Raw genomic sequence first — 56,232 nt, forward strand, 5'->3', positions numbered from 1 at the left:
CGCCCGCGCGGCCCTGCTCCACCCACAGCAAACCCGGAATGCCCCAGTGCTCGGACCGGCTGGCACCCTTTTTCGCGTACTGGTAACCCAGCCACTGCGCCAGCTGCTCTTCGGCCTGGGCACCGCTCCAGTGCTCGCGGCCCCACTGCAGCTCGCAGTGCGCCCCCGAGGCCAGGAAGGATTTGTGCAGCTGCGCGGTTTCGCCGTGCAACGCAAAGACCAGGTCTACGCTGGGCATGGCGGCGCTGTCGCCCAGCGGGCGCAGGTCCTCCACCGACTTGGAGCGGTGGCGCTCGAAAAAGGCCGCCCGCAAGGCACGCGCCAGCGTGCTTTTGCCCGACTCGTTGGGGCCGGCGATCACGTTCAGCCCCGGCTGCAAGCCCGTCACCTGCAACGGCGCGCGGAACTGGCGCAGCTGGCTCACGGCCAGCGACTGCAGGTATAGACCAACAGCCGATGATGATGCCTGCTCGTCAGCCGCAATCTCCCCGAATTGGTCCACCCCGGCCGCAGGCGCAGCCTCGGCCGGCGCCGGTGCGCTGAAGTCGAACTCGCCCTGCGCAGTGGCCGCAGCCGGCACCGCGCCGTCGCCAGGCTGGGAGGGGCGCGTCATGCCAGCCCCCGTTGCTGCATCAGGCTGCGCGCGAACACGCGCATGGCCTCGTCGGCCGTGGCATCGCCCTGGGCCTGGCGCGCGCGCAGCTCGGCCAGCACGTCCAGCAGGTAGCCGTCCACGGCCAGCTCGTCGAGTTCGGCTTCGCTGGCGGCGACCTGCAAGCCCTGCTCATCCACGCTGAGGCTGGCGACGCGCGCCCGCGCCTCGTCCAGCGCCCGCTGCAGCCGGGCGTGGCTGGCCAGGTCGATGTGGCCGCTGAGCACCAGCCGCAGCACCAGCCGCGCGGGCCAGCGCGTGCTGGCGTCGATCAAGGCGGCCACGTCACTGGGCACCTGCAGGTCCACGGCCTGCTGTTGCCAGGTGTGCGCCGCGGTGGCCAGCGGCCGCAGACGCGGCAGCGCGCCCGGGGCATCGACCTCGACCAGCAGCGCCTGGCCGGCGCCGTTGTCGCGAAACCGCTCGGGTTCAGGCGTGCCGCTGTAAGCGGTGCGGGCGTCGATCTGGCGCAGCCCGTGCCAGTCGCCCAGGGCCAGGTAGTCCAGCCGTGCGCGCTGCGCGCGGTCGGCCGCAATGGGGTTGTCGGCGTCCATGCCCTCGGCCAGGATGCCCTGCACGCTGCCGTGGGCCAGCCCGATGCGGCACAGGCCTGGCGGCGTCTCGGCGGTGTCGAACCAGGCCGTCGCATCGCCGCGCGTGTGCCGCTGCACCAGCGGCGCCGGCAGCACCGCCATCGAGGGCAGCACGATGGCCTCGGGCCGAAGAGCCAGGTGCACCTGGGGCGGCACGAGGTCCAGGCGCTGCGCACGCGTCCACACGCTTTCGGCCAGGGCCGCGTCGTGGTTGCCCGGCAGCAGCACGACGGCGCGCTCGGTGCCGAGCGCGGCGAACAGTCGCCGCAGCGTCTTGTCGCTCACGGTCTGGGCGTCGAACACGTCGCCGGCCACCAGCACGGCGTCCACGTCGAGCCGGACCGCCAGCGCCATCAGGCGCACCACGGCCGCCAGGCGCGCATCGGCCAGCCGCACGGCGTCGTCGGCCTCGAGAAACGGGTAGTGCCGACCAATCTGCCAGTCGGCGGTGTGGATGAAACGGGGCATGCCATCGAGCCAAAAACCGGGCCCCGCGAACCTGCGTTCGCACGGGCCTCAAACACCATTGTCCTCAGCGGGGGCCATGCCGCATGCGGCACCGGGCGCAGCCCACGCTACGCGGCCTGGACGGCGGCCGCGCGACACGGCCAGCCACCGCCTGCGGCTTCGCCCTGCCCGCAGGGCATCGCGCTGGGCCGCGGCCCGTCAGCGCGCCACCGCGCCTGCGCGGCTCGCGGGCGATCACGCCACTGGCGCCCGGGCCAGCAGGTGCGCGTGCACCTGGCCGGCCTTCAGGTGGCGCAGGCGCTGCAGGCCCCACTCGGCCAGGCGCTCGGCCGGCCACTCCTGGCCGGCCTCCAGATAAATCAACCCTGTATCGGCCAGCGCCGTCTCAGCCGCCTTCAAGGTGGCCTCATACAGTGCCGCGTCGCTGGCGAAGGGCGGGTCGAGGAACACCAGGTGCAGGCTGCCCGCGGTGTGCTGGCGCAGCGCGCTCAGGCCGTCGCCCTGCACCACGCGCACGGTGCTGGCCTGCAGCGTGTGCACCGCAGCCTGCAGGTGGCGCACGGCGTCTTTCTGCGATTCGACCAGCGTGACGGCCGCCGCCCCGCGCGAAGCGGCCTCCAGGCCCAGCGCGCCGGTGCCGGCAAAGGCATCGAGGCAGCGCCAGCCGGTCAGGTCGCCGCCTGCCTGGTGGGCCAGCCAGTTGAACAGGGTTTCGCGCACGCGGTCGGCCGTGGGGCGCAGGCCCGGCAGGTTGCTGACCTTGAGGCGGCGGCGCTTCCACTGCCCGCCGATGATGCGCACCTCGTGGGTCGCGCCCTTGTGCACCGCCGCGGCCTGGGCGGGGTCCTGGCGGCCCCGCGCGGCCGGGGGCTCGCCGGCCGGTGCCCGGGACCCGGACTTCATTTGCGCTTGCAGAGACTGCGCCGACAGGCGGGAACGCGCCATGGCTTGAACACCTTCACAACGAGGCAGGCCCCACGATCACGCAGCCCGCCAAGAAAAAAGCGCCTGAGGGCCCAGGCGCTTGAAACATCGGATTTCTGGCAACCGGGGTTGCCGAGAGCCTCGCATTTTAAAACCATGCCCAGGCCGCGTGCTTGGGGACATCCATAGGATGACAGCCTGAGCCGGGCCCCGACGATGCGGCCCGCACGGAGAACGCCATGAACACCATGACCCAGGGCCTGCAGGCCATGCTGGCCGCCGGCAAGGACAACGCGCTGCTGCGCGTGACGCTGGGCAAGGCGGCGCTGGACGCCGACCAGCCCGCCGACGCCATCCCCCACCTGCAACGCGCCGTCGAACAAGACCCCCACTACTCCGTGGCCTGGAAGCTGCTGGGCAAGGCCCAGCTCGCGCAGGGACAGACCGACGCCGCGCGCGCGGCCTGGACCGAAGGCCTGCGCTGTGCCGAAGCCAAGGGCGATGCCCAGGTCGTGAAGGAGCTGGGCGTGTTCCTGCGGCGGCTGGACAAAGCCGGCACGCCCTGAGCCATGGGCCTGGGACGCGCGGATCGGCGAGCCGCGCCCCCCAGCGGTTGGCCATCAACACCCGATCCCGTCCGCTCCGCAGGCCCACCCACTCACCACCCCCCTGCGATCACCCAACCCAGCCGCAGACCTCGCCGCTTGAAGCGGGCGCCAGGGCCCGCATCTGTGAGAAGGTGTCCCGCGTCGGTCGGCAAGCCATGTGGCCAGCCATCCGGCCAGCCATTCGACGAACCCTGACTGCGAGTCCTCGGCGAGCCCATCGCCCAGCCTGTTGCCCAGCCTGAAGGCAACTCGCCTGCCCCACCCTCTGTTTCCCCTCCACCCACCGAAAGCCCTTCCATGAAACCGCTGACCATCGACCTGGTGTCCGACGTCAATTGCCCCTGGTGCGCCATCGGCCTGAATGCACTGCTGCAAGCGCTGGACGAGCTGCGTCCCGAGCTGCAGGTCACGCTGCGCTTTCAGCCTTTCGAGCTCAACCCCGACATGCCGCCCGAGGGCGAGGACCGCCTGGACCACCTGATGCGCAAGTACGGCCGCTCGGCCGACGAGCTGGCGGCCAACTGGCGCGCCATCCAGGAGCGCGGGGCCCAGCTGGGCTTCGAATTCGGGCCGCAGCAGGGCCGGCGCATCCACAACAGCTTCGACGCGCATCGCCTGATCCATTGGGCCGGCCTGCAGAGCGAGGCCGCGCAGCTGGCCATGAAGCAGGCCCTGCTGGCGGCCAACTTCACCCAGGGCGAGAACATCGACGACCCCGCGGCCTTGCTGCGCGCGGTGCAGGCGGCGGGCCTGGACGTGGAGGCGGCCCGCGCGGTGCTGGACAGCCAGCAGTTCGCCGACGAGGTGCGCCGGCAGGAAGGCTTTTTCCAGCGGGCCGGCATCCAGTCGGTGCCAGCCTTCGTCATCAACCACCGCCACCTCATCAGCGGTGGCCAGCCGCCCGAGGTGTTCGTGCAAGCCCTGCGCCAGCTGGCCCAGGCGCCCGACGCGGCCTGAGCCCACGAGTCGGCGGCGTGGCGGCAGCACGGCGCCCCCGGAGCCCCTCGCCAGGCTCGCGGGACGGGGCTGTTCACTGGGGCACCTAACGGCTCCTGACGGACGATCATCGACCCTCACGGGTAAGCCCGCGAGCTGTTGGATCGCCCGCCCAAAACCAAGGCCCGGGTTCAACCGGGCCTTGTGCCGTCTGCGGAGCGAACCATGCGATTCGCAAGACGTTTTATCGGGGTATATCCCCATTTCCATTCAAATATGAACGGAAATGGGGGCATACTGCCCAATCAATGAGCACCCACGCGCGCCATCAGGCCTTGCGGTGCACCTGCACCCAGGCCAGGAACTGGCTCATGTAGCCCTGCAGGAACTTGCGGCTGGCCTCGCCGATCTCGCCCTGCGCGTCAATCAGGCCGTCGCTCCAGCGGATGAACCCCTCGGGCTGGGCCATGACGGGCATGTCGAGGAACACCAGGATGTTGCGCAGGTGCTGCTGGGCCATGGCCGTGGCCGCAGCGCCCGGCGAGGTGCCGATGACCGCCGCAGGAATGCCGTTCCAGGCACCCTGGCCATAAGGGCGGCTACCGGCGTCGAGCGCGTTCTTGAGCAGCGCCGGCACGGAGCGGTTTTGCTCGGGCGTGACGAAGACGATGCCGTCCTGCGCCTTCACCTGGTCCTTGAGCGCCTGGAACACCGCCGGATAAGCCGCGTCGTCGTCGCGGTTGTACAGCGGCAGGTGAGCGATCTCGATGAGGCTGGCGTTGGCCTCGGGCGCGATCAGCTTCATCAGACCCTGAGCCAATTGGCGGTTGATCGAGGATGCGCTGGCACTGCCGACGACGAAACCGATGTTGGGCTTGCCCATGAAAACTCCTTGCGTGAATGGAAACGGGGTTCGCCGCGCCGGGCCGGTCCGGCGCACGAACGCCGCAGTGTCGCAGAGCCCCGGGTTCACCGCCATCGGCCGCCGCCAGATGCCAGGGGACCGCTGACTTCAGCACTTCGGAGATCGTGCGAAAGCGCTCAGGGTTGGAAGCCAGACGACCAATGAGCGAGTCCGACTTGCTAGGCTCATCGCGGGGCTGGAATCGGCCGACCAGGGCAGCGACACCACGGACGTGCATGCGCGGCGCAACGTGGGGGAGGCCGACATTCACACCCCTGCGCGCGGGCCGGCATCCCGGGCGTTGCCGGTGCGCCGGAAGCCGACGCGTGGTGAGGCTGGCACGGCCCTGGGCCACGCCCGGGTGTCCGGCTTCGGGGCGGCTGCTCGCGGGCCACAGCCAGCCGACGCGGCAGCCGCGAGCGTCGCGGCGATCAGCCCACGACTTCGATGCTGCCGTCGAGCGACATCAGCAGTGTTTCGACCGCCAGGTGGCGGTGGCGCTCGCCGATGGCCTCGCGCAGCCGGCGCAGTTGCACGCCATGCGCGGCGGTCTCGCTGGCGCGGCTGCTGGCGTGCGCCTCGCCCACGATCATCCGGTAGGCCCCGCAGTCGCGGTGGTCGATCACGATGACGCGTTCGATCTGGTGCAGCTGAATCGCCAGGCCCAGGTGGTCCCAGAAGGTCTTGTTCCAGGCCGGAAACCGGTCCGTCACGGCCCCCAGCGAGGCCCCGGCCAGCACGATGTGGTCGTACTTCTCGCGCAGCCCGCGGGCGTGCATGTAGCGCTCGATGTCGTCCATCAGGCGGAAGTCCATGCAGCTGAGCAGCAGGGCCTCCGTCGTGGCGGCGTGCGCGCGGGGCATCAGCCCCAGGCTCACGGCGGGCGCCAGCGTGGTCCAGCGCAGGAGCGCGCGGCGGGAGAGCAGGTGCTGGCAACAGGCGTGCATGAAGGTCTCCGATCAAGGCGTGGCGTGGGACGAGGTTCTGGCGTGTGATTCATTTACATGAATTCACAATAAATACTTAGGTATTACATTTTCAATTGGGCCGCAGGCCGACTGAAAAAGCAATCGGCGACACCGGTTGGGCAGGGAAAGCCCGGGGTGATGCGGTCGGGGCCAGCTGGCAGGTGTTCAACGGCCTGTCTGGCCTGGGGTGCAGCGGCCCTGGGACCCTGGCCGGTGTGAGATCGCCGAAGCCGTGGACCGGCAGGCCACCACGGTGGATCGCCCGCGCTCCAGCTCGCCCATCCTGGTCGTTCGAGCCGGCCCACACGCTGAAAGCCGCGACGCCGGGTCGGATCAGCCTGCTGCGTCAGCCCGGGCTCCGAACCGGCCGACACCGCCGCCAGCGCGCCCACGCCAGACGGTGTACATTGACTGTATGCATTCACAGCTCTCATGGCGCGCTGGGGCCGATTCATGAGCTTGCCGCCGCCCCGCCCCGCCCCGACGACGCCGTTCACCCGGCCTCCGTCTCAGGCGCTCTATTACCTGCACCACTTCAGGCAGGCGCTGGCCTGGCTGGCCGACCGGTATGCGGACGTGCTGCAGCCCGACGAACACGGCTTCATCCAGCAGTTCCACACGCTGCCGGAGTCCGCGCAGGCCCTGCTGGTGCGCCTGGTGATGCGGCGCGGCCCCTGGTTCCGGGCCAGCCGGCTGGTCTATGCCGAAATCCCCGACCTGGGCGCCGCCGCCGCGCCGCTGCTGCGGCAGGGCTGGCTGTCGGCCGACGCCCCCATGCGGCTGGACGAGCTGTTCGCCCTGCACACCAAGGCCGAACTGCTGCCGCTGCTGGGCACCGTGAGCGGCGCGGCACGGCTGCGAAAAGCCGAGCTGCTGCAGGCCTGGCAAGCGCAGGCCGGCGTGGCCGCCGACCACACGCAGACCTACGCCGACTGGCACCCGCAGGCCACCGAGCCGGTCTGGCGCCTGATGACGGACGCGCTGTGCGAGCGCCTGCGCCTGATGTTCTTCGGCAACCTGCACCAGGACTGGTCGGCCTTTGTGCTGGCCGACCTGGGCATTTTTCGCCACGAAACCGTGGCCTTCGACGCCGCCTCGCGCGCCTTCCAGTCGCCCGCCGACGTGGACCGCTACCTGACCATGGCCGCGTGTCGGCAAGACCTGGCCGATGGCGCCGACCCCGATGCCGTGCTGCAGCGCCTGGCCACCTGTGGCAGCGACAACGTGTGGCTGGAACGCCGGCGCGCCAAGGCCTTGTGGCAAGTCGGCCAGGCCTGCGAACGGCGCCAGGACTGGCCGCTCGCGCTCCGCGCCTACGCGCAAAGCAGCCACCCGGGCGCCCGCCACCGCCGCATGCGCGTGCACGAACGCCTGGGCGAGTTCAACGCGGCGCTGGCCCTGGCCTCGGCCGCGCAGGCCGCGCCCGAAGACGAAGCCGAACGCCAGCGCGTGGCCCGCATGCTGCCGCGCCTGCAGCGCCAGCTGGGGCTGCCGGTAAGCCGCGCGGCGGACCGGGCCCGCTTGCCTGCGCCGACGCGTCAGCGCGGCAGCGCCACGTCCGGCCCACCGCCCGCGTCAGCGGCGCCCGAGCAGCCAGCCGACGGGTGCACAGGTGGGCCCGACCTGCCGCCCCGCATCGCGCTGTGCCTGCCCCGCCCGGCCACGCCTCAGGCTGTGGAGGTGGTGGTCTGCCGGCACTGGCACCGCGACGAGGCGCCGGTGCACTACGTCGAGAACACGCTGTTCAATGCGCTGTTTGGCCTGCTGTGCTGGCCGGCGATTTTTGCGCCGGTGCCGGGTGCGTTCTTCCACCCGTTCCAAGCCGGCCCGGCCGACCTGAGCGCCGCCGACTTCGCGACCCGCCGCGCGTCCGAATTCGCGCGCTGCCTGGCGGCCCTGGACGACGGTTCACACGCCGCGCTGATCCGCGCACGCCATGCCGCCAAGCAGGGCCTGCAGTCGCCGTTCGTGCACTGGGGCGCGGTGACCGACGACCTGCTGGCGCTGGCGCTGCACTGCATCCCCGCGGCGCACCTGAAGGTGGTGTTCACGCGCTTGCTGCAAGACGTCACGGTCAACCGCTCCGGCTTTCCGGACCTGGTGCGCTTCTGGCCCGCCGAGCGCCGCTACGCCCTGGTCGAGGTCAAGGGCCCGGGCGACAAGCTGCAGGACAACCAACTGCGCTGGCTGCGCCATTTCGAGGCCCATGGCCTGCCCGTGCAGGTCTGCCACGTGTGTTGGGAAGACGACGCCGACCGCGACCCCGCCGAAGCCGCCCCTCAGGTGACCCAGGCTGCGCCGCGCGGCCGGGATGAGGCCGGGAACGAGCACCTCAATGCCGCCTGGGCCGACGCGCCCTGGCCCTTGTCGTCAAGGGCACCAGCGCTGCCGCCATCGCCGCTGCCGCCCACGCCAGGCGTTGCGGCTTCGGCGCCCCCCAGCCCTGCAACACGCCGGGCCCGCATCGCCACGGCCGTCACCACACCCGCAGCCCGGCGCGAGGCCCTGCCATGAACCCGGCGACCGTGGCCGTGCGCGCGCTGTGCGAGTTCGCCGCGCGATCGGGCGACCTCGACCTGCGCTTCACGCCCGCGCCCTCGGCGCTGGAGGGCATGGCCGGCCACGCGCGGGTGCGCTCGCGCCGCGCGCCCGGCTACGAAACCGAGGTCACCCTGTCCGGTCTGTACCAGGACGCGCTGCAGGTGCGGGGCCGCGCCGACGGCTTCGACCCCGAGGCGGGGCAGCTGGAAGAGATCAAGACCTACCGCGGCCAGCTGGACGGCGTACGTGACCACCACCGCGCCCTGCATCAGGCCCAGGCCCGCACCTATGGCCACCTGCTCTGCCAGGCGCGAGGGCTGACGCGGCTGCGTGTGGCGCTGGTCTACGTCAACGTCGACACCGATGCAAAAACGGTGCTCACCGAAGACTGCACCGCCGCCGAGCTGCAGGCGCACTTCGACCAGCTGTGCCAGCGCTACCTGAGCTGGGCCCGCGCCGAGGCCGCGCACCGGCTGGGCCGCGACGCCGCCATGGCCGGTCTGGCCTTTCCGCACGGCGACTTCCGCAGCGGGCAACGCGAGCTGTCCGTGGCGGTGTATCGCGCTGCGCGCCAGGGTGCACAAACGGGCAACGGGGCATGCCTCATGGCCCAGGCGCCCACCGGCATCGGCAAGACGCTGGGCACGGTGTTCCCCATGCTCAAGGCCATGGCGCATCAAGGGCTGGACAAGCTGTTCTTCCTGACCGCCAAAGGCACGGGCCAGGGCGTGGCGCTGCGCGCGCTGGCCCAGCTGCAACCACCGCCCTGGACGAACGAGCCCGCGCCGTCGCCCGCCTGTGCCACCGTGTCGTCCGATGCGGCATCCGCCACACCATCCGATGCCGCGCCCGATGCCGCGCCGGACGCAGCGGCCTGCCCCGCTGACGACCCACCCCTCGCGCCCGCTGCGCCCCGCCTGCGCGTGCTCGCCCTGCTGGCGCGTGACAAGGCCTGCGAGCACCCCGACAAGGCCTGCCATGGCGAGTCGTGCCCGCTGGCGCGGGGCTTTTTCGACCGGCTGCCGGCCGCACGCGCCGCCGCGCCGGCCCTGGCCGACTGGCACCCGGCCAGCGTGCGCACCCTGGCCCTGGCGCACGGCATCTGCCCCTATTACTTGGCCCAGGAGCTGGTGCGCTGGAGCGACGTCGTCGTCGGCGACTACAACCACTACTACGACAGCAGCGCCCTGCTGCACGCGCTCACGCGCGAGCAAGGCTGGCGGGTCGGCGTGCTGGTGGACGAGGCGCACAACCTGGTCGACCGCGCGCGCCGCATGTACAGCGCCGAGCTGTCGCCCTTCACGCTGGCCGCCGCCCGCCAGCAGGCCACCGGCCCGGTGCGGACGGCGCTGGACCGCCTGCGGCGCTGCTGCACGGCCCTGGCCAGCACGCAGACCGCCGACTACGCCGTGCTGGACGCCGTGCCGCCCACGCTGCTGACGGCGCTGCAGCGCGTCACCCAGGCCGTTGGCCAGGCCCAGGATGCAGGCCTTCAGGCGCTGGGCGAGGACCTGCTGGCCCTGCATTTCGAGGCCCTGCAGCTGCTGCAGCTTGCCGAGCAGTTCGGCCCCCACGCGCTGTTCGACATCGCCCGCCTGCCCGCGCGCGCTACCGATCGGCCGCACGCCCGCGCCAGCGCCGTGCTCGGCATCCGCAACGTCATCCCCGCGCCGCACCTGGCGCCCCGGCACGCCAGCGCGCAAGCCACGGTGCTGTTCTCGGGCACGCTGAACCCGCCGGCCTTCTACCGCGACCTGCTGGGCCTGCCGCCGACCACGGCGCAGGTCGACATCGACACGCCCTTCGCGGCCGACCAGCTGCAGGTGCACGTGGTGCGCGAGGTCTCGACGCGCTGGGCCGATCGCGCGCAATCGCTCACCCCCATCGCCGACCTCGTGGCGCAGCAGCACGCCCGTGCACCGGGCAACTACCTGTGCTTTTTCAGCAGCTTCGACTACCTGCAGCGCGTGGCCGAACGCCTGCGCGAGCGCCACCCCGCGCTGCCGCTGTGCCTGCAGACCCCGGCCATGGACGCAGCCGGCCGCGAGGCCTTCCTGGCCGGCTTCACCGAGACCAGCCGCGTCGTCGGCCTGGTGGTGCTGGGCGGCGTGTTTGCCGAAGGGGTGGACCTGCCCGGCCGCCGGCTCATCGGGGCCTTCGTGGCCACGCTGGGCTTGCCGCAGCTGGGGCCCGTCAACGACGCGATGCGGCGCGTGCTGGCCCAGCGCTTCGGCGCACGCCAGGGCGACGACTACACCTACCTCTACCCCGGCCTGCGCAAGGTGGTGCAGGCGGCGGGCCGCGTGATCCGCAGCGAGGACGACCGCGGCACCATCCACCTCATCGACGACCGCTACGGCCGGCCCCACGTGCAAGCCCTGCTGCCGCGCTGGTGGCGGCTGCAGGCGGCTTCTGCGGCTACCGCGCCGGTGTCCGGGTCGGCGCCGGCCCCCTCGCCCTCAGCGAGCCACGCTGAGGCGGCGCGCCACGCGTGAACGCCCGGTGCGGCGGGGCGCCGGCCCGCACGCCGGCGAACGGCGAACGGCGAACGGCGACGCATCCTTCATGGTCTTCATGGCGACTTGAAGGCAGTACAGTCCTGCTACCGATATTTAACAAAAGGCCATGGGTGCATACCTATCCTGGTTGTCACCGGGCACGCCATTTTCGCGTCGCGTGCGCGGCCTCGTCCCGCGCCGCGTGGGCTACACTCCGCCGCGCTGATTTCAGCCCATGCACAGGTGCTCGCTTCGCGAGTGAAACGGGAACAAGGTCGGGTCAACCCCGCAAGCCTTGGCTGCCCCCGCAACGGTAGACAGACAGCACGCCCCGCGCTTCGCCCTCTGGCGAAGCGCAACCACTGAGTTCAGTCTGGCCACGGTCTCCACGTGGCCCAGACGCTTGGGAAGGTGGGTGTGCACCTCGACCTCAGGGTCGATGCTGTGAGCCCGGAGACCGGCCTGTTCGTGGTTCGCCATGCGCTCCTTCGGGGGCGCATGACCTCATGACTGTCTGCGGGGTGTGGACGGCGTCTGAGCCTGTGGCCACTCAGCGCCGCACGCTCTGGCTTGCCGTGTCACATCAGGTGGAATGAGACCTTTGACATGACCCAAGCCACTCCGGCCGCTCGCGCCGTTCGTCCCGTGTTGCGCCCAGCCCATGCGCTGCGCCCAAGCCCTCTGCTCGCATCCTGGATGCTGTGCTGCCCCCTGCTCGCCACCGCGCAGGACACGCTGCCCAGTGTGCAGGTGACGGCCGACGCCGTGCCCTCGGCGCTGCAGACGCCTGCCACCTCGGGCACCCACTTGCCCGTGACAACGCAAGACCTGCCCGCCAGCCTCAGCGCCATCACCGCCCGGCAGGCCGAAGAACGCGCCGACTTCGGCGTGGCCGATGCCGTCACGCGCACCGTGGGCCTGACCAGCACCGCCTCGCCCGGCAACGGCGGCATGGCGTTTTCCAGCCGCGGCTTCAGCGGCGTCAACTCGGTGGGCGTGGCCGAGGACGGGCTGAGCCTGCCCGTGGCCGCCGGCACCATCACCTACCCCAATGCCGCCTGGGGCTACGAGCGTTTCGAGGTCTTGCGCGGCCCCGGCTCGCTGATGTTTGGCAGCGGCACGATGGGCGCCACGGTCAACGCCATCCGCAAGACCCCCAGCGCAGACCGGCAGACCGAGATGCTGCTGGGCGGCGGCCAGCATGGCACCGCCCGCGCCGGCCTGGGCACCACCGGTGCGCTGGCACCTGGCCTGAGCTACCGCATCGACGCCTATGGCGAGCGCACCGATGGCGAGCGCCCACTGGGCCGCAGCACCAACGCCAAGCTCATGAACGCCCTGCGCTGGCAGGCCAGCGACACGCTGCGCTTTGACCTCACGGCCGACTTCAGCGACACCCAGCCCGAGCGCTACTTCGGCACGCCCACCGTGGATGGGCGCGTGGCCCGCGCGCTGCGCCACCAGAACTACAACGTGCGCGACAGCGACATCCGCTACCTGGACCGCCGCGTCAAGTTCAAGGGCGAGTGGCAGGTCCGTCCCGGCCTCACGCTCCGGAACGAGAGCTACCACTTCAGCTCGGACCGCCACTGGAAAAACATCGAGGCCTACGGCTACAACCCGGCCCAGCAGACGGTGGCGCGCTCCGACTACCTGGAGATCGGCCACGACCTGACGCAGAGCGGCAACCGGCTGGCCTTGTTGGCCGAAGCGGGCCAACACAAGCTCGCCGCGGGCTGGGACCTGTCGCGCTCGCGTTTCAAGGCCTTGAACAGCTCGCCCTACACGGGCTCATCGGTGGTCGATGCCCTGAACCCGCAGCATGGCGTGTGGGACAGCCCCGATCCCTACGCGCTCAAGCTCTCCAACGCCATCCGCCAGAACGCCCTCTACCTGGAAGACGCCTGGCAGCTCCACGACCAGTGGCTGCTCATGGCCGGCCTGCGCCGCGACTGGTACGACTTCGACCGCCGCGACGTGGTGTCGCAGGCCACGCTGGCCAAGAAGCTGGCCGGCACCTCGTGGCGCCTGGGCCTGACGCACACGCTGAACGACCGCACCAACGTGTACGCCCAGGTCAGCACCGGCCACGACCCCGTGACCAGCCTGTTGTCGCTGGCCGCGTCGCAAAGCGGCTTCACGCTGAGCCGTGGCCGCCAGGTCGAGCTGGGCATCAAGCAGCAGCTGCCCGACCCGCGTGGTGAGTGGGCGCTGGCCGTGTACGACATCCGCAAGGACGACATCATCACGCGCGATCCGCTGCAACCCACGGTGTCCATCCAGGGCGGCAGCCAGTCCTCGCGCGGCATCGAACTGTCGGGCGCGCTGCAGGCCAGTCGGGCCTGGCGCTTCGAGGGCAACCTGGGCTGGGTCGACGCCCAGTTCGACGAGCTGCGGGAAGGCGCCACCGGCATCGACCGCTCGGGCAACCGCCCGGCCAACGTGCCGCGCGTCACCGCCAACGTGTGGGCGCACTACACCGTGGGCGACTGGCGCGCCTCGCTGGGCCTGCGCCACGTGGGCAAGCGCTACAGCAGCAACGCCAACACCACCTACCTGCCGTCGTACGTGGTGGCCGATGCCGTGGTCAGCTGGCGCATGAACCGCCAGGTCAGCTTCAACCTGGTCGGGCGCAACCTGGCGAATCGCCTGTACGCCCAGTCGTCGTACGGCAGCCAGTGGCTGCTGGGCCGCGGCCGCCAAGTCGAGCTCAACGCGCAACTGCGCTTCTGAGGCATGCGCGTCACCGCCCTTGCCCTCCTCCTGGCGCTGGCACTCGGCGCGTGTGGCCCGCGCAGCGCGCCAGCGCCAGCTCACCCAAACGCAGTACCTGGCGTCACCGTCAATGTGTGCGGCGTACCCACCGCATACCCCAAGGAGCCCAAGCGTGCCGTGACCTACGACGTGGGCATCACCGAGATGTTCCTGTTCCTGGGGCTGGCCGACCGGCTGGTGGGCTACGCCGGCATCCCCGATGGCAAGGAGATTGCGCCCGAGTTCGCGCCGGCGCTGGCGCGCCTGCCCAAGCTGTCCACCCAGGGCATGAACCTCGAAACGCTGGTGAACGCCGGCACCGACTTCGTCTTTGGCGGCTGGAGCTACGGCTTTCGCCAAGGTGGGGTGACGCCCGAGCTGCTGGCCCGCCACGGCATCGCGTCGTACGTGCTGACCGAGTCCTGCATCCACGTGGCCGCACGCAGCGAGGTGCGGCTGGAAGACGCCTTCGACGACATGCGCCACATCGGCGCCATCTTCCGCTCCTCGGCACAGGCCGACCAGCAGGTGGCCGTGCTGGCACAAGGCCTGGCGACCCTGCGCCGCGAGATGGCCGGCGTCACGCACCGGCCGCGCGTCTTCGTGTACGACAGCGGCGACAAGCTGCCCACCACCTCGGGCCGCTACGGCATGCCCCGCGCCATGCTGCACGAGGCCGGCGCCGACAACCTGTTCGACGACATCGCCAGCAACTGGCCCCAGGGCAACTGGGAGGACGTGGTGACGCGCGACCCCGAGTGGATCGTCATCGTGGATTACGGCCACCCCAGCGCCGAGGGCAAGCGGCACTTCCTGATGCGCAAGCCCGAGCTGGCGGGGGTCAGCGCCATCCGCCACCAGCGCTTTTTCGTCATGACCTACGCCGAGGCCACGCCCGGGCCGCGCAACGTGGCGACCACGCAGCGCCTGGCCGCCGCGCTGCACCCCGAACGGCGCATCACCGTCGACCCACCCGCACTGGGCACGCCATGAACAGCCCCCGCGGTGCCACGCCCCCCGGCGCCCACCGTGGCGCCGCACCGCCAGCGGCCGCGCCTGCACGGGTGCGCGACCTGATGCCCTTGCGTTCGCATGCGCCCGACCTTCTGCAGGACCTGCCAGGCCCAACCGGGGCAGGCGCGGGCGGCGACGGCGCACGGCTGAGCCCATCCAGCCCCCACACGCCAGCGCGTCCAGACCCGGTGCCCCTGCGAAGCGATGCGCAGCGAGGCGGATGTGCCGAGCGCCGGCCTCGCGACGGCAGATTGCTCCTGCTGGCCCTGGCCGTGCTGCTGCTCGCGGCCGGCGCCGCATTGTGCTGGGGGTCCAGCGCCGTGCCGGCCAGCCAGGTGTGGGAGGTGCTGCGCACCGAGGCACTGCACGCCCTGGGCCTGCCGGCGGTCAGCGAGGCCTCGCCGCAGCACCAGCGCGTCGTCTGGTTGATCCGCATGCCCCGCGTGCTGCTGGCGGCCGTCGTGGGCGCGGGCCTGGCCGTGGTCGGCGTGGCCATGCAGGCCCTGGTGCGCAACCCCCTGGCCGACCCCTACCTGCTGGGCGTGTCGTCCGGTGCCTCGGTGGGTGCCGTGAGCGTGCTGGCCTGGGGCGCCCTGGCCAGCGCCGGCCTGTTCGCGATCACGCTGGGGGCCTTCGCGGGCGCGCTGCTGGCCACCACGCTGGTCTACCTGCTGGCGCTGCAGCAAGGGCGCGTGCTGCCCACGCGCCTCATCCTCAGCGGCGTGGCCGTGGCGTACACCTGCATGGGCGTGACCAGCCTCATCACCTTGACGGCGGGGCAGCGCGAGCTGGCCGCCTCGCTGATGACCTGGACGCTGGGCAGCCTCTCGGGCAGCCAGTGGATCAGCCTGCCGGCACCGGCCCTCATCCTGCTGCTGGGCCTGGCCGTGCTGTGGGGCAGCGCGCGTGAGCTGAACGTGCTGCGCTCGGGCGACGAATCGGCGATCAGCCTGGGCCTGAACGTGGCGCGCTTTCGCCGCCGCATGTTCGTGCTCGTGTCGCTGATGACGGGCAGCCTGGTCGCGGTCAGTGGCGCCATCGGCTTCGTCGGCCTGGTCATCCCCCACATCACCCGCATGCTCATCGGCCACGACCACCGGCGGGTGTTGCCCGTGGCTGCCCTCATGGGCGCGGCCTTCCTGATCGCGGTGGACCTGCTGGCCCGCACGGCGTTTGCCCCCATGGAGCTGCCCGTGGGCGTCATCACCTCGTTGATCGGCGGCCCCTTCTTCATCGGGATGCTGGTGCGCCAGGGCCGGCAAACGCGCCGAGCCGACAAAGGCGGCCCCGCATGCTGACGGCCACCGACTTGGTCTGGCGCGCGGGTCCCGCCGGGAGCCGCCCGTACGTGGGCCGCCCGTTCGTGGGCCGCCCGTTCGTGGGCCGCCCCATCGTGGGCCGCCCCATCGTCAACCAAGTGAGCCTGCAGGTGGCGCGCGGCGAAACCCTGGGCATCGTCGGCCCCAACGGCTGCGGCAAGTCCACGCTGCTGCGCCTGCTCTACCGCGTGCTGACACCCACGCAAGGCCAGGTCCACCTCCACGGGCAGGACATCTGGCGCCTGGATGCGCGGCAGTTTGCCCGCCAGGTGGCCGTCATGGGCCAAAGCCCGCCCGCGCTCGAGGGCCGCGTGCACGACGCCGTGATGATGGGCCGCTACCCCCACCAGTCGCGCTGGTCGCACGACAGCGCGCGCGACCGGGCCATCGTGCACGACTGCCTGCAGCAGGTCAGCGCCAACCACCTGGCGAACGCTACGCTGGCCAGCCTGTCGGGCGGCGAGCGGCAACGCGTGCTGCTGGCGCGCGCCCTGGCCCAGGAGCCCGAGCTGCTGTTCCTGGACGAGCCCACCAACCACCTCGACATCCGCTACCAGCTGGAGCTGATGGCCTTGATCACCCGCCTGCAGCGCACCGTGGTGGTGGTGCTGCACGACCTGAACCTGGCCGCCGCCCACTGCGACCGCATCGCCCTGCTGCAAGGCGGCCGCATCGCCGCCATTGGCCCGCCGGCCGAGGTGTTCACGCCGGCCCACATCGGCCGGGTGTTCGGCGTGCGCGCCCAGGTCGAAACCGACGCCCAGGGCAAGCTGCGCATCAGCTATGCGCTGTGAATCCAGGGGTATGCACCCGTTCTCGATCTGGTTACATCGACAACCGATGCATACCCATCACGACTCTGGTTTGAGCCAGCGCATCACCCTGTCCGCCACGCGAAACGCCACACCGCGGCGGCGCTGGACAATGCCCCATTCACCACCAACCCGGAATGCGCGCATGACCACCCCCTCCCTCGTCCTCATCGATCGTCCCGCCGACGGCCTGGCGGTGGTCACGCTGAACCGGCCCGAGGCGCTGAACGCCTTGTCCAACGAATTGCGGCGCCAGTTCACCGCCGCCTTTGACACGCTGATGCAGGACGGCACGCGCGTCGTCGTGCTGGCCGGCGCGGGGCGCGCCTTCTGCGCCGGCCTGGACCTGCGCGAGCTGGGCGCGCGGGCCCAAAGCGGCCAGGCCGCCTTCGGCATGGAGCGCGAGCTCAACATCGTGGGCGCCATGGAGGCCTTCGCCGGCCCCATCATCGGCGCCGTGCAGGGCGCCGCCGTCACGGGCGGCTTCGAGGTCGCCCTGGCCTGCGACCTGTTGTTTGCCGCACCCGACGCCCGCTTTGGCGACACGCATGGCCGCGTCGGCATCATGCCGGGCTGGGGCATGTCACAGCGCCTGTCGCGCCGCATCGGCATCGCGCGTGCCAAAGAGATGTCGCTGACCGGCAACTACATCGACGCCGCCACCGCCGAGCGCTGGGGCCTGGTCAACCGCATCGTGCCGAACGACGCGTTGCTGGCCCAGGCCGTGCAACTGGGCAAGGACATGCTGGAGCTGTCGCCCACCATCCTGCCCAAGTACAAACGCCTCATTGACGAGGGCTTTGCCACCACGCAGGCCGAAGGCCTGGCGCTGGAGCAGCAATACGCCCGCGAGTGGAACAACGCCAACACCCAGGACGTGCTGCCCGGCGGCGGCATGGCCGCGCTGCAGGCCCGGGCGCGCAAGGGCTGAACACCGCACCGGCACCGGCGCCCCGCGCCGGCGGCCTGTACGCAAAGGGTCCGTGCGCAGCTGGCCTGTGTGCAGATGGCCTGTGTGCAGATGGCCTGTGTGCAGGCAGTATGGTGGCATGGCCGTTTTCAAGGAAACGGGACTGCACCCATACCCCACCCACCATCACGCCAGGGTGTGCGAGCGCAGCCGGGCCCGCCATCCGGGTGGGTGGCTTCGCCGCCATGGGCCAGGGCATCCGGCTGGCCGCCTCGTCTCGGCCAGCCCTGCAGAGGGCCCACGTGCCACCGAATGCCGCCGACCTGCCGCGTCCTGGCGACCCTGGGGGCAAGGCGGCGCGGACGGCGCCCTCAAGCGGCCACCGCGCAAGCCGCAGCCTCTTCTCATTGGACATCGCTGGACATGACACCCTCTGACGCCCCCGACCTGGTCCTGGTGGAGCGGCCCGAACCCGGCCTCGCCATCGTCACCCTGAACCGCCCGCAGGCGCTCAACGCCCTGTCGAGCGCCTTGCGGCGGCAGCTGCGCCGCGCCATCGACACCCTGAACGCCGACGGCCAGGCCCGCGTGCTCATCCTGCGCGGCGCCGGGCGCGCGTTCTGCGCCGGCCTGGACCTGAAGGAGCTGCAGCAACGCACCCAAAGCGCCGCTGCGCCTGCAGCCGACGCAGGCGGCAGCCCCGCCTTCCTGGGCGATGCTCCCAACGTGGCCGGCAGCATCGTGGGTTTCGACGGCCCGCTCATCGGCCTGGTGCAGGGCGCAGCCATCACGGGTGGGTTCGAGTTGGCGCTGCTGTGCGACGTGCTGCTGGCCGCACCCGATGCCCGGTTTGCCGACACGCACGGCCGCGTCGGCATCCTGCCCGGCTCGGGGATGTCGCAGCGCCTGTCGCGCCGCATCGGCATCGCGCGCGCCAAAGAGGTGTCGCTGACCGGCAATTTCATCGACGCCCTCACCGCCGAGCGCTGGGGCCTGGTCAACCGCGTGGTGCCGCACGACGAGCTGCTGGCCCAGGGCCTGCAGCTGGCGCGCGACATGCTCGAGCTGCCCGACGCCATGCTGCGCGGCTACCGCCAGCTCATCGACGACGGCTTCGCTGGCAGCCAGACCGCGGGCCTTGCGCTGGAGCAGGCCCGCGCACGCGCCTGGCACAGCGCCCACGCCGACGGCGTGTTGGCTGGCGGCGGCATGGCCGCGCTGCAGCAGCGCGCGCGGCACACGCCTTGAACGCAAGGATCCTGGGTGGTCGAGACGCTGCGGCGCACGCAGCGACCCGGCCACGCTGGATGCAGCCCAGCAGCAGGCCCTGAAAAACGGGGCGTGCGGTTCGGTGCGGCGGATCCAGCGATTCGCATCACGGGGTATTCTGCGTTACCGACGGCAATGCAATCGGAAATCAGGCCATACTCCAGACCCCATAGGCTGCAGCAAGCGGCCAGCAGTCAAGGCCGCTGCCGCCACGATGGCTGAGCGGCCGCCAAGCGGCGCGGCCGTTCAACCCCCTGCCCGCGCAGGTTTCAGGCCGTGGCCTCGCCCAGCACGCGGAAGCCGTGCGTGCCGTCGCGGCCCAGCTGTTCGACCAAGCCGTATTCCCAATCCAGGTAGGCCTGCATGGCTTCGCGCGGCGCGTCCGTGCCCTCGTAGGGGCGGCGGTAGCGATCGATGCGCGGCGACGCCAGGTTGTGCTCGCCGGATTCGGTGGGCAAGCCCGCCGCCTGCCAGGCCGCATTGCCGCCGTCCAGCAGCAGCACCTCGGCCGAGGTGAGCTGCTGCAGCTCGGCCACGGCATACGCGGCCAGCGAACTGTTGCCGCAGGTCAGCACATAGCGCTTGGCCACGGGCAGCCGGGGCAGCGCCTCGGCCAGCTGCGGGCGCAGCACGAACCAGGCCCCGGGGATGTGGGCTTTGACGTGGTTGGCGCTGGTGGTCAGGTTGAGGACCACGGTGTCGTTGGCCTGCACGTCGGCGCCTTCGATGCCCAGCCACTGGGCCAGCGCCTGGGGCGACACGCGGCGCACGCCGGCCGGCACAGGCGGCAGCGTGGCGGCCGGCACACCGGTCTCGCGGAAGGCGTTGGCCGCGGCCGCGGGCAGCTGCTGCGCATCGGCGGCCAGGTCCAGCACCCACACGTCCCAGTTCATCTGCGCCAGCCACGAGGCGCTCATGTTGGCGCGCGCGCCATCGTCGTCGACCAGCACGATGCGGGCGCCGCGCACGGGCACGGTGTGGTCGGTCTCCTGCACCAGCTGGCCGCCCGGTGCGTTGGCAAAACCGGGCAGGTGGGCATGGGCGTACTCCTCGGGCGTGCGCACGTCGAGCAGGTAGGTGGTGCGCGCGGCCTCGGCCACGAAGCGGTCCACATCGGCCAGCGTGGCGCGTTTCACGCCGGCGCCATCGGCCACGCGGCGGGCGCGCTCGGCGGCCTGCAGGCGCTCGGCCTCGCTCACGGGGCCGAAACGACGGCTGGCGCCGTGGTCCAGCGTCTGGCCGGCCAGCGTCCAGCCGATGGTGCCGTTGCGCAGCGCGGCAATGGGATTGGGCAGGCCGGCGTTGACCAGCGACTGCGTGCCGATGATGGAGCGCGTGCGACCCGCGCAGTTGACGATGATCTGCGTGGCCGGGTTGGGCGCCAGGTTGGCCGCGCGCAGCACCACTTCGGCACCGGGCACGCTGATGCCGGTGTGGATGCTCATGGTCTGGTATTCGTCGAAGCGGCGCATGTCCAGCACCACCACGTCGGCCTGGGCGTCGAGCAGGGCCTTGACCTCTTGCGCCGACAGCGAAGGCGTGTGGCGCTTGGCCTCGACCAGCTCGCCGAACGACTTGCTGGGCACGTTCACGTCGATGAACAGCTCGCCGCCGGCCTCGCGCCACCCTTGCAGGCCGCCCTGCAGCAGGGCCAGCTGGGTGTAGCCCAGCTCGCGCAGTTTGTTCAGCGCGCGCGGCGCCAGGCCTTCGCCGTTGTCGTAAACGACGATGGCCGTGTCGCGGCGCGGGATGCGGCGCCAGGCGTCGAGCTCGATGCGACCCAGCGGCAGGTTGGCCGCGAACAGCGGATGACTCTGGGCGAAGGGGTCTTCCTCGCGCACGTCGAGCAGGGCGATCTCCTGCCCGGCCAGCAGGGCCTGGCGCACCTGCGCCGGGGTCCATTCGGCAACCGAGGAAGACGCGGCGCCGGGCGCAGACGGGGCGGTGGAAGACGGGGTGGAGGTCAAGGTGGCCTGGGTCATGGATCAGGAAGGGTCAGCGGTGAACAGGCCCGGCAGTCGGGCTGGAAGGGATGAAGTCAGCAGCCAATCTGCATGCCGTATGGCTGCGCCGCCATTTCATGGCAAACGAGCATGCAACCATACCCCATGCATCGATCAGGCCGCGCGCGACACGTCCCACAGGTTGGGCAGCACGGTGTTGCTGTAGCCCGAGATGAAGGGCTTGGTCTGCCCATCGGGGGTGAACACGTGGCGCGACACGCCGCCGATGTTGGCGCCGTAGACGTGGATGCTGATGGACACGCGGTCGTCGAAGGCGTTGCGCACCTGGTGCACGTCGTGGTCGGGCGGGTAGACGGCCTCGACGTCGCCGGGCAGCAGGCGCTCGGGCTCGCCCTCGGGCTGCCAGCGGCCGACGCCGTCCTGCACAAAGCGCTGCGAATGCTCGCTGCCGCGCAGCATGCCGATCAGGCCCCAGACGGTGTGGTCATGGATGGGCGTCTGCTGGCCGGGGCCCCAGACGAAGCTCACCACCGAGAAGCGCCCCAGCGCGTCGGCGTGCAGCAGGTGCTGCTGGTAGTGCTCGGGGTGCGGTTGGGCACAGGCCTCGGGCAGCCAGTCGTCGTGGCGCACCAGCTCGGACAGCAGGCCGGCTCCGTGTTGCACGATGTGGGCGGTGTCGGGCGCTTGCTCGACCAGGGCCGCCAGGCGCTGCAGAAAGCCACGCAGCCGGGCCAGGTTGGGGGCCGGGGTCACGGCATCGGCGTGGGCGGGCGCCATGGCCACCGCGCCGGCTGGGGCGTTGGCCAAAGGGCTGGCCGATTGGCTTGCCGAGTGGCTTGCCCGAGGGCTGGTCGCCGGGGACAGGGGAATGCGGGTCATGGTGGCGATTGAACCGCAAATGGCCTGCGCGCGCTGAACGGCTTTCGCATATGCAAGCGCGATTTCGTTCGTTCACAGCCCGCGGGGGCCTGGCGTGCAATGCGCAGCATCGCCACACCGTGCCAGCGCCTGCGCTGCGCCAACGTGGTTCTCCCTCCCACGCAAGGATCTGCATGCGCACTCTGCCCCCCTTCCCCGCCCTGCCCTCATCCCCCTCGCGCCGCACCTGGCTGGGCCGCGGTGCTGCCCTGGCCGCGCTGGGCGGCGCCGGCGCGCTGGGCCTGTCGAACCACCCGGCCAGGGCCGCCACCCTCACGCCCATCAAGCTGGCCTGGAACGCCAACGCCCCCTGCCTGGCCGCCGCGCCCGTGGCGCAGAGCAAGGGCATCTTTGCCAAGCACGGGCTGCAGGTCGAGCTCATCAACTTCTCGGGTTCGACCGATCAGCTGCTCGAGGTGATCGCCACCTCGAAAGCCGATGCGGCGCTCGGCATGATCCACCGCTGGATCAAGCCGCTGGAGTCGGGCCTGGACGTGAAACTGGTGGGCAGCTCGCACGGCGGCTGCTCGCGCCTGGTGGGCTATGAAAAGGCCGGCATCACCTCGCTGGCCTCGCTCAAGGGCAAGACGATTGCCGTGTCCGACCTCAATGCGCCGGGCAAGAACTTCTTCTCCGTGCTGCTCAAGAAGAACGGCATCGACCCCGAGAAGGACGTGCAGTGGCGCCAGTTCCCGGCCGACATGCTGGGCCTGGCGGTGGAAAAGGGCGAAGCCCATGCGATCGCCGACGGCGACCCCAACCTGGTGTTCATCCAGCGCAAGACGGCGGGCCTGGTGGACATCGCCACCAACCTGTCGGGCGAGTACGCGGCCAAGACCTGCTGCGTGGTGGGCGTGGGCGGCAAGCTGCTGCGCCAGAACAAGCCGGTGGTGGCACAGCTGGTGCGCGCCATCGTCGAGGCTTCGGACTACGTCGCCGACAACCCCGGCGAAGCGGCGCGCGCCTTCGCGCCCTATTCCAAGGCCAGCGAGGCCGACCTGCGCGCCGTGCTGGGCACGCTGACCCACCGCAGCCACCCCGTGGGCCACAACCTGCGTCAGGAGATCGAGTTCTACGCCCGCGACTTCAAGCTGGTCGGCGTGCTCAAGCCCTCGACCGACCCTGCCAAGTACGCCAACCACGTGTTCGCCGACGTGCTGGGCTGACGCCACCAGGAGAGAGAACACCATGAGTGCCGTCGCCGACCATGTCCTGCCCGCGCCGCCCGAGGTGCGCGCGTCTTCTGCCACCGCCGCCCCGCGCAGCCCCGCCGTACCGGTCCCGCGCAGGCGGCTGCACACCTGGGGCGTGGGCCTGCTGGCCGCCGCGGCCTGGCTGGGTCTGGGCCTGCTGACCCTGCTGGTGCCCAACCAGGAAGCCGGCTTCAGCGAGTGGGTGTACACGACCGAGTTCGGCGTGGTGGCGCTGGCCGCCGCGGCCGTGTTGGCCGTGCTGTCGCTCTGGCCCGCCGTGGCCCAGGCCCGCACGCCTGTCCTGGGCACGCTGCGCCACACCGGCCCCTGGCTGGTGGCCGCGGGCGTGGGCCTGGCGCTGTGGGAGCTGGCCACCGCCAAGACCGCGTGGCTGCCGACGCCGTTCTTTGCGCCCCCCACGGCCCTGGCCGAGGTCTACGTGACCGACTGGGCCCGTCTGGGCGAAAGCGCCTTCAACTCGCTCAAGCTGCTGGCCATCGGCACCGGCATCGGCGGTCTGTGGGGGTTTGCCGTGGGCGTGTGGATCGGCTGGTCGCGCGTGGCCAATTACTGGATCCACCCGGTGCTGCGCGTGCTGGGCCCGGTGCCCACCACGGCGCTGCTGCCGATCTGCTTTTACTTCTTCCCGTCCAGCTGGTCCACGGCCATCTTCCTGATTGCGCTGGGCACCGCGTTTCCGGTCGCCATCCTCACCTGGTCGGGCGTGGTCAGCGTGAACAAGCAGTACTACGACGTGGCCCGCACCCTGGGGGCCAGCCAGGCCTTCCTCATCTTCCGCGTGGCGATTCCGGCGGCCCTGCCGCAGGTGTTCGTGGGCCTGTTCATGGGCCTGGGCGCGGCGTTTTCGACGCTGGTGGTGGCGGAGATGCTGGGCGTGAAATCGGGCCTGGGCTGGTACCTGACCTGGGCGCAAGGCTGGGCCAGCTACCCCAACATGTACGCCGCCCTGCTGCTGATGGCCCTGCTGTTCTCGGGCGTGATCAGCCTGCTGTTCGCCGTGCGCGGCCGCGTGCTGGCCTGGCAAAAGGGGGTGGTGACATGGTGAGCGTGCTTGACCTGGCCGATGACGACGCAGTATATGCACCTCACCGTCCTTCTGAAAACGAAGATGGACCGGTACTACCTTCATCATCTTCACCCCCGCAAGCCGGCGCCCACATCGACGTGCAGGCGGTCAGCCATTGGTTCGACCTGCCGCAGCGCAGCGCGGCCGACGCGCAGGCGCTGCAGGTCATCGACGACCTGAGCCTGCAGATCGCGCCGGGCGAGTTCGTCGCCCTGATCGGCCCCAGCGGCTGCGGCAAGAGCTCGTTGCTGCGCCTGGTGGCCGGGCTGGAGCAGCCGCGGCAAGGCGCCATCACGCACGACGGCGAGGCCATCACGCGGCCGCACCCGTCGCGCATCGTGGTGTTCCAGGACCCGACGCTGTTCCCCTGGCGCACGGTGTGGCAGAACGTGGCGCTGGGCCTGCAGGCCCGCGGCGTGCGCCACAAGCCCCCACGCTCCCCGGCTGCGCTCGGGTCCCTGCCCCCCAAGGGGGCTGGCCTGGCTTGGGGCGGCCCTGCGCTGCGGCCGGCGCCCCCACGCTCCCCGACCGCGCTCGAGTCCCTTCCCCGGGGGGCTGGCCTGGCTCAGGAGCGGCCCTTCGCTGCGGCTGGCGTTGCGCAGGCGTTGGACATGGTGGGCCTGACGGCGTTCGCCCGAGCCTACCCGCACCAGCTGTCAGGGGGCATGGCGCAGCGCGTGGCGCTGGCGCGCGCCCTGGTCAACGAGCCCAGCCTGCTGGTGCTGGACGAACCGCTGGGCAAGCTCGATTCGCTGACGCGGCTGCACATGCAGGGCGAGCTGCTGCGGCTGTGGCAAAGCCAGGGCTTTTCCACGCTGCTGGTCACCCACGACGTGGAAGAAGCGCTGTACCTGGCGCAGCGCGTGGTGGTGCTCAGCGAGCGGCCGACCCACATCAAGCAGGTGCTGGTGAACGACCTGCCCTACCCGCGCCAGCGCACGCACCCGCGCTTCATCGCGCTGCGCCAGCAGGCGCTGGGCCTGCTGGGCCTGAGCACGGATTGAATGGACCTGGCCGCGATGCGTGAGCGCGTGCTGGCGGCACTCGACGCCGCCCAGCGCGCATGGCTGCAGGGGTTGGACCTGCTAGGCCTGGCGCGCACCGTGGACGGCCAGCCCGCCTGGCCGCACGCCTGGCGCTTTTCGGCCCAGGTGCTGGCCTACGACGCCGGCCTGCTGCGCCAGCTGCTGTGGACGCTGGCGGCCATCGCCCTGGCGCTGACCTGCGCGGGCGCGGCGCTGCTCAGCCAGCGGCGGACCCGTCGGCATCGGCAGGTGCCTGCGCCTGCACGCCCCCACCCGCTCTTGACCTGGCCCCGGGCCTGGTGGGCGCTGGCCGCGCTGGCCCTGCTGGCCGCGCCCTGGCCGCCCGCCCACCTGGTGTTCACGCGCGCCGTGCCCACCAGCTTTCACCAGTCGCCCACGGGCTTCGAGGCGCGTGCCATCGTCGCCGGGCAGCAGCTGTACGCCGCCCATTGCGCCAGCTGCCACGGCCCCACGGCACGCGGCGACGGTCCCCGCGCCGCCCAGGGCGGCCCGAACGACCTGTGGCCGCCCACGCTGATCGGCAACCTGCTGAGCAAGCGGCTGGAGGGCGAGCTGCTTTGGCGCGTGCGCCACGGCTGGCAGGCCGACGAGGGCCCGCACCCGCCGCATGCCTTTGGCGCCGCGCTGAGCGCCGAGCAGACCTGGCAGGTGCTGGACTTCCTGCGCGCCAATGCCGCCGGCCAGAATGTGGCCGAGGGCGGCGGCTGGCCCCAACCCGTGCGCCTGCCCCGCGCGCAAAGCGCTTGTCCCGCCGCCCCAGCCAGCCTGCGCACGCGCCTGGTGTTCGCCGACACGGTGCCGGCCGACCTGCGCCCCGATCCCCGCCTGTTCACCGTGCTGGTCACCCCCGCTGGAGCGGCATCTGGCGCGGCCGACTCGGTGGCCGTCGACTGCACCCTCGACGACCCCGATTTCCGCACCGCCATGGCCCAGCTGTTGGGCGTGCCCCCCACCAGCCTGAACGGCCACCAGGTGCTGAGCGACCGCGCCGGCTGGCTGCGCGCGCGCAGCACGCCGGGCGCCGCGGGTTGGCGCGACGACGACTTGCTGTGCCAGACCCCGACCGGCCCCGAAGCCGCCGTGGCCGATGCCAGCCGCCCCGTCGGCGAAGGCCTGGATGCGCTCATCGCCCGCATGGACGCCGCGCCGCTGCTGCCCCTGCGCGCGGGCTTTGCGCACCGCTGAGCCCCTCGGTCGAATGCCGGTGGCGAAGCACTGACGCGGAAGAGCCCCACGCTTTGAGACGCCGCTGCCGCCAGGCCTGTGCGCGCCAGCAACCGGCCGCCACCTGAACCCTGGACCGCGCTGAACCCGTGGTGATGGCGGCAGGATGGCCGGCGTCCGCGCCACCACGCCGCGTCAGTCACGTGGTCGCAGACACGCAGTAAACAGCGCCGCATGCAGACGCGCAGCCGGCACGGCGGGCCCTGGGTCGGCCGCGGCACGCAGCCATCACACCGGCCTGCCCATATGCGCCCCACGCATGTGAAAGCACGTTTTTGTTCGTTGTTCAACGCTGGCCGCGTGCCGAAGATCGATGCCATTCCTTCTCGACCTTCAGGAGCCATTCATGGGCGTTCAGTTCATCGGCATGATCCAGCCGAACGAAATCTCGGAAACCTTTGCCCAGCGCGGCGCCAACGTCAACCCGGCCTTTGTGCGCGCCTTTGCGCAAGCGCATGAACACGCGGGCTTCGACCGCGTGCTGGTCCCGTCCAGCGGCACGAGCCCCGACACCGTGCTGACCGTGACCTACGCCGCCCTGGCCACGCAGCGCATCCACTTCCTGCTGGCGCACCGCCCCGGCTTTGTGGCGCCCACGCTGGCGGCCCGCCAGTTCGCCACGCTGGACCAGTACATCGACGGCCGCCTGGCCGTGCACTACATCACCGGTGGCTCGGACGCCGACCAGGCCCGTGACGGCGACTTCGTCGGCCACGACGAACGCTATGCCCGCTCGGACGAGTACCTGGAGGTGCTGCGCAAGGTGTGGACCGCGGACCAGCCCTTCGACCACGAAGGCAAGTTCTACCGCTTCGAAAACGCCTGGTCCGAGGTCAAGCCGGTGCAGCAGCCCTATGTGCCCATCTTCTTCGGCGGGGCCTCGGCACCGGCGCTGGAGGTGGCCGGCAAGCACGCCGACGTGTACGCGCTGTGGGGCGAGTCGCTGAGCCAGGCCGAGTCGCTGGTGAGCCAGGTGCGGGCCTCGGCCGCCCGCCACCAGCGCGACATCGGCTTTTCGATCTCCTTCCGCCCCATCCTGGGCCGGACCGAGGGCGAAGCCTGGGACAAGGCGGCCCGCATCCTCGAGGACACGCAGGCGCTGCAAGCCAAGAGTGGCATCGCCCAGGGCTTTGCCCGCGGCGGCCCGGCGCAGAGCGTGGGCGCGCAGCGCCTGCTGGCCGATGCCGCCAAGGGGGATGTGGTGGACGAGCGCCTGTGGACCGCACTGGCCAAGCAGACCGGCGGCCGCTCCAACTCGACCTCGCTGGTGGGCACGCCCGAGCAGGTGGCCGACGCCCTGCTCAAGTACCACGCGCTGGGCATAGAACGCTTCCTGATCCGCGGCTTCGACCCGCTGCTGGACGCCGTGGAATACGGCCGCGAGCTGATTCCGCTGGTGCGCGAAAAAGTGGCCGCACGCGAAGCGCAAGCCCAGACGCAGGCCCTGGCGCTCTCGCGCAAGGCCGCCTGATTCCCAGGGTCGATCACCACCATGGGGTATTCAGGCTTGTCGATGGATGATGAATCGGCAACGACGAATACCCCATCCTCTTTCACCTCGACCCACACCTGCATGCCCCACGGCCACGCCGCCCCATGAACGCCGCACTCTCTCCTTTGCAACTGGCCCAGACGCTGGCGGCCCAGTTCGCCGAACGCGCCGCCCTGCACGACGAACGGGCCAGCTTTCCGCACGACAACTTTTCCGAACTGGCCGCGGCCGGCCTGTTGAGCCTGGCGGCCTCGCCGCACCTGCTGCAGCACCCCGACCGCAGCGCCGGCCTGTCCATCGCCCTGCCCACGCAAGGGGCCAGCCTGGCGACGCTATCGCAGGTCATCGGCACCCTGGGCGAAGCCTGCCCGGCCACGGCCCTGGTGCTGGCGATGCAGTACATCCAGCACCGCAGCCTCAGCCGGGCCAGCTCGCGCTGGCCCGTGCAGCTGGCACGGCGTGTGGTGCAGACGGCCAATCCGCAGGTGGCCCTCATCAACTCGCTGCGCGTGGAGCCCGAACTGGGCACGCCCGCGCGCGGTGGCTTGCCCGCCACCACGGCCCGCCGCAGCGGCGAGGGCTGGGTGCTGTCGGGCCGCAAGATCTACAGCACGGGCGCACCCGGCCTGCGCTGGCTGGCCGTGTGGGCCCGCACCGATGAAACGCCGCCCCGCGTGGGCACCTTCCTGGTCGATGCACAGCGGCCCGGCGTGCGCATCGAGCACAGCTGGAACCACCTGGGTCTGCGCGCCAGCGGCAGCCACGACATCGTGTTCGAGGGGGTGCACCTGCCGGCCGATCACGCCGTGGACATCCGCCCGCCGCAGGCCTGGCAAGGCGGCAATGCCGACCTGCAGGCCGAGATGGCCGTCTTCCTGGGGCAGATCTACAGCGGCGTGGCCCGCGCCGCACACCGCTGGACGCTGGGTTTTCTGCGTGAACGCACGCCCGCCAGCCTGGGCGCCCCGCTGGCCACCCTGCCGCGCGTGCAAGAGGCCGTGGGCCGCATCGAGCGGCTGCTGACCGTGAACGCGCTGCTCATCGCCCAGCTGGCGCAACGCGTGGACGCCGGCGACGTGCCGTCGGCCACCGAAAGCGGCCTGGTGAAGGTGCAGGTGACCGAAGCCGCCGTGCAGGCCGTGCACGAGGCGCTGGCGTTGACCAGCAACCATGGCCTGTCGCGCCGCAACCCGCTGGAGCGCCACCTGCGTGACGTGCTGTGCGGCCCCGTGCACACGCCGCAGGTCGACAGCGTGCACGTGGCAGCCGGCCGCGAGGCGCTGGCGCTGTGAACGTCCCGCGTCCACGCCAAGCCCTGGCCTGGCGAAGGCGCTCATGGGGCCGCACAGCCCGCCGACTACGGCTGCTCCCTGGCGACGCCACCGGCCGGGCCCAGCCGGTCCACCCACCCCTGCCGGGCTGCCTTGTCAGCCCGGCCCCACGCCGCACGCCGCGGCAGGAGCCTTGAATGTCTGTTTTGTTGATTGCTGGCAGCCCCAGCGAACCCTCTCGTTCGGCCGCCTTGCTGGACGATGCCCACGCCCACCTGGTGGCGCGCGGCGTGCGCGTGGAACGCCTGAGCGTGCGCGACGTGTCGGCCGAAGCCCTGCTGCGTGCCGATTTCAGCCACGCCAGCGTGCTGGCCGCGGTGCGCCAGGTGGCCCAGGCCAAGGCCATCGTGGTGGCCACCCCCATCTACAAGGCGGCCTATGCCGGTGCCCTGAAGGCGCTGCTGGATGTGCTGCCGCAAAGCGCCCTGCAGGGCAAGGCGGTGCTGCCGCTGGCCACGGGCGGCAGCCCGGGTCACCTGCTGGCGCTGGACTATGCCCTGCGACCGGTGCTGCAAGCGCTGGGGGCCCGCCTGGTGCTGCAAGGCATCTACGCCACCGATGCCCAGATCAAGCGTTCGCCCGATGGCGTGCACATCGACGCCGACATCGCCCAGCGCGTGGCGCACGGCCTGGGCAGCTTGCTGCAGGAAGCCGGCATCGCACACGCGCTGCCGGCGTCCACGCCGCTGGCGGCCAACGCCTGAATCCAGGCCGCAGGCCAGCACGACTACCCGATCGGGTAGTCGTGCTGGCAGGGTTCATGGTAGACCCAGGGCAGCTGCGGCAGCGCGGATCGTGATCGACGCCACGGGCCGCCGGGCTGCTCAGCGCCGAGGCACGGGGCGCGGCCGGCCCTGCTCGTCGATGGCGACGTAGGTGATGGTGGCTTCGGTGACCTTGATGTACTTGCCCTGGGTGTCGAAGCGCTCGGTCAGGGCTTCCACGTGCACGCGGATGGACGTGGTGCCGATGTGCAGCACCTTGGCATAAAAACTCAGGATGTCGCCCACGCGCACCGGCTGCTTGAAGATGAACTCGTTCACAGCCACGGTGGCCATGCGGCCTTGTGTGTGGCGTGCCGGCAGCACCGAGCCCGCCAGGTCGACCTGGGCCATCACCCAGCCCCCGAAGATGTCGCCATTGCCGTTGCAATCGCCCGGCATGGGGATGACCTTGAGCACGAGTTCGTAGTCCTTGGGCGGCTCGACCAGCGGAGCCGACACGGCTTGGTTGTTCATCATGGGCATGCCGATCGGCAAGTCGTTCATCTGCATCATTGTGGGCGCCGGCCTTCACGGGGCTGCGCATTTCGAACCAGGGAAAACCCGTATTTTCCTCCGTCACCGGGCGCGCGTCCAGCCTCGGTCAGCCCGCGACTCACCCCCGGGGGGTTCAAGCCGCTGCTGCATCGCCCGCCTGGTTCCGTCTCACCGTCTCAGCATCGACCGCCGCCAGCACCTTCGCGTCGCCTCGGTGTCGCGCACGGGTGCCCGGCGCATGACCCCGGCGAGGTAGAGATGCCCCGGGACAGGTCCACGCCATCTCGCTCACAGCCCGTTACACCATCATTGGTGGTGTGCGTTTTCCGACACTGTCTGTGGTTTTTTCATCGCCCTGCGGGCGCAGACTTTGTTTTGACGGCATAGCGCCCTACCATTTGCCCGTGTTCAACCTTTCATGAAACCTTCCCATGAACAAATACTTGGCCGAGCTGATCGGCACCTTCTGGCTGGTCCTGGGCGGCTGCGGCAGCGCCGTGCTGGCGGCGGCGTTTCCCGAGCTGGGCATCGGCTTTGCCGGCGTGTCGCTGGCCTTCGGCCTCACCGTGCTCACCATGGCGTTTGCCATCGGCCACATTTCGGGCTGCCACCTCAACCCCGCCGTGTCGTTCGGCCTGTGGGCCGGTGGGCGCTTCGAAACGCGTGACCTGGTGCCCTACATCGTGGCGCAGGTCGTGGGTGCCATTGCCGCCGCGGGTGTGCTGTACCTGATCGCTTCGGGCAAGCCCGGCTTCGAGCCCGGCGGCTTCGCCAGCAACGGCTTCGGCGACCTGTCGCCCGGCAAGTTCAGCCTGGCCGCGGTCATCGTCTGCGAAGTGGTGCTGACGGCCATCTTCCTGTTCGTGATCATGGGCGCCACCGACAAGCGCGCGCCTGCGGGTTTCGCACCCATCGCCATCGGCCTGTGCCTGACGCTGATCCACCTGGTCAGCATCCCGGTGTCCAACACCTCGGTGAACCCGGCGCGTTCGACCGGCGTGGCGTTGTTCGCCTCGACCGGCGCGGTCGGCCAGTTGTGGGTGTTCTGGGTCGCCCCCATCGTGGGTGGCATCCTGGGCGCCCTGGTTTACCGCGGCGTGGCCCGCGACTGAGGTTCGCTGCCGTCACGGCAGCGGCGCCCGTGAACAGCCTGGTCGATGACCAGGCTTTTTTTCGCCCGCGCGATGGCTTCCCCGGATCGTGCTCGATGGCACGCCGCTTCACGACGCCACACGGGGGAAGGCCAGCTCACGCAATCTGTCACGAAACAATTGGCAGTATCACCCCAATGCCGTTTCAAAGAAAACGGCAAGCCATGGATACTCCATCAGAAATCGCGCATCGACGGGTGACGTTTAGCCCCGTGCCCCCACACCTGCCCACACGCCGGTCAGGCCGTGGCCCACGGGCCAGCGGCCGCCATCACGCGCTGGTGCCGCGCGCGCCCTGCCCTCGGCGCATGCAGCCCCCGTCACTGCACGCAGCCGCGCGCGTCCACACGGATCACGTGGTCCACGCGGCCGTGGCGCAAGCCGCCGCGCACGCCATACAGGCGCCGGTGCAGGTTCACCGTCGGGTCGCAGTGGCCGGGGATCAGCCAGATCAGCGACCCCAGCGCAGGCAGCGCCTCGCCGGGCTGGGCCGCACGCAGGATGCCGTGCTCGTCGCCGCCATTGGCGAACACCAGCGGCGTTTCATCCTCGGCCGTCCACACCCGCGGCAGACCGGCGTCGATGGCGTGGCTTTTGTGGCCCGCATCGCACACCACGTGGTCGGCGCTCACGCTCATCACCTGCGTCAGCACGAACAGGCTGTTCTCGAACTCGGGTTGCGAGGGATCGCGCTCGTTGTCCATGTACTCGGCGTCCATGAAGACGTAGCTGCCGGCCTGGATCTCGTCGTACTGCCCCGAGGCGATCTCGATCGCGAACGCGCCTGTCCCCCCGCCCGTGACCAGCGGCACCGGCAGGCCGGCGGCATGCAGCGCATCGCGCGTGGCCTGGATCTGCACGGCCACGTCGGCCACGGCCTGGCGTCGGGCCGCCACCGTGCGCGCATGCTGCAGCTTGCCGTTGTAGGCCTGCAGGCCCGCAAACCGCATGTTGGCATGCTGGCCGATGGCCTGCGCCAATGGCACAGCCGCCTCGCCCGGCGGCACCCCACAGCGGTTCTGGCCCACGTTGATCTCGACGTACACGTCGATGGAGGCATGGACCAGTGCCATGGCGGCCCCCAGCGCGTCGATGCCCTGCAGGCTGTCGACCACGATGCCCAGCTGCCCGTTGCGGCCGGCCACGCACTGCGCCAGCTCGGCCACCCGCATCAGCTTGAGCGGGGCGATCACCTCGTTGGTGATGAGCAGCTTCGAGGCCCCCACGTCCACCAGGGCTTCGGCCTCGGACACCTTCTGCACGCACACGCCCACGGCGCCGGCCTGCATCTGCACGCGGCCGATGTCGGCGCTCTTGTGCGTCTTGGCGTGCGGGCGCAGGCGCACCTTGTGGCGCGCGCAGTACGCGGCCATGCGCTGCACATTGCGGTTGAGCGCGTCCAGGTCCACCACCAGGCATGGCGTGGGCAGGTCGTGCACCGGCATGCCCACCACGGTGAGGTGCTGCGGGGTTCGCGTGTCAAGCGCTGCGCTCATCCAGGGACTCCATCAATTGCGGGTGTTGCAGGTGCTGCTGGTCGTCCCAGCCGACGATGTGCAGCGAATCGGGCGTCCACAGCAGGCGGTGGATGGCGGCGTTCGCCAGCTGCCAGCTGCGCGGGGCCTGCAGGTCCAGTCCGCGGGCCAGGCGATGCACGACGTCGATCACGCCGCCGTGCGTGAAGATGGCGATCAGCTGCCCGGCATGGCGGGCGGCCAGGGTGTTCAGGGCCTGCGCGATGCGCGCACGCAGCTGCACCAGCGATTCGCCACCGTCCGGCGCCTGCCAGTCGGGCTCGCGGGTGCGCCAGCGCTGGGCTTCTTCCGGCCAACGGGCCAGGATGTCGTCGAAGCGCTCGCCTTCGAAACGGCCAAACGCGCGCTCGCGCCACTGCGCATCCACCTGCACCGCCACGCCCGTGGCATCGCCGGTGGCCTGCGCCGTCTGGCGGGCGCGGCTCAGGTCGCTGCTGACGATGGCAGCCAGCGGCTCGCGTTGGGCCAGGGCCTGCGCCACCAGCTGGGCCTGCAGCAGCCCCCGCGCATTCAGGCCAATGTCGGTGTGGCCCTGGATGCGGGTGCTGGCGTTCCAGGCCGTTTCGCCATGGCGGATGAGGATGATGCGCGTTGCGTCCATGCGGGCGATCATGCCAGGGGCCGAGGCCACCCGCAGTCGCCATGCCAGGGGGCGCGTCGCAGGCGGTTGCGGTCGGCGGCTGGGGCCCCGGACACCCGGCCTGGATCTGCACGACGTCGAGGCCTGCAGAGGCGCTGCCCCTCGGGACATGCCTGGGGCGCGGTGCCGTGGGCCAGGTCCCCGGTGAGCGTCAGGCCCCGCGCGTCAAGCAACGCCCGTCACCCACCGGGAACAGGCTGCCGGAACGTGCGACGCCAGGCACAGGCTGCCGGGAAGGCGTCCCGCCCCGCTCACGCCGCCGGATTGACCTCGGTGCCGGGCTCGGCCTCGCCGAGGCCGGCGAACCGCGTGGCCTGCAGGCTTTGCAGGCCGAACTCGGCCAGCAGCACGTGCAGCCGCTCGGCCGCGCTGCGCTTTTTCTGCCCCGTGTATTCGGCCAGGATCAGCTCGTTCTTCATGCTGTGCTCCCAACCCACCAGCTCGGTCACGGTGACGCGGTAGCCCATGGCCTCGAGGTAGAGGCAACGCATGACGTTGGTGATCTGGCTGCCCAGCTCCCGCGTGTGCAGCGGGCGCCGCCACAGCTCGGCCAGCGGCGTGCGCGACAAGGCCAGGGCCTTGCCGGCATTGAGCACGCGGGCCACTTCGGCCTGACAGCACGGCACCAGCACCATGGCGCGCGCGCGCTTGGCCAGGCCAAAGGCGATGGCATCGTCGGTGGCCGTGTCGCAGGCATGCAGGGCCGTCACCACGTCGATGCGCTCGGGCAAGCGGGTGTCGGTGGTGGCTTCGTCCACGCGCATGGCCAGGAACTGCATGCGCACAAAGTGCAGCCGTTGGGCCAGGTCCTGCGAATGCGCGACGAGTTCCGGCCGGGTTTCGATGCCGAAGATCTGCCCCGTGGGCAGGTCGCGGTAGAACTGGTCGTACAGCAGAAAGCCCAGGTAGGACTTGCCAGCGCCATGGTCTGCCAGCGTGGCGTGCGCGCCGCCGTCGGGCAAGGCCTGGATCAGGGGCGCGATGAACTGCACGAGGTGTTGAACCTGCTTGAGCTTGCGGCGCGAATCCTGGTTGAGCTTGCCCTCGCGCGTCAGGATGTGCAGGGCCTTGAGCAGCTCGACCGAGTGCTTGCCCTCGAACAGCGCGGGGTTGTCCCCCTCGACATCAGGCGCAGGCTGGGCGGCACGGGCCGAGCGACCCGCCGGGCGCCCCGCGCGCTGGTCGTCACGACGCGACGGCTTCATGACGCGTCCTGCCGGGTGGCGGGCGTGGCCTCGCCGGCGGCCTTGGCGGCATCGCCGGGTCCGACCTGCAGAGCCTGCCAGCCCGCGGCACCCAACTCGGTCAAGGTGGCGATGTTGGCCTCGAAGATGGCCTCGGCCTCGGGGAAGGCCTCGACCGCGCGGTCGATGCTGGCCTCGCGCAGCAGGTGCAGCGTGGGATAGGGCGAGCGGTTGGTGGCGTTGCCGATGTCGCTCGCGGCCGTGCCCTCGAACTGGAACCGGGGGTGAAAGCTGGCCACCTGGACCTCGCCTTCGAGCGCCATCTCGACCAGCAGCTCATCGGCCAGGTCCAGGAAGTCGTTGAACACCAGGAAATCGTCAAAGCCGTGCGGCACCATGAGCAAGGTGGTGTCGCGGTCCTCGGGGTCCTGGTCGATCAAGGCCTGCAGCTGCACGGCCAGGTCCTTGAGCAGGCCCGGCACGTCCTCGGCGCTGCTGACGGCATAGTGCACCTGCCCCTTGTGCTGCACCGCCTTGGCGAAGGGGCACAGGTTGAGGCCGATCACCGCGCGCTCTACCCAGCGGCGTGTGTCGGCAATCACTTCATCGTGTTCGTTCATGCCGCCATTGTCGGCGATGGGCGACTTTGGCGACGGCGTTCGTGTGGCCTGTCACCGAAATCATGAGGGGTATGGAGCCATTTCCGTTTTTTCTTCAACGATATTCAACCCATACTCTCTTCAGACATTTTTCACTCACTCACCGTCACACGCGTTGCGCCAGCAGGCGCTGGCCCGTCAGGCGCTCGTGCTCGGCGCAGGCAAAGCGGTCGGTCATGCCGGCGATGTAGTCGGCCACGGCCCGCGCGCGGTCCGGGCGCTCGGCAAACGAGGGCCGCATCTCGGCCGGACGCGCGAGGTAAAGGGCAAACAGGTCGGCCACGATGCGCTTGGCCTTGTCGGTCATCTCGGTCACCTGCGGATGGCGGTACAGGTGCCGGAACAGGAAGCGCTTGAGCTCGGTGCTGTCCGCCTGCATGGCCTCGGAAAAGCGAACCAGGTGACGCGTGCGCCGCGCCGCCTCGGGCGACTGCGGCGCCTGGGACGAAATCGCCTGCCAGGAGGACGACAGCACGTCGTACACCTGGGTGCTGAGCATGCGGCGGATGGCTTCGTACAGCAGGCGCCGGCCCTGCAGCTGCGGGTGATCGGCCAGCGCCGCGTCGCAGTGGATGCGGAACAGCGGCACCTCGCGCACGGCCTCGAGCGCCAGCAGGCCTGAACGCACGCCGTCGTCGATGTCGTGCGCGTTGTAGGCGATGGAATCGGCCAGGTTGCACAGCTGGGCCTCCAGGCTGGCTTCGCGCCCATCCAGAAAGCGGCTGGCCACGCCGCCGGGCTCGGCCGCCTCCAGCGCCAGGGCGTTGGCCTGCGAGCAGTGCTTGAGGATGCCCTCGCGCGTCTCGAAGCTCAGGTTCAGGCCATCGAAATCGGGGTAGCGGTGCTCCAGCAGGTCCACCACCCGCAAGGACTGCAGGTTGTGCTCGAAGCCGCCGTGTTCGCGCATGCAGTGGTTGAGCGCGTCCTGGCCGGCGTGGCCGAACGGGGTGTGGCCGAGGTCGTGCGCCAGGGCCACGGTCTCCACCAGGTCTTCGTTCAGGCGCAGGCCACGCGCCAGCGAACGCGCGAGCTGCGCCACCTCCAGCGAATGGGTGAGCCGCGTGCGGAACAGGTCGCCTTCGTGGTTGAGGAACACCTGGGTTTTGTAGACCAGGCGCCGAAAGGCCGTGGAATGGACGATGCGATCGCGGTCACGCTGAAAGGCATCGCGCGTGGGCGCGCCGGGCTCGGGATGGCGCCGACCGCGCGTCTGGTGGGCCTGCAGGGCATACGGGGCCAGGCCGCCGTCGCGCGGCCCGGTGGGTGGCAGCGCGCTCAGCTGCCAGCCGCGCTCGGCCATGGCGGGCGTCAGGTCGATGTGCTGGCGTACGCCGTCAAACACGTTTGCTTTTCAACGGCACACTGTGCATACCCTTAAGCCACCGCCGCCGAACAGCAATGGTCGATGACCTCGCGCACCACCGCCTCGGGCGCCGTGCGCAGGCTGGCCTTACCGGGTTCGTCGATCACGATGTAGCGGATTTCGCCGGCCTCGGCCTTTTTGTCCACCTGCATGAGCGACAGGTAACGCCCGGCGTTGTCGGCCTCGTCCAGCACGGGCGCGCGCGTGGGCAGGCCCGCGGCCGCCACGATGCGCGTCAGGCGTTCGACGAACGCCGCATCCACCCCGCCCAGGCGTTGCGACAGGTGGGCGGCCATCACCATGCCGCAGCCCACGGCCTCGCCATGCAGCCAGGCGCCGTAGCCCATGCCGGCCTCGATGGCGTGGCCGAAGGTGTGGCCGAAGTTGAGGATGGCCCGCAGGCCGGCCTCGCGCTCGTCTGCGCCGACCACCTGGGCCTTGATTTCGCAGCTGCGCTGCACGGCATGCGCCAGAGCCGCGCCATCGAGCGCGCGCAGCGGGCCCATGTTGGCCTCGACCCAGTCGAGCAGGCCGACATCGGCGATGGGGCCGTACTTGATGACCTCGGCCAGGCCGGCCGACAGCTCGCGCGCGGGCAAGGTGCGCAGCACCTCGAGGTCGCACACCACCAAGCCTGGCTGGTAAAAGGCGCCGATCATGTTCTTGCCCAGCGGGTGGTTGATAGCCGTCTTGCCGCCCACGGACGAGTCCACCTGTGCCAGCAAGGTGGTGGGCACCTGCACAAAGGGCACACCCCGCATGTAGCAGGCAGCCGCAAAGCCGGTCATGTCGCCCACCACGCCGCCACCCAGCGCATACAGCACGGCCTTGCGGTCGGCGGCTTGGCCCAGCAGCGCATCGAACACGCGGTTGAGCGTGGTCCAGTCTTTGTGGGCTTCACCATCGGGCAGCACCACCGTGTGCACCTGGGCGTAGCGCGGCGCCAGCGCCGCCTGCAGCTGTGCCAGGTACAGCGGCGCGACCACGTCGTTGGTGACGATCATGGCGCTGGTGCCCTTGGGCGCCTGCTGCCAGGTGGCCGCATCGCCCAGCAGACCGGTGCCGATCGCGATGTCGTACCCACGGTCGTCCAGCGCAATGGACACGCGCGCCAAAACCTTGCCAGAAGCCATCCTCGCCACTTTCGAATGTGCATGCACCTGAGGTGCTCAATGAACGGGAGTATGAGCCGATTGTCGTTTCAGTAAAAACGACCGCTGCCACATACTCCGCAAAAGTCTTCAACAGATCCCAAGGGGCGACTGCGGGCACACGCCCGGAGCCACATCCGTCCGCCAGGGCCGCTGGCCTCAGGCCAGCATGTCGATCTGCATGAGGATTTTATTCACCAGCATGGCCAGCGACGGCCGCCCGGTCTCGATCACATAGTGCGCGGTGTCGCGGTACAGCGGATCGCGCTGGGCATAGAGGTCCCTGAGCGCCTGCAGCGGATCGGCCACCTGCAGCAACGGCCGCTTGGTGTCGTTCTTGAGGCGGCGGTAGAGCTGGTCGGGCGAGGCGCGCAGGTACATCACGACCCCGTGCGACTTGAGCATGTCGCGATTCTCGGGTCGCAGCACCGAGCCACCGCCCGTGGCCAGCACGCAATCGGCCCCCTGGCAGAGGTCGGCCAGGGTCTGCTGCTCCAGGTCGCGGAAGGCGGCCTCGCCATGGGCATCGAAGTACGCCCGGATGGGCATGCCCATGCGCTCTTCGATGACGGCGTCGGAATCGATGAAGGGCTGGTTCAAGCGGCGCGCCAGCTGCCGGCCCGCCGTCGATTTGCCGCTGCCGGGCATGCCGACCAGGATGACGATCATGACAAATACCCCCGGGACTGCGCCTGGCAAGCCCACAAACGAAACATCCCCGGCGTGGCCGGGGATGTTGGGAATGGTTGAGTGCAGCACATGGCCCGCACTCTAGCAGGTGGTCACGCGGGCTGTATCAGCCACGTGACCACAAGCCCGCTACGCGTCAAGCAGCTGGCGCCGGCGCAGGCGTGGGTTCCGGCGGCTGCGGGCACACCAGCGGAATCGTGACCACCCGGGTCAAGCTCTGCATGCCCTGGGTTGCCGTCACCTGGAAGCTGATCGGCTGGCAGCTCTCGTTCACGCTTTCGGTCGGGGTGCCGCTGACCGTGCCTGTGGCCGCATTGCCCGTCAAACCGCGAGCGGGCAAGCCGCTGAAGCTCCAGGTGATGGGGGTGGATGGCGTGGCGCTCGAAGCCGAGAACACATAGGTGTAGGGCTCACCAGCGGTGCCGCCAGGCAGCGTGCAGGTGGTGCCCGTGCCGCAGTTCAGCGACAGCGCACGCTCCAGCGAGGTCTGGCCGCTGATCACAAACGACAAGTTGGCCGTCACCGTCACGCCCGTGGCGTCGGTCACGGTCACCACGAAGGCGTAGGTGCCGGCAGTCGCATTCGGCGTACCGCTGATGAGGCCGTTCGCGCTCATGGTCAAGCCAGCGGGCAGGCCCACGGCGCTCCAGGTGTACGGCGGCACACCGCCCTCTGCCGTCATGGCGTAGGCGAAGGGGCTGCCATTGGCAGCGGCCAACTCTGGCAACTCTTCCGGCAGGGCCAGCGGCTCAGAGGCGATCACGTCCACGACCGGCACCACGAGGAGCTGGGTGATCGGATCCTGGATGCCATTGGCCACGTTGTTGTCGGCACGGTCGGTCGTCATCTCCAGCAGGATGGCGCCGCTGTTCGGGCCGCTGGACAGCGAGATCTGACCCATGCCAGCCAGCGTGCTCAGCTGAACCACGCTGCCCGACTGGCTGCCCGACAGCAGGCGTGCGCCGATGTACGCGTCGTTGCCCGGGGTCGGGCGGATGCTGACCTGCAGGTTGGCCGCAGCGGGATTGGGCACGCTCTGGTTGGCATCGTCGTGCACGCGCGCCTGCAAGCCGATGTTGTTGCGGATGTTGTTGACGTTGTATTGCGAGCCCAGGTAAGAAGGCGCCGCAACCGTGGTCTGCACGCTGGCGGGCTTGCCGGTTGCGGCGCCCACGGTGATGGTCTGCGTCGCCGTTTTGACCCTGTTGTCGCGCGGATCGGTAATGGAGCAGGAGATGACGGCGGTGCCGGCTTGATCACCCGCGTGAAAGTGGAAAGACGCCCCACCCGAGTTGGAGTCCAGTGAGATGTTGCGATAGGCCAGCGGCAAGCCCGTTTCATCATCTTCGTGGTCTTCGTCACCGTCCAGGTAATACAGCGCGCCCGTATCCAAGCCGCTGGACACGTTGCAGGAGAAAGCCCCCTCGGTGTTCACGATGGCGTCATTCCCCTCCTTGGCCGACACATAGAGCGTTGTGGTGTAGGGGGCGTAGGCACCAATCCCTGCCAACTCATTGGCAATGTTGATCGGCAGCGTTGTGCGCGCCGCGGTCAGCTCAATGCTGTACTCCAGCGTGGTGGAGCCCGAACTGCCACCCCCACCTCCACACCCCACCAACACGGCAGCCGCCGTGGCGCTGGCGACTGCCAAGCCGGTTCTCATCCAATTCATCGTCATGATTCACCTTTCTCTGTTCAACGGATGGCTGTCCGATCGCTGATCACCTTGGGCGTGAGGAAGATCAGCATTTCTTGCTTGTCCACGGTGCGCGTCTTGCTCTTGAAGAGGTTGCCCAGCACCGGAATGTCACCCAGCAGCGGCACCTTCTCCACGTCCTCCTGCTCGGTCAGCGAGAAGATGCCCCCGATGACCACCGTGCCGCCGTTCTCGATCAGCACCTGCGTCTGGACGTGCTTGGTGTTGATGGCATAACCGGCTGGCGTCACCTGCCCCACAGTGTCCTTGTTGACGTCCACGTCCAGGATGATGTTGCCCTCGGGCGTGATCTGAGGCGTCACCTCCAGCTTGAGGTTGGCCTTGCGGAAGGAAATCGAGGTGGCGCCGCTGGAGGTCGCTTCTTGATACGGGAGTTCCGTGCCTTGTTCAATCAGCGCTTTGGTCTGGTCGGCCGTGATGACACGCGGGCTGGACACCACCTTGCCTTTGCCATCGGCTTCCAGCGCCGAAATTTCCAGGTTCAAAAAGCGGTTGGCCGAGGGACTGAACAGCGTCAAGGCCAGGCGCGCAGGATCACTGCGCCCCTGCAAAGCGGCAGGCAGGTTGAAGAATGAACTCGTGTTGGTGTTCAACGCATCCGCCAGATCAGCCTGAGCAATCTGCCCCGTTTGCCCCGACACGGCGTCGTACGAACCACCGAAGCTGATGCGGCCATTGTTGTTGCCGTAGCCCGCATCCCCACCACGTACGCCCCGTAGGTCAACGCCACCCAAACGTACCCCCAGGGAACGCCCCCAGGTGTCGGTCGCCTCGACGATGCGGGCCTCGATCAACACCTGTCGAACCGGGATGTCCAACTTGCTGATGAGTTCCTGCACCTTGTTCAGGATGGATCCCACATCGGTCACGAACAACTGGTTGGTGCGCGGTTCGGTGATGACGGTGCCGCGCTCACTGAGGAAGCGGTTCATCCGGCCGGTGCCGCCGCCACCCCCACCGCCGCCACTGCCTGAATCCTTCAGCTGTTTGGCGATGTCTGCAGCCTTGGCATAGTTCAGCTGAAACGCCTGGGTGCGAAGGGGCTCCAAACCTTCAACCGCCGCCATGTCTTCAAGTTCTTTTTTCTCCTTGGCGGCGATTTCTTCTTTGGGGGCGATCATCAGGACGTTGCCCGATTTCTTCATGCCCAGGCCCTTGGCCTGCAAAATGATGTCCAGGGCCTGATCCCAAGGCACGTCTTTCAGCCGCAGCGTCACGGCGCCCGTCACGGTGTCCGACGTCACGATGTTGAAATTCGTGAAATCGGCGATGACCTGCAGCAGCGCACGAATCTCGATGTTCTGGAAGTTCAGCGACAGCTTCTCGCCGTTGTAGCCCACGCCCGCGGTGAGCTTGTCATGGGACACCTTCTGTTGGCGGACTTCGATCACGAACTGGTTGTCGCTCTGGTACGCCGAATGCTCCCACAGCCCCCGCGGTTCGATCACCATGCGAACCCGATCACCCGCCACCTGGGTGGTGGTCACCCGATCAACCGGCGTTCCGAAGTCGGTGACGTCGAAGCGGCGGCGCAAACCTTCGGGCAGTCGGGAGTTTTGAAACTCCACCACCAGCTCGTTGCCACGTCGCTGGATGTCCACCCCCACCTTGTCATTGGCCAGATCCACGATCACCCGACCCGCGTTGTCCGCCGTGCGTCGAAAGTCAACGCCTCGCAGACCTTGTGCAGTGGAGTTGTGATCCTCCGAAAAATTGCTGGCCGTGACCGCGGGCGGTGTGGCCGTCGCCGCAGGCTCCAGCGTGACATACACCGATCTCCCGGCCACGCTGGTTTGGTATGCAGCGTACCGCTTCAGGTTGAGGATGACACGCGTGCGCTGACCACTTTGGGCCACCTGGTACGAGCGCAGGTTGCCGGTGTTGAGGTCCTGAGCGGCAACCGGCATGTCGCTGGTCACGTCTTGAAAGTCAAATGCAATCCGCGGTGGGCTTTGAACCCCGAAGGTCCGCGGTTGGTCTGCAAAAGGCTCCTTGAAATCGATGCGAACGACTTCGCGCCCCCCTTGAATCATGGAAGAAATCGCTTCGATGTGATTCTGCGCAAACGCCCAGGCAGGAAGCAGAACGGCCGTCGTCACCGCCAAGGCGGAGAGCCGAATGCCGCGCAGCAGACGATGATCCATGTTATTTCTCCTGAAGTTCCAAAGCGGTTGAACGCTCGATCCATTCACCCGCGGCATCCTGAACAATTTCCCGTAGCACAATCTTCTGATCGTCCACCGACTTGACCAGACCGTAGTTCTGCCCCATGTAGTTGCCGGGAACGACCTGATAAAGCAGGTTGTTCACCTTGACCAAGCCGACCAGCCGCCCGCCTTTTTGCAAACTGCCCACCATCGCCATGGTGTCCAGGGCATAGGCCTCCAAGGGTTGTTTGCGCCGGTTTTGCTCCAATTCAGCCAAGGCACTGTTGGGAGAACGCCGGTCGGCCAACATGACCATCATGAGTTTGCGAGCATCAAATGGGTCAATGTGCGCCGAGCTCAGATAACTCTCGGGCACAAATTGCTTGGGCTCGGCGATCGGCTTCACATTGGGTTTGATCGTCTTGCGTTGCTGGTCCATCCATGCGCGCAATTCGCCTTGATCACTGCTGCAGCCATGCAGCAAAACCGCAAACCCCAGCCAGCCCGCCCACCGCAGCCATCGTCCGCGGATGACGCCATCAAGTATGTTGACTGTCTTCATGGCTTCACTTTTTCTTGGCTTTCGCCGCTTCTGCTTTTCGCTTGGCGGCCTGCTCGGCTTGTTCCTCAGCCGTCAGATAACGAAAGGTCTTCACCAAAGAATTCATGACCAGATCGCCGTCCTTGTTGGGCTCAATGGCCACGTTGTTCAAGGTCACGATGCGCGAAAGGTTGGCAATGTCGGCCATGAACTCGCCCATGTCATGAAACTTGCCGTTCACCCGCACAGCAATGGGCAATTCGACGTAGTAATCGCGCGCCACCTCTGCCCCAGGCTTGAAAAGCTCAAACTTCAAGGCGCGGCCAACCCCTGCCTGGTTGACATCCAGCAGCAGCGCGTCCATTTCAGCTTTTCCTGGCAGCTGTTTTTCCAGCAGGAAAACATACTGCTGGACCTGTTCGCGCTGTTTGAGCAAGGCCTCGAGGTTGATGGCCTTGCGCAGTTTGTCGGTGTACTGGGTTTTCAGCGTCGCCTCTTGTGCAATGGCCGCATCCCACTCTTCCTTGACACCCTTCAACCACACGAACCACAGTGCCACCAAGACCAACAACGCCAGCCCCGTCAACAGCAGCGCTTTGGGCGCGGAGGGCCATGCGGCCGGATTGGAGGTATCCAGGTTTCTGAATTGATTGGCAAATCGATTCAGATCGATGTTTGGCTTCTTGATTTTTTTCACTTTAGCCATTTTTCACCCCTGCCGAAGCGGCGCCCTTGGGGTCATCGGCCTTTTCTGATGCTGGCCTCTGAATCAGTGCGCGGACTGTGAATTTGAATGCGGGGCGCTGTTCAGTTTTGCTGATGTTGATCTTGTCCGCCACGATTTCGATGAGCTGGGGTTTGACCAGGGTCTTGCTTTCCGTGTTCAAGCGGCGCAGCAATTCCGACACGCGCTCATTGGATTGCGCCATGCCCGACATCGTGATGGCCATGCCTTCTTGTTTCAGGGACCGCAGGTACAGGCCTTCGGGCGCATAGGCCACCAGCTCATTGATCATTTGCACGGGCAGGTTGCGATCGGCCTGCAGGTCCTCCACGGCCTTCTGGCGCTCGATCAAGGCCTGGATTTCGGCCTCAAGCCCCGCCACGTCCTTGATGGTTTCGTCCAGTTTGGTGTTTTCTGTTTTCAGAAACTGGTTGCGCTGCGCCTGATCGGCCAGTTGCGACTGCAGCCACAGGTAACCCAGAAAAGCCAGCGCCACACCCGCCAAAATGGCCGCGAACATCGCGACGTTGAAATCGCGTTTGCGGCGAAGCTTGGCCGCTTCGCGATGTGGGAGGAGGTTGATCAAGATCATTTCAGGAACCTCCGCATGGCCAAGCCGCACGCCGTCAAGTAGGAGGGTGCTTCCTTGGCCAATTTGGGCTCGCGCACGGTCCGCCCCATGGTCATCCCGTCAAATGGGTTGGTCACGTTGCAGGCAAATCCCGTGTGCTCGGTCACCACGTTCGCGATGCCCGACATGCACGCGCCTCCGCCGGCCAAGAAGATGTAATCCACCTTGTTGTACGGGGTGCTCGTGAAGAAGAACTGCAGGGCGCGTCCCACTTCCTGCGCGGTGCTGTCCATGAACGGCTTCAACACCGTTGCCGTGTAATCGTCGGGCAACTCGTTGTTGCGCTTCTTTTGTTCGGCTTCGTCGTGGGAAAAGCCATATTGGCGAACGATCAGCTGCGTCAGCTGCGAACCGCCAAACACCTGATCACGCTCATACAGCAGCTCGCCGTTGCGGATGGCCTGCATGGACATGTTGTTGGCCCCCAGCTCGAACAGGGCGATCACCACGTCCGCCCCTTTGCCGGGCAGTCGGCTGATGAGCCGCTCGGCCGCCAAACGCGAGGCCAGGTTCTCGATGTCGACCACCACGGGCTTCAGGCCAGCCGCCTCGGCAAGCGCCTGGCGATCCTGGACCTTCTCCTTGCGCGCCGCAGCCAGCACCACATCCACGTCGCCAATGGAGTTCGCGCTGGGGCCGGTCACGCAAAAGTCCAGGCTGACCTCGTCCATCGAAAACGGGATGTATTGGTTGGCCTCGGACTCGACCTGCGCCTCCATCTCCAGCTCGGACAGGCCATCCGGCAGCACAATCTTCTTGGTGATCACCACCGACGCGGGCAAGGCCAGGGCCGCCTCCTTGGTCCGCGTGCCGCTTTTCTTGACCACGCGCCGGACCGCTTCGGCCACACCGTCCAGGTTCTCGATGTTGCCGTCGGTGATCCAGCCCGGCTCCAGCAGCTCCATGGCACATCGGTCCACACTGAGGCGCCCGCCGCTGGCCTGGCTGAGCTCGACCAGTTTGACACTGGAAGCACTGACATCGATGCCCACCAGGGAAGGCGCTCCCCGGCCAAACAGTGAATTCAAAGCTACCAACTTGGCCCCCAAATGTTACAAACTTAGCGTTTTAGAAACGTTGCCTTACGCTCGATGCTAAAGCAATGCCTCTGCGATTTGATCGCTTTCCCCAGCCAAGGCCGATGATCGTTGTCAAAAGCACACGTCATTGGTCACGCGCTCGTACGATTTGATGCAAATTCACGGAGAGATGCAACAAGTCGAAACACTAACAGGTTCTCCCGATCCCACCGACGGTTTGGGCCAGTTTTTTATAATTTCCCACCCTCTCAGCGTGATTTTTTATGGCCACCACTCCTTCCTCATCGCCCGAGCGCAAAGCGCCGAACACGCGCCAGCGCCCGCCTCGCGGTGTGCTGGGTTGGCTGTGGCGCATCGTGGCCTGGTGCATGGGTCTGGCGACTGCAGGCGCAGTTGCCTTGGCGTTGGCCGTGTTGACTGCATTGGCCGTGGCGTACCCCAACCTGCCCGACATTTCGGATTTGGCCGACTACCGCCCCAAGTTGCCCATGCGGGTCTACACCGCCGATGGGCTGCTGATCGGCGAATTCGGCAAGGAACGCCGCACCTTTGTGCCTGTCGCCGAGATTCCACAGGTCATGAAGGACGCGGTGCTGGCCATCGAAGACGCGCGCTTCTACCAGCACAGTGGCGTGGACTACATCGGCCTGGCCCGCGCCGCCCTGGCCAACCTCAAGAGCGCCAAGAGCCAGGGCGCCTCGACCATCACCATGCAGGTCGCGCGCAACGTCTACCTGTCGTCCGAGAAGACGTTCACGCGCAAGGTCTACGAAATCCTGCTGACGACGAAGCTGGAACACACGCTGACCAAGGACCAGATCCTCGAGATCTACATGAACCAGATCTTTCTGGGCAACCGTGCGTATGGCTTCTATGCCGCTGCAGAAACCTATTTCGGCAAGCAGCTCAAGGACGTGACGCTGGCCGAAGCCGCCATGCTGGCGGGCCTGCCCCGGGCGCCGTCGACCAACAACCCGGTGGCCAACTTCAAGAAGGCCCAGGAGCGCCAGCTCTACGTGCTGCAGCGCATGCACGAAAACGGCTTCATCACGGCCGAGCAAGAGCAGCAGGCGCGGGCCGAGCCCCTCAAGCTGCGCAGCGGCGCCGAAAGCTACGGCGTGCACGCCGAGTACGTGGCCGAAATGGCCCGCCAGCTGATCTACAGCCAATACGGCGAGGAGACCTACACCCGCGGTCTGCAGGTCTACACCACCATCGAGAGCGCCGACCAGCAGGTGGCCTATGAGGCCCTGCGCAAAGGCATCATGGGCTTTGAACGCCGCCAGATGTACCGCGGGCCGGAGCGTTTCCTGGACCTGCCCAGCGATGCGGCCCAACTCGATGACGCCATCGAGGAAGCCCTGGGCGACCTGCCCGACATCGGCGACCTCTACCCCGCCGTCGTGCTCGACGCCTCGCGCACCAAGGTCACGGTTCAGCGCGCCAACGGCGAGCGCGTGAGCATCGCGGGCCAGGGCCTGGACGTGGCCCGAACCGGCCTCAACCCAGCTGCCGCACCGGCGATCAAGCTGCGCCGCGGCGCCGTGGTGCGCATCTCCAAAACCACCCGCAAGGGCGAAACCTGGGAGCTGAACCAGCTGCCCGAGGTTGAAGCCGCCTTCGTGGCCCTGGACCCACGCAACGGCGCCGTGAAGGCCCTGGTCGGCGGGTTCGACTACGGCAAGAACAAGTTCAACCACGTCACCCAGGCCTGGCGCCAGCCGGGTTCCAGCTTCAAGCCCTTCATCTACTCGGCTGCCCTGGAAAAAGGCTTTTCGCCCAGCACCACGATTTACGACGGCCCCCTGTTCTTCGACAGCCGCCGCACCGGCGGCAAGCCGTGGGAGCCCAAAAACGCCGACAACCGCTACGACGGCCCCATGACCATGCGCCGCGGGCTGGCGCGCTCCAAGAACATGATCTCCATCCGCATCCTTGATGAGATCACGCCGCAGTTCGGCCAGGAATGGGCCAGCCGCTTCGGCTTCGATGCCGACAAGCACCCGGCCTACCTGCCCATGGCCCTGGGGTCAGGCGCCGCCACGCCGATGCAGATGGCCACGGCCTACAGCGTGTTCGCCAACGGCGGTTACCTGATGAACCCCTTCCTCATCACGCGGGTGACCGACCACCGCGGCAAGGTGCTGGTCGAGACCACCCCGGCCGAGCCCAGCGAGGCCAACCGCGTGATCGACGCCCGCAACGCCTTCATCACCACCAGCCTGCTCGGCGAAGTGGCCCGCACGGGCACCGCCGCCAAGGCGCAGGCGCAGCTCAAGCGGCCCGACATCTACGGCAAGACCGGCACCACGAACGATGCGCTGGATGCCTGGTTCGTGGGCTACCAGCCCACCTTGGCCGCCGCGGTGTGGATGGGCTATGACAGCCCGCGCTCGCTGGGCGTGCGCGAGTTCGGCGGCGGCCTGAGCCTGCCGATCTGGATCGACTTCATGCAGGTCGCGCTCAAGGGCGCGCCCGTGGTGAAGGAAGAGCCGCCCGAGGGCGTGGTCAACGTCGGGGGCGACTGGATGTACGCCGAATACGCGGATGGCAGTGGCGTGCGCTCCCTGGGCATTCCCTCGGCCCCCGTGTCCGAAGAGGGCAGCACCAGCCACGGCGACACGACCGACCGACAGCGCATCCTCGACATGTTCCGCGAGTGAATCACGGAGTATTCATCCATTGCCGTTGAACATGAAACGGCGATGACCTGATACTCCTCATTCATCATTCAAAAGAACCTCATCCACCGTCCGCTGCGGCACAGGACTGTGGCGACCGCTGCCCTACAATGGCGCTCGTCGGTGGCACACCTTGTGCCGCTGGCAAGCGTTCTCAGGGCGGGGTGAAATTCCCCACCGGCGGTGATGGTTGGCATGCCCAACACAAGCCCGCGAGCGCCCGTTGCCTGTCGGCAGCGGGGTCAGCAGACCTGGTGTGACTCCAGGGCCGACGGTTCGGTGCTGCCGTGTTTCATGGCGCACTCACAGTCCGGATGAAAGAGAGCGTGGCCTGCTGCCGGATCGTGTGTTGCCTTGACCGCAACAGACGCCGGCCGTGCGCGCGCATGCCCTGATTCACGATTCCCATCTTTTCCAGGATGTCTTCATGAGTCAGACCCCTACCCTTTCCATCTCCGTCCCCTCCGCCAAGCGCACCACCGACGTGGTGACCCCGGCCGAAGCCCCCGTGGTGCTGCCTGCCGGTCAACGCCTGGCCTTCGTGGCCGCACGCTGGCACGCCGACATCGTGCAGCAGGCCTGCACGGGCTTCGTCAACGAACTGAACACACTGGGCGTGGGCCCCGAGCTCGTCGACGTGTTCGAGGTGCCCGGCGCCTTCGAAATCCCGCTCTTCGCCAAGCGCCTGGCCATGACCGGCCGCTACGCCGGGGTGGCCGGCGGCGCGCTGGTGGTCGATGGCGGCATCTACCGCCACGACTTCGTCTCGGCCGCCGTGGTGAACGGCCTGATGACGGTGCAGCTGGAAACCGGCGTGCCCATGTTCTCCGTCGTCCTCACCCCGCACCACTTCCACGACCACGCCGAGCACCAGCAGTTCTTCCGCCAGCACTTCCAGCTCAAGGGCCAGGAAGCCGCCCGGGCCTGCATCCACGCCATCTCGGGCTTGCGCGCCATCGCGGCCGGCTCGGGCCGCTCGGTCGTGGCATGAGGCGCATCGGGCGTCGGGCCGCGTGCGGCTCACCGCGATGAGCCGCCGCCGGCTTGACGCGGTTCGGCCTGGTCACCCGATCGGTGGCCGGGCCGGGCACGAGCGCTGCGGCCTGCCGCGGCCACCGCAGCGCCTCCTGTGCGTCGCCCGTGCGCGGGGAGCGCCATCTCGGTGCCAGCCCCACATCGCGCCATGCCCAGCCACCTCGGCCTTCATCGCCTCGCCGCCGCACCGGTTGCATGATCTGCGGCCCTCCCCGGTCCGGTCAGCGCCAAGCGTGCCCACCTGTAAGGCGCGTTCAGCCCGCTCCGTCAGTCAAACCGCACACAGCACCTGACAGGCCCCGTGGCGCCGTCGCTGGTGCACCATCAGGCCCGCCTGCAGTGGGTCTTTAGCACACAATCGAGTAGATTTCAGGCCACATTTGCTTACCAGGGGCTTTCGGGCTCAGACCATACTTGCTTCCAAATTCCGAGCTGCTGCACCAGCATCCATCTGGGGCAGCAGTCTTTTCGTCACGTTGACGAATGGGCTGCAGCGCATGAACGCTGCCTTGCGCAAGGATTTGCGTCAGCCCCTCGTCCACCGCATGGTTTCGCCATGCCGACGGTCTGTCCAGCCGATGGCGGCATGCCGCAGCCGCTGCGCACAGACATTGGAGTGCACGTGCCCACCGTTCCCCTCAAGCTTCCGTACAACCCTGCGCTCGATGGCCTGCGCGCCGTGGCCATCGTGCTCGTCATGCTCTCCCACGCCCACGTGCCCCTGTTCGGCGGCGCATTTTTTGGGGTGGACCTGTTTTTCGTCCTCAGCGGCTACCTCATCACCTCGCTGCTGCTGATCGAAGTCGGCAACACCGAGCGCATCGACTTCTGGCGCTTCTACCGCCGTCGTTTCTTCCGCCTCATGCCGGCCTTGCTGGCCTTCCTGGCGGTCTATTGCCTGGTGGCCCCGCTGCTGTGGCCCGACGAACCGGACTGGTACATGGACGCCCTGGTGTCCGCGCTGTACCTGGCCGACTACGGCATCGCATTCTTTGACCTGCCCAACAGCCTGCTGCACATGTGGTCGCTGTCGGTCGAAGAGCACTTCTACCTGGTGTGGCCGCTGGTGCTGCTGGTGCTGGTCAGGCGCACTCCGCGCGGCCAGATCTGGTGCCGCATCTTCGGGCTGTTCCTGCTCGCCTGGGCCTGGCGCGTCTACTGGGTGGCCCAGGACCAGGCGTTCTACGAGATCTTCTTCCGCTTCGACACGCGCGCCACCGGCCTGCTGGCCGGCAGCCTGCTCGCCGCGCTGGTGATCGAGCGCCCCGCCTGGTTCGAGCGCGCCCGTCAGAACGTGCACCACGGGCTGTGGCTGGTGCTGCTGGTGCCGGTGCTCATGGCCCTCGACTGGGACAACATGCAGGTCATGACCTGGGCCATGACCGTGGTCGAGCTGGCCGCCGTGATCGTGCTGGTCGCCGTGCTGCCACGCCAGGGCCTGGTCTACGACATGCTGAACCAGCCGCTGCTGATCAAGCTGGGCCAGTTGTCGTACGGCGTCTACCTGTGGCACTACCCGGTGTACCGCGCGCTGCGGGCCCACATGGACTGGCCCGCCGTCGTGCTGCTGGGCTCGGCCATCTCCATCGGGCTGGCCGCGCTCTCGTTCAACACCGTGGAGCGCTGGGCGCGCACCCAGCGCGACCGCGCGCCGCAGCGGGGCCTGCAACACACCTCGGCCTGAGTGCCTCGCCGGAGCATCTCGGCGTCAGCGGGATGCCTCGGCCAGACCGCAACGGCCTGCAGGCCCACCCGGTCACCGACAGGCGGTCACCTCTATCAAGCAGTATGGCCAGATACCCGTTCATCATTCAACGGATTCCTGGCCATACTCTGCTTGACGCGACGCATCCACCTGCCGCGCCCGGTGCCAACCCTCAGCGCACGCGCTCGGTCTCCACGATGAGGTCCAGCACGTCGACGTGGCTCGGCGCATCGGCCGCCGGCCGCGCCACCGGATACCGCTTCAGGCGCAGCACCTGGCGCAAGCCCCGCTCGTGTCGGTACCCCTCGATCTGGCCGCTGTAGACCTGCCAATCGCCCACCACCTGCTTGCGGCCGGCCTCGTCATAGCGCAGCGGCCGCACGCGCAGGCAGCGCGCGTCGCGCATCAGCGGGTGGTTGCAGCTGACCTGCTCAGGCGCCACCTCGAGGAACACGCGTTCGCCGGGCCCGCCATGGCGCGCCTCGTCGGTGAGCGTGCCGGCCAGCTGCCAGCGGCTGCCGTCCGAAAAGCGCAGCTCCAGTTGCGGCTGCGGCGAACGCTCGCCCGTTACCTGATAGCCCGTCACCTTGGGCAGCTGCTCGGCCACGCCCCGCTCCAGCTGCATGCGCGCGCGGTCGGCGCAGGCCATCAACGTGGCCGACACCTGCGTGGCGCGCAGCTGGTGGCCGTTGACCCAGTACCCACCCTGCAGGGTGTTGCACAACTGGCTCACCACGAGGCGGCCCTGGTGCGGCCGCGCCTCGGGGACGAAGCGCAGCTCGGGTCGGCGTGCCGACGGGCCGGGCAGCCGCAGCGCACCGGCGCGGTCGGCGCCCGGCGTCACGCGCTGCAACTGCCACACGTTGCGCGTCAGGGTCTGCAGGGCCTGCTCGCCTGCCTGCGGCTGGCTGACCTGGGGCGTGACCGCCCACACCGCCTGCGCCAGGCCCAGGCCGGTCGCCGCCAGCATCGTTTTCATCCAGGTGCTTCGTGTCATGTGCAGCATGTGTGCTCCTTGTTGATCAGCGGTCTTGAACGGATGACCCGGCCCAATGGGGTTAAACCCGAGCCACGTTTGTGCCAGGTGCCAAGCCTTCAGCTTGTTCCCGCGCCGCGGCGGGATCTTGGCCACCGCAGTCGAGCGCCCACATCTTCCACCCAGGTGCCTGCGGCCACGGCATGCAATCGGTGCGCCATCCGCTGTGCGCCACGGCTGCTGCCAACAGCGCGCTGCCCAATTCACGACGCGAGGCCGGCGGTCATGCCGACGCACCAGCCGCCCGGCAGCCGCTCAGGCACCCTCTGCCCCGTCCGACTGGGGCGGCGCGCTGGCTGTGCAACTGGCCTGCACCCAGTCCCCGTAATCGGCGCTGGCGGCCATGGGCCACATCACCAGCTCGGGCACGTCATACGGGTGGTGCGCGCGCACAAAGGCCTGCAGCGCCGGCCAGCACGCGGCCGTGGTCTTGAGGGTCAGCCCCCACTCCTGCGCCTGCTCGACCTCGCCTTGCCAGCGGTACACGCTGTGCAGGGCCTGCACCTGCGCACACGCCGCCAAGCCCGCCTGCACCAGGGCCAGCGCCAGCTCGCGCGCCGCAGCCTCGCTCGGCAGGCTGGTCTGAACGATGCACAGCGGCGTCATGGGCAAGCTCCCGGCTGCAGGGGTGAAAGCATCCATTCATTCAGGCAGTATGCAGCCACTGCCGTTGTCAATGGAACGGCAATGACGCAATACCCCCTGTCAGGCGTAATGGCAGATGTAGTGATAGGCCTCGCTCACGCGGATGTCGAAGGACGAGTTGGCCGGAATCTCGAAGCGCTCGCCGGCTTGGGACCTCAGCCACTGGTCGCTGCCCTTGAGGCGGTATTCGCAGGCACCGCCCACGCATTCCATGATTTCGGCGGCGCCCGTGTTGAAGGTCAGCTCGGCCGGCAGCACCACGCCGACGCTTTTTTGCGTGCCGTCGGCCAGGCGAAAGCTGTGCGACACACATTTGCCGTCAAAGTACACATTGGCTTGGGTGGTCAGCGCCACGTTGTCGAATTGGGTGGTGGTCATGCGAAAAGTCTCAGCGGGTCAAACACGGCGCGCATCGTACCAAGCGCCATCACAGCGCGGCGCGGGGCTGCCGGGCCGCGTCGCCCGTCTGCTCGATTGGTCGCGCACACGACCAGCGCAGCGGCCGTGTTCGGGTGTTCCGATCCTGCCCCAACTGCTACACAAACAGAAGCGAGCGCGTCATCCTCGGCAGTCCTGCGACGGACTTCGGGCCACCCGCCGGCCCCCGGTGGTCACCCGGGTTTTCCATGGATTCCCCCGAGGTGAATCGCGACCAATGTGACAGATAATCTTCGCCTCACCGCGAGGACTCCATGAAGCACCTGCTCGAGGCCGACCCAGCCGTCATCACGCGCTTGAGCGAGCGCCTGAAGCAAACGCGCGACCTGCACGAGTTCCAGCGCATCCAGTGCGTGCTGATGCGGCTCACCCTGGGGTGCTCGGCCGCCGAGATCGCCCTGCTGCTGGGCTGGGCTCCCACCACGGTGCACACCATCCATTCACGCTGGGCGCGCGATGGCGACGACGTGTTCAACCTGCGCCCCAAGGGGGGCCGCCGCAACCAGAACATGTCGGCCGATGACGAAGCCCAGCTCGTCGCCCCCTTTCTGCAGCAAGGCCGCGCCACCGGCGCGGTGCCCATGGACGCGCTGCAGCGCGCTTACGAAGCCCGCGTGGGCCGCCCCGTGGCCCTGAGCACGATTTACCGCCTGCTGCACCGCCATGGCTGGCGCAAGCCCGCGACCCGCCGCCCGCCCGAAGACCGGGTCAGTTGACCGGGCCTCTCCAAAACCCCGCATCGCACCACGGCCACGCGGTCATGACGTGTGAGCCGATGACCGGCCTTCACCGACGTCCACGCCCGCACGAGCCCCAAGCGCTGCCGCGTTCGTCCCGTCACCGGGTCGCCTCACGCCTCGCCCACCTCACGCCTGGCGAGCCGCTGCAGCCAGGGGTGCCCGGGTGCGGTGCGGCTCAAGGCGGCGCTGAGCCAGGCGCGTTCTGCCTCGCTCAAGCGCGGCAAGGCTCGCTCGAAATCGGCCTCGTCCTTGTCGCGCGTGGCCTTGGCCTTGAAGAGCAGCACCGCTGCAGGACACAGGTGGGGCACGCGGACGCCAGGTTCCTCGTTCGCAGACGTCGGCTCGAGGCCACGCACCATGTCCACCCGCGCGCCGGTGAGGTCAGCCTGACGCTTGAACACCCAGGTGTCCGGCGTGCCGGGCTCCACCATCAGGTCCACGCACCAGCGCCGCGTCGCCGGGTCCAGGCCCCAGAACTGGGCTGCCTCGGGCAGGGCCGCGCCCGCGGGGCACGGGGTCAGCACCCCTTGGCGGGCGGCGAAAAAGCGCAGGTCGGACAGGCGCGCCATGAACACCGGCAGGTGCTCGCGCAGCACGGCGAACCCCAGGTCGCCGTGGGGCCGCGTCTGGCGGCCATGCCACAGGTCCAGGGCCCAGCCGCCCACCACGCACCAGGGCTCGCTCAGGCCCTGCAGCCGTTGCGCCAGCTGCTGGGGCGACCAGGGCATCCAGGCCTCGTGATCGGGGACATCGTCTTCAGGGTGCATGTGCGGGAAAGTCGGCCTGCGGGGCGATTCGGTTCAGCGCGCATCGGCGCGGTCGAGTCGAGTCGAGTCGAGTCAGGATGAGCGCATCGACCGCGCCGCTTCGCCAGTCAGCGCCCTTTCCAGACCGGCGGGCGCTTTTCCATGAACGCGGCCAGGCCTTCCTGGCAGTCCTCGGCCTGGCGCGCCGCCATGACAAACGGCTCCTGCTCGCGCCAGGCTTCGGCTTCACTCCAGTTGTGGGCGTTGCGCATGATCTGCACGGTCGCGGCCAAGGCCGTGGGGCCGTTCGCCAGCATCTGCCCGGCCAGCTGCAGGGCGCCCTGCAGGGCTTGACCAGGTTCGGTCACGCGGTTGACCAGGCCGTGGGGCACGAAGAACTCGGCGCTGCGGGGTTCGCCCAGCAGCGCCAGCTCCATCGCCAGGCCCTGGGGCAGCCGCTTGGGCAGGCGGAACAGGCCGCCCCAGGCCGCCACCAGATTGCGCTTGACCTCGGGCAAACCAAACCGCGCATCGCGCGCCGCCACGACCAGGTCGCACGCCAGGCACAGCTCGAAGCCGCCGCCCAGCGCCCAGCCCTCGACGGCCGCGATCAAGGGCTTGCGCGCCGGCTTGGCCATCAAGCCCGCCGCGCCGCGCTCGGTGGTCGGGCGTTCGCCCCGCGCCACGGCCTTGAGGTCGGCCCCGGCGCAGAAGTTGCCGCCGCTGCCGGTGAGGATGCCGGCAAACAGGTTGTCGTCGTCGTCCAGCTCGTCCATGGCGGCGTGGATGCCGCGGGCTGTGGCCAGGTCGAGCGCATTGCGCGCCTCGGGGCGCTGCAGGCGCACCACCAGCACATGGCCGTGGCGTTCGGTGGCCACGGGCGGGCGCGTGTCGGGTGCAGAGGTGGCGGTCATGGTGAAGGCGGTTGGGCGGCGCCCCAAGGCGCCGGAACAGGCAGCGCAAGCTGCGCAGGACGAACAGTGCACCGGATTGTTGGCCGAGCCGTCCCGCGCGGCTGTCGCGCCCGAGCCGATCCGGTCAGTCTCGGCCAACATGAGGCAGTACAGCCCCACTGCCGATTCATCAGAATCGGCCATGGCTTGATACTGCCTTCTGCGTGATCATCCGGGTTGGCCGCCGGCCTGCACGCCCCACGCGCGCATGCACGGCCCGCGTCGGCCCGCCGCGCATGCCCTTGACCGACAATCGCCGCCATGGCCCTCCGCATCAAGCTGTTCTTCCTCAACCTGCGCGACCTCATCGTGTCCGCCGGCCCGCTGCTGATCCTGGCGGTGGGCCTGCTGGTGGCCGCGTACTGGTGGCTGGACCCGCAGCCGCCCCACACCGTG

49 protein-coding genes and 2 riboswitches (2 of these 51 running past the window's edge) are annotated in these 56,232 nt (G+C 68.9%); of the genes, 23 read left to right on the forward strand and 26 right to left on the reverse strand.

What is annotated here, in order from left to right; translation table 11 throughout:
- The 3 genes from CCO03_RS16000 to rsmD form a co-directional block, all read right to left on the reverse strand.
- Window positions 1-613, reverse strand: the 5' end (the start) of a protein-coding gene (locus CCO03_RS16000; RefSeq protein ID WP_087282650.1) for an AAA family ATPase. It extends 2,306 nt beyond the left edge of the window; the window shows 613 of its 2,919 coding nt (coding positions 1-613); it begins with the start codon at window positions 611-613; its stop codon lies beyond the left edge, outside the window.
- Entirely contained in the window at window positions 610-1,713 is a 1,104-nt protein-coding gene (locus tag CCO03_RS16005) for a metallophosphoesterase family protein (RefSeq protein WP_087282653.1), read from the reverse strand. Before CCO03_RS16005 ends, CCO03_RS16000 begins: the two co-directional genes overlap by 4 nt.
- A 234-nt stretch (window positions 1,714-1,947) precedes the next feature.
- Window positions 1,948-2,658, reverse strand: a complete 711-nt coding sequence (rsmD, locus tag CCO03_RS16010; protein ID WP_087282655.1) for a 16S rRNA (guanine(966)-N(2))-methyltransferase RsmD — start codon at window positions 2,656-2,658, stop codon at window positions 1,948-1,950.
- A gap of 218 nt (window positions 2,659-2,876) precedes the next feature.
- On the opposite strand from rsmD, the gene CCO03_RS16015 reads away from it, so the two are divergent.
- Both CCO03_RS16015 and CCO03_RS16020 read left to right on the forward strand, forming a co-directional pair.
- Window positions 2,877-3,203: a tetratricopeptide repeat protein gene (locus CCO03_RS16015; RefSeq protein WP_087282657.1), complete on the forward strand. Its 327-nt coding sequence runs from the start codon at window positions 2,877-2,879 to the stop codon at window positions 3,201-3,203.
- A gap of 339 nt (window positions 3,204-3,542) precedes the next feature.
- Window positions 3,543-4,202 carry a DsbA family oxidoreductase gene (locus CCO03_RS16020; RefSeq protein WP_087282659.1) on the forward strand — a complete coding sequence of 220 codons (660 nt, stop codon included), beginning with the start codon at window positions 3,543-3,545 and terminating at the stop codon, window positions 4,200-4,202.
- Between the two features lie 307 nt (window positions 4,203-4,509).
- On the opposite strand, the gene CCO03_RS16025 is transcribed toward CCO03_RS16020, so the two are convergent.
- Both CCO03_RS16025 and CCO03_RS16030 read right to left on the reverse strand, forming a co-directional pair.
- The gene (locus CCO03_RS16025) at window positions 4,510-5,064 is read right to left on the reverse strand and encodes an NADPH-dependent FMN reductase (protein ID WP_087282660.1); all 555 of its coding nucleotides are present in this window, start codon (window positions 5,062-5,064) and stop codon (window positions 4,510-4,512) included.
- Between the two features lie 452 nt (window positions 5,065-5,516).
- The gene (locus tag CCO03_RS16030; protein ID WP_087282661.1) at window positions 5,517-6,032 is read right to left on the reverse strand and encodes a carbonic anhydrase; all 516 of its coding nucleotides are present in this window, start codon (window positions 6,030-6,032) and stop codon (window positions 5,517-5,519) included.
- Window positions 6,033-6,506: 474 nt separating this feature from the next.
- Between CCO03_RS16030 and CCO03_RS16035 the strand changes: the two genes are divergently transcribed.
- The 8 genes from CCO03_RS16035 (at window position 6,507) to CCO03_RS16070 (ending at window position 19,149) form a co-directional block, all read left to right on the forward strand.
- The gene (locus tag CCO03_RS16035) at window positions 6,507-8,567 is read left to right on the forward strand and encodes a VRR-NUC domain-containing protein (RefSeq protein WP_087284824.1); all 2,061 of its coding nucleotides are present in this window, start codon (window positions 6,507-6,509) and stop codon (window positions 8,565-8,567) included.
- The gene (locus tag CCO03_RS16040) at window positions 8,564-11,089 is read left to right on the forward strand and encodes an ATP-dependent DNA helicase (RefSeq protein ID WP_087282663.1); all 2,526 of its coding nucleotides are present in this window, start codon (window positions 8,564-8,566) and stop codon (window positions 11,087-11,089) included. Before CCO03_RS16035 ends, CCO03_RS16040 begins: the two co-directional genes overlap by 4 nt.
- 227 nt (window positions 11,090-11,316) lie before the next feature.
- Window positions 11,317-11,572, forward strand: a riboswitch (cobalamin riboswitch).
- A 126-nt stretch (window positions 11,573-11,698) separates the two neighbouring features.
- A complete protein-coding gene (locus CCO03_RS16045; protein WP_087282665.1) occupies window positions 11,699-13,825 on the forward strand; it encodes a TonB-dependent receptor in 2,127 nt (708 codons plus the stop codon).
- A 159-nt stretch (window positions 13,826-13,984) separates the two neighbouring features.
- Window positions 13,985-14,839 (forward strand): ABC transporter substrate-binding protein, encoded by an 855-nt coding sequence (locus CCO03_RS16050; RefSeq protein ID WP_236903896.1) that lies wholly within the window; start codon window positions 13,985-13,987, stop codon window positions 14,837-14,839.
- Window positions 14,840-15,111: 272 nt separating this feature from the next.
- A complete protein-coding gene (locus tag CCO03_RS16055) occupies window positions 15,112-16,158 on the forward strand; it encodes a FecCD family ABC transporter permease (protein ID WP_236903899.1) in 1,047 nt (348 codons plus the stop codon).
- The gene (locus CCO03_RS16060) at window positions 16,152-16,973 is read left to right on the forward strand and encodes an ABC transporter ATP-binding protein (protein WP_087282669.1); all 822 of its coding nucleotides are present in this window, start codon (window positions 16,152-16,154) and stop codon (window positions 16,971-16,973) included. The genes CCO03_RS16055 and CCO03_RS16060 overlap by 7 nt, the downstream gene beginning before the upstream one ends.
- Before the next feature lie 163 nt (window positions 16,974-17,136).
- Window positions 17,137-17,922 carry an enoyl-CoA hydratase gene (locus CCO03_RS16065; protein WP_087282671.1) on the forward strand — a complete coding sequence of 262 codons (786 nt, stop codon included), beginning with the start codon at window positions 17,137-17,139 and terminating at the stop codon, window positions 17,920-17,922.
- Between the two features lie 402 nt (window positions 17,923-18,324).
- Window positions 18,325-19,149: an enoyl-CoA hydratase gene (locus tag CCO03_RS16070; RefSeq protein ID WP_157667735.1), complete on the forward strand. Its 825-nt coding sequence runs from the start codon at window positions 18,325-18,327 to the stop codon at window positions 19,147-19,149.
- 290 nt (window positions 19,150-19,439) lie between these two features.
- Here the strand turns inward: CCO03_RS16070 and CCO03_RS16075 are convergent, their stop codons facing one another.
- Both CCO03_RS16075 and CCO03_RS16080 read right to left on the reverse strand, forming a co-directional pair.
- A complete protein-coding gene (locus tag CCO03_RS16075) occupies window positions 19,440-21,152 on the reverse strand; it encodes a rhodanese-related sulfurtransferase (protein ID WP_087282675.1) in 1,713 nt (570 codons plus the stop codon).
- Between the two features lie 135 nt (window positions 21,153-21,287).
- Window positions 21,288-21,911 (reverse strand): cysteine dioxygenase family protein, encoded by a 624-nt coding sequence (locus CCO03_RS16080; RefSeq protein ID WP_087284828.1) that lies wholly within the window; start codon window positions 21,909-21,911, stop codon window positions 21,288-21,290.
- A 275-nt stretch (window positions 21,912-22,186) separates the two neighbouring features.
- Here CCO03_RS16080 and CCO03_RS16085 point away from each other — a divergent pair, with 275 nt between their 5' ends.
- From CCO03_RS16085 to ssuE, 7 genes are all read left to right on the forward strand, one after another.
- Window positions 22,187-23,218: an ABC transporter substrate-binding protein gene (locus CCO03_RS16085; RefSeq protein ID WP_087282677.1), complete on the forward strand. Its 1,032-nt coding sequence runs from the start codon at window positions 22,187-22,189 to the stop codon at window positions 23,216-23,218.
- Between the two features lie 22 nt (window positions 23,219-23,240).
- On the forward strand, window positions 23,241-24,311 hold the full coding sequence (locus CCO03_RS16090; protein WP_087282679.1) for an ABC transporter permease: 1,071 nt from the start codon (window positions 23,241-23,243) through the stop codon (window positions 24,309-24,311).
- Window positions 24,305-25,336: an ABC transporter ATP-binding protein gene (locus tag CCO03_RS16095; protein ID WP_087282681.1), complete on the forward strand. Its 1,032-nt coding sequence runs from the start codon at window positions 24,305-24,307 to the stop codon at window positions 25,334-25,336. Before CCO03_RS16090 ends, CCO03_RS16095 begins: the two co-directional genes overlap by 7 nt.
- Window positions 25,337-25,351: 15 nt before the next feature.
- Window positions 25,352-26,563, forward strand: a complete 1,212-nt coding sequence (locus CCO03_RS16100; protein WP_157667736.1) for a c-type cytochrome — start codon at window positions 25,352-25,354, stop codon at window positions 26,561-26,563.
- A 385-nt stretch (window positions 26,564-26,948) separates the two neighbouring features.
- Window positions 26,949-28,073, forward strand: coding sequence for an LLM class flavin-dependent oxidoreductase (locus tag CCO03_RS16105; protein WP_087282685.1), 1,125 nt, complete (start codon window positions 26,949-26,951; stop codon window positions 28,071-28,073).
- Window positions 28,074-28,198: 125 nt separating this feature from the next.
- Window positions 28,199-29,386, forward strand: coding sequence for an acyl-CoA dehydrogenase family protein (locus CCO03_RS16110; protein ID WP_087282686.1), 1,188 nt, complete (start codon window positions 28,199-28,201; stop codon window positions 29,384-29,386).
- 176 nt (window positions 29,387-29,562) lie between these two features.
- Entirely contained in the window at window positions 29,563-30,129 is a 567-nt protein-coding gene (ssuE, locus tag CCO03_RS16115; RefSeq protein ID WP_087282688.1) for an NADPH-dependent FMN reductase, read from the forward strand.
- Between the two features lie 120 nt (window positions 30,130-30,249).
- Here ssuE and CCO03_RS16120 read toward each other — a convergent pair whose 3' ends face one another.
- Entirely contained in the window at window positions 30,250-30,672 is a 423-nt protein-coding gene (locus CCO03_RS16120; protein ID WP_418236064.1) for an acyl-CoA thioesterase, read from the reverse strand.
- A gap of 443 nt (window positions 30,673-31,115) precedes the next feature.
- Between CCO03_RS16120 and aqpZ the strand changes: the two genes are divergently transcribed.
- Window positions 31,116-31,796: an aquaporin Z gene (aqpZ, locus tag CCO03_RS16125; RefSeq protein WP_087282690.1), complete on the forward strand. Its 681-nt coding sequence runs from the start codon at window positions 31,116-31,118 to the stop codon at window positions 31,794-31,796.
- Between the two features lie 359 nt (window positions 31,797-32,155).
- Here the strand turns inward: aqpZ and CCO03_RS16130 are convergent, their stop codons facing one another.
- From CCO03_RS16130 to CCO03_RS16190, 13 genes are all read right to left on the reverse strand, one after another.
- Window positions 32,156-33,331, reverse strand: a complete 1,176-nt coding sequence (locus tag CCO03_RS16130) for a DSD1 family PLP-dependent enzyme (RefSeq protein WP_087282692.1) — start codon at window positions 33,329-33,331, stop codon at window positions 32,156-32,158.
- Complete coding sequence (locus tag CCO03_RS16135) at window positions 33,315-33,971, reverse strand: histidine phosphatase family protein (RefSeq protein ID WP_087284832.1); 657 nt, start codon at window positions 33,969-33,971, stop codon at window positions 33,315-33,317. Before CCO03_RS16135 ends, CCO03_RS16130 begins: the two co-directional genes overlap by 17 nt.
- A 290-nt stretch (window positions 33,972-34,261) precedes the next feature.
- The gene (locus CCO03_RS16140) at window positions 34,262-35,215 is read right to left on the reverse strand and encodes a class I SAM-dependent methyltransferase (RefSeq protein WP_087282694.1); all 954 of its coding nucleotides are present in this window, start codon (window positions 35,213-35,215) and stop codon (window positions 34,262-34,264) included.
- Window positions 35,212-35,814: a DUF1415 domain-containing protein gene (locus tag CCO03_RS16145; protein WP_087282696.1), complete on the reverse strand. Its 603-nt coding sequence runs from the start codon at window positions 35,812-35,814 to the stop codon at window positions 35,212-35,214. Before CCO03_RS16145 ends, CCO03_RS16140 begins: the two co-directional genes overlap by 4 nt.
- 145 nt (window positions 35,815-35,959) lie before the next feature.
- Entirely contained in the window at window positions 35,960-37,153 is a 1,194-nt protein-coding gene (locus CCO03_RS16150; RefSeq protein ID WP_087284834.1) for a deoxyguanosinetriphosphate triphosphohydrolase, read from the reverse strand.
- A 74-nt stretch (window positions 37,154-37,227) separates the two neighbouring features.
- A complete protein-coding gene (gene aroB, locus CCO03_RS16155) occupies window positions 37,228-38,349 on the reverse strand; it encodes a 3-dehydroquinate synthase (protein ID WP_087282698.1) in 1,122 nt (373 codons plus the stop codon).
- Window positions 38,350-38,526: 177 nt separating this feature from the next.
- Window positions 38,527-39,036 (reverse strand): shikimate kinase, encoded by a 510-nt coding sequence (locus CCO03_RS16160; RefSeq protein ID WP_087282700.1) that lies wholly within the window; start codon window positions 39,034-39,036, stop codon window positions 38,527-38,529.
- A 157-nt stretch (window positions 39,037-39,193) separates the two neighbouring features.
- Window positions 39,194-40,708, reverse strand: a complete 1,515-nt coding sequence (locus CCO03_RS16165) for an Ig domain-containing protein (RefSeq protein ID WP_236903900.1) — start codon at window positions 40,706-40,708, stop codon at window positions 39,194-39,196.
- A gap of 44 nt (window positions 40,709-40,752) precedes the next feature.
- The gene (gene pilQ, locus CCO03_RS16170; RefSeq protein WP_087282704.1) at window positions 40,753-42,918 is read right to left on the reverse strand and encodes a type IV pilus secretin PilQ; all 2,166 of its coding nucleotides are present in this window, start codon (window positions 42,916-42,918) and stop codon (window positions 40,753-40,755) included.
- A gap of 1 nt (window position 42,919) precedes the next feature.
- Window positions 42,920-43,483, reverse strand: coding sequence for a pilus assembly protein PilP (locus CCO03_RS16175; protein ID WP_087282706.1), 564 nt, complete (start codon window positions 43,481-43,483; stop codon window positions 42,920-42,922).
- A gap of 4 nt (window positions 43,484-43,487) precedes the next feature.
- On the reverse strand, window positions 43,488-44,168 hold the full coding sequence (locus CCO03_RS16180; protein ID WP_087282708.1) for a type IV pilus inner membrane component PilO: 681 nt from the start codon (window positions 44,166-44,168) through the stop codon (window positions 43,488-43,490).
- Window positions 44,161-44,778, reverse strand: a complete 618-nt coding sequence (locus CCO03_RS16185; protein WP_087282710.1) for a PilN domain-containing protein — start codon at window positions 44,776-44,778, stop codon at window positions 44,161-44,163. Before CCO03_RS16185 ends, CCO03_RS16180 begins: the two co-directional genes overlap by 8 nt.
- Window positions 44,775-45,854, reverse strand: coding sequence for a pilus assembly protein PilM (locus CCO03_RS16190; RefSeq protein ID WP_087284836.1), 1,080 nt, complete (start codon window positions 45,852-45,854; stop codon window positions 44,775-44,777). The genes CCO03_RS16185 and CCO03_RS16190 overlap by 4 nt, the downstream gene beginning before the upstream one ends.
- A gap of 266 nt (window positions 45,855-46,120) precedes the next feature.
- On the opposite strand from CCO03_RS16190, the gene CCO03_RS16195 reads away from it, so the two are divergent.
- The 3 genes from CCO03_RS16195 (at window position 46,121) to CCO03_RS16205 (ending at window position 51,257) form a co-directional block, all read left to right on the forward strand.
- Entirely contained in the window at window positions 46,121-48,520 is a 2,400-nt protein-coding gene (locus tag CCO03_RS16195) for a penicillin-binding protein 1A (RefSeq protein ID WP_087282712.1), read from the forward strand.
- Between the two features lie 164 nt (window positions 48,521-48,684).
- Window positions 48,685-48,868: riboswitch (FMN riboswitch) on the forward strand.
- 97 nt (window positions 48,869-48,965) lie between these two features.
- Complete coding sequence (locus CCO03_RS16200) at window positions 48,966-49,529, forward strand: 6,7-dimethyl-8-ribityllumazine synthase (RefSeq protein WP_087284838.1); 564 nt, start codon at window positions 48,966-48,968, stop codon at window positions 49,527-49,529.
- Between the two features lie 666 nt (window positions 49,530-50,195).
- Window positions 50,196-51,257, forward strand: coding sequence for an acyltransferase family protein (locus CCO03_RS16205; RefSeq protein ID WP_236903902.1), 1,062 nt, complete (start codon window positions 50,196-50,198; stop codon window positions 51,255-51,257).
- Window positions 51,258-51,450: 193 nt separating this feature from the next.
- Here the strand turns inward: CCO03_RS16205 and CCO03_RS16210 are convergent, their stop codons facing one another.
- The 3 genes from CCO03_RS16210 to ppnP form a co-directional block, all read right to left on the reverse strand.
- Entirely contained in the window at window positions 51,451-52,284 is an 834-nt protein-coding gene (locus tag CCO03_RS16210) for an META and DUF4377 domain-containing protein (protein ID WP_087282716.1), read from the reverse strand.
- A 285-nt stretch (window positions 52,285-52,569) separates the two neighbouring features.
- Window positions 52,570-52,920: a divalent-cation tolerance protein CutA gene (cutA, locus tag CCO03_RS16215; RefSeq protein ID WP_205690323.1), complete on the reverse strand. Its 351-nt coding sequence runs from the start codon at window positions 52,918-52,920 to the stop codon at window positions 52,570-52,572.
- Between the two features lie 99 nt (window positions 52,921-53,019).
- Window positions 53,020-53,337: a pyrimidine/purine nucleoside phosphorylase gene (gene ppnP, locus CCO03_RS16220; protein ID WP_087282718.1), complete on the reverse strand. Its 318-nt coding sequence runs from the start codon at window positions 53,335-53,337 to the stop codon at window positions 53,020-53,022.
- A 314-nt stretch (window positions 53,338-53,651) separates the two neighbouring features.
- Here ppnP and CCO03_RS16225 point away from each other — a divergent pair, with 314 nt between their 5' ends.
- Window positions 53,652-54,113 carry a hypothetical protein gene (locus tag CCO03_RS16225; RefSeq protein ID WP_087282720.1) on the forward strand — a complete coding sequence of 154 codons (462 nt, stop codon included), beginning with the start codon at window positions 53,652-53,654 and terminating at the stop codon, window positions 54,111-54,113.
- Window positions 54,114-54,247: 134 nt separating this feature from the next.
- Here the strand turns inward: CCO03_RS16225 and CCO03_RS16230 are convergent, their stop codons facing one another.
- Together CCO03_RS16230 and CCO03_RS16235 are read right to left on the reverse strand one after the other, a co-directional pair.
- Window positions 54,248-54,904 carry a nucleotidyltransferase domain-containing protein gene (locus CCO03_RS16230; RefSeq protein WP_087282722.1) on the reverse strand — a complete coding sequence of 219 codons (657 nt, stop codon included), beginning with the start codon at window positions 54,902-54,904 and terminating at the stop codon, window positions 54,248-54,250.
- 107 nt (window positions 54,905-55,011) lie between these two features.
- Window positions 55,012-55,797 carry a crotonase/enoyl-CoA hydratase family protein gene (locus CCO03_RS16235; protein ID WP_087282724.1) on the reverse strand — a complete coding sequence of 262 codons (786 nt, stop codon included), beginning with the start codon at window positions 55,795-55,797 and terminating at the stop codon, window positions 55,012-55,014.
- Window positions 55,798-56,097: 300 nt separating this feature from the next.
- Between CCO03_RS16235 and CCO03_RS16240 the strand changes: the two genes are divergently transcribed.
- Window positions 56,098-56,232 carry the beginning of a TAXI family TRAP transporter solute-binding subunit gene (locus CCO03_RS16240; RefSeq protein ID WP_087282726.1) on the forward strand. 1,326 nt of this gene lie beyond the right edge of the window, so the window shows 135 of its 1,461 coding nt (coding positions 1-135); it begins with the start codon at window positions 56,098-56,100; its stop codon lies off the right edge, out of view.

This window comes from Comamonas serinivorans, from assembly GCF_002158865.1.
In the GTDB taxonomy this organism is placed as follows: Bacteria; Pseudomonadota; Gammaproteobacteria; order Burkholderiales; family Burkholderiaceae_C; genus Comamonas_E; species Comamonas_E serinivorans.

What these genes read in the sequence shown, in the direction of transcription:
- CCO03_RS16005 (WP_087282653.1), bottom strand. Translation starts at nt 1,713, where the DNA reads ATGCCCCGTTTCATCCACACCGCCGACTGGCAGATTGGTCGGCACTAC.
- rsmD (WP_087282655.1), bottom strand. Translation starts at nt 2,658, where the DNA reads ATGGCGCGTTCCCGCCTGTCGGCGCAGTCTCTGCAAGCGCAAATGAAG.
- CCO03_RS16015 (WP_087282657.1), top strand. Translation starts at nt 2,877, where the DNA reads ATGAACACCATGACCCAGGGCCTGCAGGCCATGCTGGCCGCCGGCAAG.
- CCO03_RS16020 (WP_087282659.1), top strand. Translation starts at nt 3,543, where the DNA reads ATGAAACCGCTGACCATCGACCTGGTGTCCGACGTCAATTGCCCCTGG.
- CCO03_RS16025 (WP_087282660.1), bottom strand. Translation starts at nt 5,064, where the DNA reads ATGGGCAAGCCCAACATCGGTTTCGTCGTCGGCAGTGCCAGCGCATCC.
- CCO03_RS16030 (WP_087282661.1), bottom strand. Translation starts at nt 6,032, where the DNA reads ATGCACGCCTGTTGCCAGCACCTGCTCTCCCGCCGCGCGCTCCTGCGC.
- CCO03_RS16035 (WP_087284824.1), top strand. Translation starts at nt 6,507, where the DNA reads ATGAGCTTGCCGCCGCCCCGCCCCGCCCCGACGACGCCGTTCACCCGG.
- CCO03_RS16040 (WP_087282663.1), top strand. Translation starts at nt 8,564, where the DNA reads ATGAACCCGGCGACCGTGGCCGTGCGCGCGCTGTGCGAGTTCGCCGCG.
- CCO03_RS16045 (WP_087282665.1), top strand. Translation starts at nt 11,699, where the DNA reads ATGACCCAAGCCACTCCGGCCGCTCGCGCCGTTCGTCCCGTGTTGCGC.
- CCO03_RS16060 (WP_087282669.1), top strand. Translation starts at nt 16,152, where the DNA reads ATGCTGACGGCCACCGACTTGGTCTGGCGCGCGGGTCCCGCCGGGAGC.
- CCO03_RS16065 (WP_087282671.1), top strand. Translation starts at nt 17,137, where the DNA reads ATGACCACCCCCTCCCTCGTCCTCATCGATCGTCCCGCCGACGGCCTG.
- CCO03_RS16070 (WP_157667735.1), top strand. Translation starts at nt 18,325, where the DNA reads ATGACACCCTCTGACGCCCCCGACCTGGTCCTGGTGGAGCGGCCCGAA.
- CCO03_RS16075 (WP_087282675.1), bottom strand. Translation starts at nt 21,152, where the DNA reads ATGACCCAGGCCACCTTGACCTCCACCCCGTCTTCCACCGCCCCGTCT.
- CCO03_RS16080 (WP_087284828.1), bottom strand. Translation starts at nt 21,911, where the DNA reads ATGGCGCCCGCCCACGCCGATGCCGTGACCCCGGCCCCCAACCTGGCC.
- CCO03_RS16085 (WP_087282677.1), top strand. Translation starts at nt 22,187, where the DNA reads ATGCGCACTCTGCCCCCCTTCCCCGCCCTGCCCTCATCCCCCTCGCGC.
- CCO03_RS16090 (WP_087282679.1), top strand. Translation starts at nt 23,241, where the DNA reads ATGAGTGCCGTCGCCGACCATGTCCTGCCCGCGCCGCCCGAGGTGCGC.
- CCO03_RS16095 (WP_087282681.1), top strand. Translation starts at nt 24,305, where the DNA reads ATGGTGAGCGTGCTTGACCTGGCCGATGACGACGCAGTATATGCACCT.
- CCO03_RS16100 (WP_157667736.1), top strand. Translation starts at nt 25,352, where the DNA reads ATGCGTGAGCGCGTGCTGGCGGCACTCGACGCCGCCCAGCGCGCATGG.
- CCO03_RS16105 (WP_087282685.1), top strand. Translation starts at nt 26,949, where the DNA reads ATGGGCGTTCAGTTCATCGGCATGATCCAGCCGAACGAAATCTCGGAA.
- CCO03_RS16110 (WP_087282686.1), top strand. Translation starts at nt 28,199, where the DNA reads ATGAACGCCGCACTCTCTCCTTTGCAACTGGCCCAGACGCTGGCGGCC.
- ssuE (WP_087282688.1), top strand. Translation starts at nt 29,563, where the DNA reads ATGTCTGTTTTGTTGATTGCTGGCAGCCCCAGCGAACCCTCTCGTTCG.
- CCO03_RS16120 (WP_418236064.1), bottom strand. Translation starts at nt 30,672, where the DNA reads ATGCCCATGATGAACAACCAAGCCGTGTCGGCTCCGCTGGTCGAGCCG.
- aqpZ (WP_087282690.1), top strand. Translation starts at nt 31,116, where the DNA reads ATGAACAAATACTTGGCCGAGCTGATCGGCACCTTCTGGCTGGTCCTG.
- CCO03_RS16130 (WP_087282692.1), bottom strand. Translation starts at nt 33,331, where the DNA reads ATGAGCGCAGCGCTTGACACGCGAACCCCGCAGCACCTCACCGTGGTG.
- CCO03_RS16135 (WP_087284832.1), bottom strand. Translation starts at nt 33,971, where the DNA reads ATGGACGCAACGCGCATCATCCTCATCCGCCATGGCGAAACGGCCTGG.
- CCO03_RS16140 (WP_087282694.1), bottom strand. Translation starts at nt 35,215, where the DNA reads ATGAAGCCGTCGCGTCGTGACGACCAGCGCGCGGGGCGCCCGGCGGGT.
- CCO03_RS16145 (WP_087282696.1), bottom strand. Translation starts at nt 35,814, where the DNA reads ATGAACGAACACGATGAAGTGATTGCCGACACACGCCGCTGGGTAGAG.
- CCO03_RS16150 (WP_087284834.1), bottom strand. Translation starts at nt 37,153, where the DNA reads ATGGCCGAGCGCGGCTGGCAGCTGAGCGCGCTGCCACCCACCGGGCCG.
- aroB (WP_087282698.1), bottom strand. Translation starts at nt 38,349, where the DNA reads ATGGCTTCTGGCAAGGTTTTGGCGCGCGTGTCCATTGCGCTGGACGAC.
- CCO03_RS16160 (WP_087282700.1), bottom strand. Translation starts at nt 39,036, where the DNA reads ATGATCGTCATCCTGGTCGGCATGCCCGGCAGCGGCAAATCGACGGCG.
- pilQ (WP_087282704.1), bottom strand. Translation starts at nt 42,918, where the DNA reads ATGGATCATCGTCTGCTGCGCGGCATTCGGCTCTCCGCCTTGGCGGTG.
- CCO03_RS16175 (WP_087282706.1), bottom strand. Translation starts at nt 43,483, where the DNA reads ATGAAGACAGTCAACATACTTGATGGCGTCATCCGCGGACGATGGCTG.
- CCO03_RS16180 (WP_087282708.1), bottom strand. Translation starts at nt 44,168, where the DNA reads ATGGCTAAAGTGAAAAAAATCAAGAAGCCAAACATCGATCTGAATCGA.
- CCO03_RS16185 (WP_087282710.1), bottom strand. Translation starts at nt 44,778, where the DNA reads ATGATCTTGATCAACCTCCTCCCACATCGCGAAGCGGCCAAGCTTCGC.
- CCO03_RS16195 (WP_087282712.1), top strand. Translation starts at nt 46,121, where the DNA reads ATGGCCACCACTCCTTCCTCATCGCCCGAGCGCAAAGCGCCGAACACG.
- CCO03_RS16200 (WP_087284838.1), top strand. Translation starts at nt 48,966, where the DNA reads ATGAGTCAGACCCCTACCCTTTCCATCTCCGTCCCCTCCGCCAAGCGC.
- CCO03_RS16210 (WP_087282716.1), bottom strand. Translation starts at nt 52,284, where the DNA reads ATGCTGCACATGACACGAAGCACCTGGATGAAAACGATGCTGGCGGCG.
- cutA (WP_205690323.1), bottom strand. Translation starts at nt 52,920, where the DNA reads ATGACGCCGCTGTGCATCGTTCAGACCAGCCTGCCGAGCGAGGCTGCG.
- ppnP (WP_087282718.1), bottom strand. Translation starts at nt 53,337, where the DNA reads ATGACCACCACCCAATTCGACAACGTGGCGCTGACCACCCAAGCCAAT.
- CCO03_RS16225 (WP_087282720.1), top strand. Translation starts at nt 53,652, where the DNA reads ATGAAGCACCTGCTCGAGGCCGACCCAGCCGTCATCACGCGCTTGAGC.
- CCO03_RS16230 (WP_087282722.1), bottom strand. Translation starts at nt 54,904, where the DNA reads ATGCACCCTGAAGACGATGTCCCCGATCACGAGGCCTGGATGCCCTGG.
- CCO03_RS16235 (WP_087282724.1), bottom strand. Translation starts at nt 55,797, where the DNA reads ATGACCGCCACCTCTGCACCCGACACGCGCCCGCCCGTGGCCACCGAA.